Raw genomic sequence first — 57,108 nt, 5'->3', positions numbered from 1 at the left:
TCGTCGCCTACAGCGTGGATCGCGGCTGGTCCGGCATCGAGGCGCTGTCGGGCATTCCCGGATCGTGCGGTGCCGCCCCGGTGCAGAACATTGGCGCCTACGGTCAGGAGCTTGCGGACAGCCTCGTCGCCATCGATTTTCTCTCTTATGAAACCGGCGAGGTCGAACGACTCGAGCATGCCGATCTGGGCCTCGGCTACCGCACCTCCGCGCTCAAACAGGGGCTGCGCGGCGTCGTGCTCGCGATCGAGCTGAAGCTGCATGACACCGCGGCCGAGGCATCCGTTTTGGGAAGCGCCCTCGGTCAACCGTTGAAGTACGCCCAACTCGCCGGGGCCCTCGGTGTTCAGCTCGGCGACCGGGTGCCGCTGCAGATTGTGCGCGCCACTGTTCTCGGGCTGCGGGCCGACAAGGGAATGGTGCTCGACCCGAGCGACCCCGACACCTTCAGCGCCGGTTCGTTCTTCACCAACCCGATCGTGACCGAGGCATTTGCCCGCTCGCTGCCGGCGGATGCGCCGCGCTGGCCGCTTGCCGCGGAGCCGGCTGATCGTGTTATTCCGCTTGAGGAATATACGGGGGTCGGACCTGTCCCCGGTGAGGAACCCGTGCGTATGGTCAAGCTCAGCGCCGCGTGGTTGATCGAACACGCCGGGGTCAGCCGCGGCTTTCGCCTGCCGGGATCGAGAGCGGCTGTGTCGAGCAAACACACCCTGGCCTTGACGAATACCGGCGGGGCTACCGCTGAGGAAGTCGCCGAACTGGCCCGGTACGTGCTCGGCCGGGTGCAGGCGGAGTTCGGGGTGAACCTGCAGCCCGAGCCGGTGCTGGTGGGGCTGACGCTCTAGCGCCCGGGCGTCAGGCCAGGCTCACGCGTCGCGCCGAATCCAACGAAACGTCACCCGGCTCAGCACGAGCCCCAGCACCAGCCAGATGCCGAGGGCGCCGGCCACCCAGGGCAAATCCCAGGTACCGCTTTGCTCGGCAGCCGCGAAGCTTTCCGGAAGAAAGACCGAACGCATGCCCTGCGCCATCCATTTGAGCGGAAAGATGCTCGCCAGGTTCTGCATCCACTCCGGCAGCGTTGTGAACTGCAGGTAGACGCCCGAGATGAATTGCAGCACGAGCACCACGGGAGCCACTACGGCCGTGGCACTGCGCCCCGACCGAGGTACCGCCGAGAGCGCTATGCCGAGAAACGCGCTCGTGATCACACCGAACACGAACACCCAGGCAAAAGTTGCCCACTTTTCCGGCTCAGTCGGTAGCGCGATATCGAGTACAAGCCGCGCCACGAGCAGCAGGAGGCCGGCCTGAAGAATCGCGGTGACGAAGACCTGCCCGATCTTGCCCAGAAAATAGCTCAGCGGGGAGAGCGGGGTGCCGCCGAGGCGTTTGAGGGTGCCGTCGCTTTTCTCGCCGGCGATATCGACGGCGAGGTTCTGCACACCGGAGAGAAGCATGCCGGCGGCCAGCATGCCGGGCAGATAGTAGGTACCCACGCTGACGCCGCCGGTGCCGTCGGGATTCGCACCGATATTGCCGGAGGAGCTGAACGCGGCGGTGAAAATGCCCAGCATGATGAAGGGAAAAAAGAACGTGAACAACAGGGTATCGGGGGAGCGAAAGTACAGGCGTGTTTCATAGCCGATGCGGGACAGGCCGAGCGCGAGCGTGCCCGGAGCCTTGTTCTGCGGGCGGGCGACCGCAACCGTGGCGCTCATGCTCGTACGTCCTTATAGGTGCGTCGGCTCGGCTCCGGCCGGCCGTCATTGGTTGATGCTGCAGCCCCGTTCCCAGCCGGAATTGCCTCGTGCCCACGCACGAGCGACAGGTACACATCTTCGAGACTGGGCCGGATCACCTCGAGATCCTCGGGCTCGGCGCCGTTCAAGCTGCGGACGAGTTCGGCCACGACCTGCGCCGGGCGGCTCGTACGCTCTTCGCGTACCAGTCCGTTGCCGTCACGCCAGCGCACGACCGGAACGCGGGCATCCGCTCCGCCGATTTTGTCGAGCGGGCCGATGTCGATGAGCTGGCCACCGGCGATGATTCCAGCTCGGTCGCCGAGTTGCGCGGCCTCGTCGAGGTAGTGGGTCGTCAGCAGAATGGTGGTGCCCTCCGCTTTGAGCCCGCGAATCAGGTGCCAAAACTGATGCCGGGCCTCGGGGTCGAAGCCGGTGGTTGGTTCGTCGAGAAACAACAACTCGGGGCGTCCGATAATGCCGAGGGCGACATCCACTCGGCGACGCTGCCCGCCGGAAAGCTTGCTGACGCGGGTTTTAGCTTTCTCACGCAGGCCCGCCGCGTCGATGACCTCGTCGACGTCGCGCGGATGAGGATAGAACCCGGCGAAGTGGCGCAGCTGCTCGGTCACGGTGGCATTGCCGCTCTCGTTGCTGGTCTGCAACACAATGCCGAGGCGGGCCTTCCACTCCAGGCCGCCGCGGTGCGGATCAGTGCCCAGCACGCTCACCTCGCCACCGGAACGGTCACGATAGCCCTCGAGAATCTCGATCGTCGTGCTCTTGCCGGCGCCATTCGGGCCGAGCAGGGCGAAGGTCTCACCGGCCGCGATCGAGAAACTCACGCCGCGCACCGCCTCGACGCTGCCATACGATTTCTGCAGGTCGCGCACCTGCACAGCCGGGGGAGTGGGTGTCATAGGTCCAGAGTCCCACTCCCGCGCTCTCCGCACCACCTCCGGTGATCGTCTCCCTCATCCAGCAGCGGAGGATGCCGCACTAGGCGAACAGGCGCTGCAGGCGTTGCACACCCTCGAGCAAGACGTCATCACCGAGGGCGTATGACATGCGCAGGAATCCACTCGGCCCGAAAGCTTCACCCGGAACTGCGGCCACCTCGGCCTGATCGAGAATGAGGTCGGCCAGTTCGAGAGACGTCGTTGGGGTCACACCGCCCCACTGACGGCCGAGCAGGCCGGTCACGTCGGGGTAGACGTAGAACGCGCCCTGCGGGGTGGGCGTCACGACGCCGGGGATCTGGTTCAGCTCGGCGATGATCAACTTGCGGCGGCGGTCAAAGGCGACCCGCATGGCCTCGGCGGCGTCCTGCGGGCCGTTCAGCGCTGCGATTCCCGCGCGCTGCGAGATGTTCGACACGTTCGAAGAGAGGTGGGACTGCAGGTTTGCTGCCGCCTTCATGGCGTCGGCGGGGCCGACCATCCAGCCGAGTCGCCAGCCGGTCATCGCATACGTTTTTGCGACACCGTTGACCAGGATGGTGCGGTCGGCGAGCGCCGGAACGGCCTCGACAATCGAAACGGCACGAACCCCGTCGTACGTGAGGTTCTGATAGATCTCATCGGAGATGACCCAGAGGCCGTTGTCTTCGGCCCACTGGCCGATGGCACGGGTCTGCTCCAGCGAATAGACGGCACCGGTGGGGTTGGACGGTGAAACGAACAGCAGCACCTTGGTTCGCGGGGTGCGTGCGGCTTCGAGCTGCTCAACGGTCACGAGGTAGCCCTGATCACTGCCGGCGAAGACGTCGACCTGCACGCCGCCGGCGAGGCGGATCGCTTCGGGGTAAGTGGTCCAATACGGGGTCGGCACGATGACCTCGTCACCGGGATCGAGCAGGGTCGCGAAGGCTTGGTAAACGGCTTGCTTGCCACCGTTGGTGACGACGACCTGGTTTGGCGAGACCACCAGGCTGCTGTCACGCAGTGTCTTGGCCGCGATGGCCTCGCGCAGCTCAGGCAGACCAGCCGCTGGGGTGTATCGATAGTTCCTCGGGTCGCGAACGGCGGTCAGCGCCGCCTCCACGATGTGCTCAGGCGTCTGAAAATCGGGTTCCCCCGCCGCGAAGCTGATCACCGGCCTTCCGGCTGCCTGCAGCGCCTTGGCCTTGCCGTCAACCTTGAGGGTCGCTGACTCGGCAATAGAACCGATCCGAGTTGAAATTCGCTTGAGTTCGTGATCCACGTGTTGAGTTTAGCTACCCGACCCGCGCGCAAGCTAGCAAAGCCCCCGGCCGAGCCAGCGCTCGTGCCAGACTCGGTGACGAAGATCGGCCGCGCGCCGGCTGAGCCATGAGATGCCCGTAAAAATTGACTCTCCCGCAGGAATAGAGTGATCAAATGATCACCCGTCTGGTTCAGATCTCTCGACCGGTGCTGTGGGTCAACACCATCGGAACGACCGTCATCGGCATGTGGTTGATCGGGGATTTGTGGCGCTGGGACATCATCCCGCTGCTGCTCTGGGCGACCCTGCCGTTCAACCTGCTGATCTACGGCGTGAACGATATCTTCGACCAGGAAACGGATGCCCGGAACGCCCGCAAGGGCGGCCTCGAGGGGGCTCGTATCCTCGGCTCGGAAACTCGCAGTATTGTGCTCGCGGTCGTGCTGACCAACGCGCCGTTCCTGGCATATTTTCTCATCACGCTGCCGGCGGCCGCGCTCGCCTGGATTACCGCATACACGGTGATCTTCATTTTCTACTCGGCACCCCCGCTACGTTTCAAGGCCCGGCGCTACCTTGACTCGCTCAGCAACGCCGCCTACGCTTTCCCGCTGATCTTCGTACCCCTGGCCCTCGGCGCGTCGCCGGTCTGGTCGGCGGCTATCGGGCTGATGGCGTGGAGCGTGGCCAAGCACACCTACGACGCGGTGCAGGATATCGACGAGGACCGCGCCGCCGGAATTCAGACCACTGCCGTCCATCTCGGTGCGCGCGGCGCTACGCTGTGGAGCGGCGTGTGGTGGGCTCTGTCCACCGTGGGATTCGCGCTGATCAGTTGGCCGGTCGCCGCGGTGAATGCCCTCATCGCCGGCTGGCTGGTAATTTCACTGGGGCGCAGCCCCACACCGGCAACGGCCCGCCGACTGTATCGATACTCGATCGTGTTCCCCTACGTTGCCGGTTCCGTAGCGGGGGCCCAAATCGTGGCAGCCATGTTGCTGGGAGGCTATCCATGACCCGATCACGCCTGAATACGTCCCCACGGCGCATAATCGTGCTCGGCGCGGGCATCGGTGGGCTCACGGCCGCCGCACTGTTAGCCCGCGCCGGCCATTCGGTGACCGTACTGGAAGGATCCGACTGGATCGGTGGCAAGAGCAGGCGCCTCGAGATTGACGGGCAGCGGGTGGACACCGGACCGGCACTGGTCACGTTCCCCCGGGTCTGGGAGGAACTGCTCGCTCGTTACGACGCGCTCGGTGCCCGCCGGTCTGCTCCCTCGGAGGCCGCCGCGGTGGCCGGGGTCACGCTGCACAGGCTGCCCGAAGTGGGCCGGTACTTCTACCGGGGAGAAGCAGCCACCCTGCCGGTGCCGGCCGGGCATCCCTGGTACGCGGCCTGGACCCGTTTCGAACGCGAACACGGTGGCCTCGGGCCCCAGCTCACGAGCATGCTCACCGCCGACCCGTTGGATCCGGCGTCACTGCCGGCCGTGCGCAGCGTGTTCCGCCTGTATGGCACCCGCCTGACCACGCGCAGCTTTCTTGACGGCCTGAGCTGGATGCCCGATGGCCTGCGGGAGGTCATCGCCATCCACACCCTCAACGCGGGCGTCTCTCCCCGGCAGACTCTCGCCCTGTACGCGAGCATGCCGGCCATTATGGCCAGGGACGGCGTGTGGGTTCCCGAGGGCGGAGTGAACGAGCTGCCACTCGCGTTGCACCGCCTGGCGGTGCATGCGGGCGCGCATGTGCACACCGGCGAGCCCGTTACCTCCGTGACGAAAGGTTTCGTGACCACGGCATCGGCGACGTACCCGGCCGACGTGATCGTGAGCGGGCTCGACAGCGTGGTGCTCGACGGCCTGCTCGGCGCGCCACCGGCACGGGCGCGGCCGCGCTCGTGCTCGGGGGTGGCCATCTATGCGGCGCTCGAGACGCCGCTGCCGGAGGGCACGGCCACGCACTCCGTTGTGCTTCCCGACGACCCGGCCGCCCTGCACCGCAGCCTCGATGCCGGACTCGTACCGGAGCAGACGATGGCATTCCTGAACTACTATCGGCCGCACGAGGTCTACCCCAACGACCGGGCCACCGTGGCTGTACTTCTCACCGCGCCCGCCGATGGTCGCCACTACGACCTCGACAGCCCGTGGGTGGCGCGTGAGGTGGCTCGGGTGAGCGCCGCCGTGGGCCTGGACCGGCCGATCAGCGAGCTGTTTCGCGACCATGTCGTGTTCGATCCGCAGTATTTCGGCGGCTGGGGTTCCGCCGATGGAGCACTCTACGGCGCAACCCACCCGCTCTGGCAGAGTGGGCCATTCCATCGCCCCGGCTACACGAGCCGCGCACGTCCGTGGCTGTGGCGGGTGGGCGCGTCGGTGCACCCCGGCGGCGGTATCCCGGCCGTGCTCGGCGGCGCTATGACCGCGATGCACAAGCTGATCGGCCGCCTCGATGCTTCCTGATCCCAGCTGCTGGCTCCGCGTTCACCTGAGAAGATAAAACCCGACGGGTCGGGTGGAACCGGATCAATCGATGAGGACTCACGTTTTCACAAGGTGCGCGCTCAAGGGTTCGTGTGCCAAGCTGACCGGGAAGCGGCAGCTCGCCCCTTGGGCTTGTTCGCCTCAGCTTTACAGTGGCCGGTCCGTGACCTAGACTGGTTCCGGTAGTTGAATTCGCCATGCTTTTCTGCGCCTTTTTCCACGTGTTCCTACGTGGTTGAAGTTCAGGCGGCTTTGCGGGTTTGCTTCCATAGGGTGGTGGCTCAATTGGTAGAGCAGCGGTCTCCAAAACCGCAGGTTGCAGGTTCGAGTCCTGTCCGCCCTGCACATCGGTAGAATTCTTCCGATCATGAGAGGTGAAACAGGTGGCCCGAAAAGTTGTCGACGAACCTAGTGAGGAAGTCGTCGCGAACGCCCGAATTGCCCGCGACTCCAATCGCGGTCCTTTCGCTCGGTTGTCTCTGTTTATCAAGCAGGTTTTCGCCGAGTTGCGCAAGGTCGTCACTCCGACTCGTAAAGAGTTGCTGAACTACACCGGCGTCGTACTCGTCTTCGTGATTATCATGATGGCTATCGTCTCGGCTTTCGACTGGATCTTCGGGCTTGCCGTTCTCTACGTGTTCGGAACGCCGGGTTAAGAGAGCCCCACCGGCATCCGCTTTGGCGGAACGCCTGCATTATCGGCATGGAAACGTGTCCAGACAACTTGCACACGTAGAACAAATTAGGGATTGAGATTTAGTGACTGAGACGAAGCACGACGATGTCGACTGGGCCACTGCCGCCGAGCAGTCCTCTGAAGAAGACGAGGCACAGGAGGGCAACACCCTTGCCGCCGACGAAGACTCCGTAGAAGCTGCCGAGCAGGCCGCCTTGCACGTCGTCGACGAAAGCGACGATGTCGAGATCAATCTCGATGCCGCACTCGACGCCCTCGCCGGATCCCCCGACCCCGAAGCTGATGCCATCGTCGATGACGCCCTCGACATCGACTCGGCCGAAGAGGCCGAGGCCTCCGTCGAAGCCGTCGAAGACGAAGACGAGCTCGTCACGGCCGATGCTGGTGTCGAGACCGAAGCAGATGCCGACGCCTCGATCGACCCGTATGAGGCCTTCCGCAAGGAACTTCGTTTTCTGCCGGGCAAGTGGTACGTCATTCACTCCTACGCCGGATTTGAACGTCGGGTCAAGTCGAACATTGAAAACCGCAAGCAGTCCATGGCGATGGAAGACTTCATCTACCAGTGCGAAGTTCCCATGGAAGACGTCGTCGAGATCAAGAACGGCCAGCGCAAGATGGTCACCCGCGTGCGCATCCCGGGCTACGTGCTCGTGCGTATGGACCTCGACGAGGACAGCTGGTCGGTTGTTCGCCACACCCCCGGTGTGACCGGCTTCGTCGGCAACGCCCACAACCCCACGCCGCTGCGCTTCGAAGAGGCCTTTGGCATGCTCAAGGGACTCGTGGAGATTGTCGAAGCCCCGACCAAGGCTGGCGGCGCCCCCGGAAAGTCGGCGCAGCGCGTCATCGCGGCCGAGGTCGACTACGAAATCGGCGAGACCATCACGATCAAGGAAGGTTCGTTCGCGGGCCTGCCCGGTTCGATCAGCGAGATCAAGCCGGAGAGCGGCAAGCTCATCGTGCTCGTCTCCCTGTTCGAGCGCGAGACCCCGGTCGAGCTCAGCTTCGACCAAGTCACCAAGCTCTAACCAATCAGAACGGATGCCCCGCCAGGGTCATCCACGCTGGTTTCCCAAAACCACCGGGGCCCATCCGGGCCACCGGGAGAGCGGCCCCCGGGCTGCTCGCACATCAATACGAAGGACAACACAATGGCACCGAAGAAGAAGGTTACAGGTCTGATCAAACTTCAGATCAAGGCCGGCGCAGCCAACCCCGCACCGCCCATTGGGCCGGCACTGGGTCAGCACGGCGTTAACATCATGGAGTTCTGCAAGGCCTATAACGCGGCGACCGAAGCTCAGCGCGGCAACGTCATCCCCGTTGAGATCACCGTCTATGACGACCGCTCATTCACGTTCATCCTGAAGACCCCGCCCGCAGCGGAGCTCATCAAGAAGGCCGCCGGCGTCGCCAAGGGCAGCGGAACCCCGCACACCGTCAAGGTTGCCAACCTCACCCAGGCCCAGGTCCGCGAGATTGCTGAAGCGAAGATGGTTGACCTCAACGCCAACGACATCGACGCCGCCGCGAAGATCATCGCCGGAACCGCCCGGTCCATGGGCATCACGGTCAGCGCGTAAGCACACCCCACATCAGCGCCTCGCGGCGCCTGTGCACCCTTAGCAATTAGTGGAAGAGCCTGCCAGGCTCGCACCACACTCTGAAGTACATACAGGAGATTTCACATGGCAACCAAGTCAAAGGCGTACCGCGCCTCCGCCGCCAAAATCGGCGAAGACAACGTCTTCACCCCGGCCGAGGCCGTAGCCCTCGCCAAGGAGACCGGCTCCGCAAAGTTCAACTCCACGGTTGAGGTCGCCCTCCGCCTCGGCGTCGATCCTCGCAAGGCCGACCAGATGGTTCGTGGAACCGTCATCCTCCCGCACGGCACCGGCCGCACCGCCCGCGTCATCGTCTTCGCAACCGGCCCTGCCGCCGAAGCCGCGATCGCAGCCGGCGCCGACGAGGTTGGTGGCGACGAGCTCATCGAGAAGGTAGCCGCTGGCTACACCTCGTTCGACTCGGCCGTCTCGACCCCCGAGCTCATGGGTAAGGTCGGTCGTCTCGGAAAGGTGCTCGGCCCGCGTGGTCTCATGCCCAACCCGAAGACCGGAACCGTGACGCCCGACGTCGCCAAGGCCGTTTCCGACATCAAGGGCGGAAAGATCGAATTCCGCGTCGACAAGCACTCCAACGTGCACTTCGTCGTCGGCAAGGCCTCTTTCTCGGTTGAGCAGTTGAATGAGAATATCTCCGCCGCGCTCGAAGAAGTTGTCCGTCTCAAGCCGAGCTCGTCCAAGGGCCGTTACATCACGAAGGGCGTCGTCTCGACCACCTTCGGTCCTGGCATCCAGCTCGACGTCAACAGCATCTAAGGCTCAAAGAATCTGAGCATTCGCTCGAGCAAGAAGCAGGGCCCGTCTTCGGACGGGCCCTGCTTCTTTTAACGGATGCCGCTAGCCGATGTAGCTCATGACGTGCTTGATACGGGTGTAGTCCTCGAGGCCGTACAGGGAGAGGTCCTTGCCATAGCCGGAGTGTTTGAAGCCGCCGTGCGGCATCTCCGCTACGAGGGGGAGGTGCGTGTTGATCCAGACACAGCCGAAGTCGAGGTTTTTGGCCATGCGCATCGCGACACCGTGGTTCGAAGTCCACACCGATGAGGCGAGGCCGTATTCCACGTCGTTGGCCCAGGATAGCGCCTGGGCTTCATCACTGAACTTCTGCGCGGTGATGACCGGGCCGAAGATCTCGTTCTGCACGGCCTCGTCGCTTTGCAGCAGGTCGGCGACGATCGTGGCTGCGTGAAAGTAGCCCGTGGTGCCCTGGCGGTGGCCGCCGAGTGCGAGGGTAGCGTGGTCGGGCAGACGGGAGATGACACCCTCGACCCGAGCGAGCTGCTCGGCACTCGAAAGGGCACCGAACAGGATGCCCTCATCGAGCGGGGCGCCCGTGCGGGCGTTGTCCTTGGCATAGGCGGCGAGGGCGGCGACGAACTCGTCGTGGATGCCCTCCTGCACGAGCACGCGGGTAGCCGCGGTGCAATCCTGGCCGCCGTTATAGAACGCGGCGGCGGCGATGCCCTCAACGGCCTGCTGAATATCCGCGTCGTTGAACACGATGACGGGCGCTTTGCCACCGAGCTCGAGGTGTACTCGCTTGAGATCGAGGGCGGCGGTGCCGGCGACCTCCATGCCGGCGCGCACCGAACCGGTGATCGAGACGAGCTGCGGGGTGCGGTTGGCGACAAGGGCGCGACCCGTGTCGCGGTTTCCGGTAACGACGTTGAAGGTACCGGCAGGCAGAAATTCGGAGGCAATCTCGGCCAGCATCAGGGTGGAAACCGGGGTCGAATCGCTCGGTTTGAGCACAACGGTATTGCCGGCGGCGAGGGCCGGAGCGATTTTCCAGATGGCCATCATCATCGGGTAATTCCACGGAGTGACCTGGCCGACGACGCCGATCGGCTCGCGCCGCACAAAGGACGTGTGGTCTTTCAGGTACTCGCCGGCGGCTTTGCCTTCGAGCAAGCGGGCAGCCCCGGCAAAGAAGCGCACCTGGTCGATCATGACCTCGACCTCGTCGCCCACGATGCCGGCGCGCGGCTTGCCGGTGTTCTCGCACTCGGCGTCGGCGAGTTCCTCGGCCCGCGACTCGAGCGCGTTCGCGAACCCCAGCAGGGCGAGCTGGCGTTCGCTCGGGGTGGTCTGGCCCCAGGTTTCGAATGCGGTGGCGGCGGCTTTGTAGGCACCGGCTACGTCGCCCTCGGTCGAGATGGGGGTGCGCGCAAACACCTCCTCGGTGGCCGGGTTGATGATGTCTAATTGTTCACTGGCCGAGGACGACGTGTAGTCCCCGTTGACGAAGTTGCGGAGTTCACGGATAGACATGTGGTCCTTTCGAAAAGCCGAGGAGACGGTATGGGCGGCGCTGCCCTATCGTGACGATATCGCACATCATTCGAAATCGAATCTTGAATCCACCGAGCCACGCGGGGCGGGCGATCGATCGAACCGACGCCCGGGCAGGCCTGCACGAGGGTGCTGTGCGGGGCATCCGTTTTCAGCACGAAGCCGCCTGCATGCGCCGAACCTACAAGGCCGGGCTCCCCAGCGACTCATTCTCGGACGCGTGGAGCATCGCGCGGGTGTACGGATGCTTGGGGGAGCCACACAGGTCGGCGACCGACGCGTATTCAACAATCGCACCGGTACGCACCACAGCAACACGATGGCAGATCTGGGCCGCCACCTGCACCGAGCGTGTCACGATGATCATCGTCAACTTGTGTTTGCGCTGCAACTGACCCAAGAGCTCAAGAATGTCGAAGCTGTCAGATGCGTTCAGGGTGTCGGTCGGGTCGTCGGCCACCAGCAGCTTCGGGCTGCCGGCGAGGGCATGGGCAATGTGCACGCGCCGTGCCAGGATCGCCGACACATCGCGCGCGTAAGCGGTAAAGGTATGTTCCGGATTTTCGACACCGGCCTGGCCCAGCAGATCCAGCGACCGTTCGTAGGCGGCCGGTTTCGACAGACCGCCGCGGGAACGCAGCAGTGCGGCCAGCTGGGTTCCCACTGTCATATTCGAGTCGAGGCTGTCCCGTGGGCTGCGCGGCAGGTACGCGATTTTGGTGTCGTGCAGCCGAGAGGAAGATCGTGGCGGCAGTCCGACCAGTTCGACGCCGTTGTACAGAATCGATCCGGATCGGATACTCGCCGGGGCAGGAAGTACGCCGGCGATGCTCTGTGCGACTTCGAGGGCTCCAGAAGACGCATCGCCAACCAGCCCGATGACCTCGCCGCAGGTGATGGAGAGCGAGATGCCGTGCACCAAACGCCGTGCGTTCACGTGCGCCGCCGACGAGACCTGAAGCCCGCGCACATCGAGCAGCGCCGCAGAGCGAAACCAGTGTGATGGCATGGGCGCGGTCGTTTCGGCCGGCGGGGGAGGTTCAACCTGATCGTGCGGCTCGTTCATCCACGGTTTCACCAACGGGATTCCCGCGTGCACGGCACGATTGAGATGACGCAATACACTGCGAGCGTCACACATTGTCGGCTCGCATTTCAGTAGGTCGAGACGAGCGGCGACGCGTAGGACATACCCAACCGACAATCTCTGGTGCGTGGTGCCGCAACAAGGCCACTGTTTACAGAGCGCTTATTTACGTCATAGTAATGGTATCGAAAAGTATTACCGACGACGTACCGGTTTGTTGAGTTGAGCGCGGATGGGCATCCGTAGGTTCCGTGGGCAGGTTAGTGCGGTGAGTGCGCCTCAAGAAATTCGTACACCTCGGTCTGGTCGACGCCGGGAAAGGTGCCGGTGGGCAGCGCGGCAAGCAGGCTCGTCGGGGTGCGCGCGGCCGGCCAGGATTGGCCGGCCCAGCGAACGGCCAGATTGTCGGGCGCGCGGCGGCAGCAGGATTCGTCGGGGCAGAGGGAAACGGCGCGGTTCGCCGTCTCCCTGCCTCGAAACCATTTCACGTGAGCGAACGGCACGCCAACGCTCACCGAGTACTCGCCCTCTTTGGCTTTCTCGATGCGGGAGGTACACCAGAAGCTTCCGGCCGGCATGTCCGTGTATTGATACCAGGCGCTGAACCGGTCTTCGACGTCGAAGACGGTACGAGCCGTCCAGCTGCGGCAGACGGTGGTGCCCTCGACCGCGCCCAGTGCGTCGCTCGGGAATCGCACGTTGTCGTTCTCATAGGCCTTGATGATCGTGCCGGACTCGTGCACCTTCATGAAATGCACGGGAATGTCCAGCCGCGCCGTGGCAAGGTTGGTGAAGCGATGAGCGGCCGTCTCGTAGGAGACCGCGAAGGCGTCCCGCAGGTCTTCCATGGAGATGCGCCTCAGGGTCTTGGCCTCGGTCAGCATGCGCACCGCGTCCCGCTCTGGCAGCAGGATAGCGGCGGTGAGATAGTTGGTCTCCACCCGTTGGCGCAGAAATTCAGCATAGTTTTTTGGCTCTTCGTGCGCGCAGAGGTGGCTTGCGAAAGCCTGCACGATCGGCGAGCGGGAATCTCGTGATGCCGAATGCTGGGTGGGTAGGTAGATGCGCCCGTTGCGCTTGTCGGTGACCGACCGGGTGGAGTGTGGTAAATCGTTCACATAGTGCAGCGAAAAACCCAGGTGGGTGGCCATGTCGGCGACGAGCTGCTGCGACACCGGACCGCCGGAGTGCCCGACTGCGGTGAGCAGCTCGAGGGCCTGCGCCTCCAGCTCGGGAAAGTAGTTATCCTGCTGACGCATGATCTGGCGCAGCGCGGAATTGGCCCGTCGGGCCTCCTCCGGAGTCGCGGCGCGTTCGCGGTTGAGCCGGTCGATTTCATTGTGCAGGCTCAGGATGGTCTGCAGAGTTTCGTCGCTCTGGCCTTTGCTCACTCGAATGCGGGGGAGTCCCAGCGCCTGGAATACCGGCCCGCGCTGGGCGCGCTCGACCGAGATTTCCAGGGCAGCACGCTCGGAGGGGGCATCCGTTCGCATCAGATCCTCGACGGTGGTGCCGAGGGCGAGGGCGATCGTGCGCAGCATGGAGAGACGCGGTTCGCGCTTGCCGTTCTCCATCATCGACACCTGCGACGGTGCGCGGTCGATCGCGGCAGCGAGGGCGTCGAGCGTCATACGCCGCGCGGTACGCAGCTCCCGGATACGACGCCCCAGCGTGAGCGCGTCAAGTTCCGGTTCATCACTGCTGAGAGAGGAGAGCGCGGCGAGGGCTTCTGCGGGGACCATAACGTCAGTGTCGCAGATCGCAAAAGTTTCCACAATCAGAAGAACAAGGTTTCTTCTGCCCAATTATTATGGTTTGACCCGGCCCCGGTCGGGCAGAGTAAAAGCACAGACAAGTACCGCTGTCGAATCGTGATGGCATACCCCTACACTCGCTCATTCGGCCGAAGCAGAACAGCTCCACCCTCCCGCCACCTGAGATCGGGCGAACCGCACCAATGGCTCGACCGCTGTCACTACCACCTACTTTCGCAAGGAGCCAGATCATGAACACCCCGAATCCCACCCTCGATCAGGCGGTCAGCTCTGCTACCGTGAAGACAAGCACCGGCAGCTTCGCCACGATTCGTCCGCACCTCGAGGTCACTGGCCCGCTCGGAGACCGCTACGACGAGATCCTTACCCCGGACGCCCTCGAATTTCTCGCCGAGCTACACGAGCGTTTCGCCGGAACCCGACACGACCTGCTCGCCGCTCGGTTGCAAACTCGAGTGGATGCCGCGAATGGTCGCGACCCCCGGTTTCTCAGCGAAACCGAGAGTATCCGTTTGGACCCGACCTGGAGCGTTGCCGGAGCCGGACCTGGCCTGGAGGATCGCCGGGTGGAGATCACCGGCCCGACCGACCGCAAGATGGCTATCAATGCCCTCAACTCGAGCGCCAAGGTCTGGCTCGCCGACCAGGAAGACGCCACAAGCCCGACCTGGACCAACGTGATCGAGGGCCAGCTGACCCTGTTCGACCAGGTGCGCGGTCAGCTCAGCTTCACGAGCCCCGAAGGTAAGAAGTACGAGATCACGAACGAGTCGACGCCGACCATCGTGGTGCGTCCGCGAGGCTGGCACCTCGTTGAAAAGCACATCACCTTCGTTGATCGCGCCAACCGCCGCATGAAGTCCTCGGGAAGCCTCATCGACTTCGGGCTGTACTTCTTTCACAACGCTCAGAAGCTCATCGAGAACGGGACCGGCCCATACTTCTATCTGGCCAAGCTGGAGAGCCACAAGGAAGCGCGCCTCTGGAATGACATCTTCACCTACGCCGAGGAGCGTTTGGGCATCGAGCACGGCACCATCCGTGCCACGGTGCTGATCGAAACGATCCAGGCCGGCTTCGAGATGGAAGAAATTCTCTACGAACTGCGCGACCACTGCGCCGGTCTGAACGCCGGACGCTGGGACTACATCTTCAGCATCATCAAAACCTTCCGGTCCCGGGGCAGCCGCTTTGTTTTTCCCGACCGCAAGCAGATCACCATGACGGTGCCCTTTATGCGGGCGTACACCGAATTGCTCGTCGCCACCTGCCACCGTCGCGGAGCCTTCGCTATCGGCGGGATGAGCGCCTTCATCCCCAACCGCCGCGATCCGGCGGTCACCGAGCAAGCTCTCGCCCAGGTCGCCGCGGACAAGAAGCGTGAAGCCACCGACGGTTTCGACGGTTCCTGGGTTGCCCACCCCGACCTGATCCCGACCGCTCAGGCTGAGTTCGACACGGTTCTCGGCGACCGCCCGAACCAACTCGAGCGCACCCGCCCCGACGTGAGCGTGACAGCCGCCCAGTTGCTGGACGTTGCGTCGGTCGGCGGCCAGATCACTGAGGCGGGCGTGCGGGGCAACGTACTCATCTCTCTGCGGTACATCGAGTCCTGGCTGCGTGGGGTCGGCGCCGCGGCGATCGATAACCTCATGGAAGACGCCGCTACGGCGGAAATTTCCCGTTCGCAGCTTTGGCAGTGGATCCACGAGAACTCGGTCACCGCCGAGGGGCGCCGGATCGACTCTGACTGGGTTGAAGAGGTGCTCGACGAGATCGTCGACGGCCTCGAGCGTACGCCCACCGACCGCTTCGACGACGCACTCACGGTGCTGCGTACCTCAGCGCTCGAGCCCGAGTTCCCGACCTTCCTGACGGTCGGAGCGTACGCCCGCTTCTTCTAACTCATTCGACGTTCGCGAAAACGGGCAGTCAAGTACTTCACCCCGGCATCATCACAGGGGTGAAGTACTTTTTTGCCCATTTTTCGTGAAAGAAGACCCATCGTTCCATCCCCCAGTCTGGGGGGGCTTGGCCACCCAACGGGGGTATACATGAGAATGTCTCATCTCTATTGTTCTGAATATAGATGATGAATAAAATTCATCATCTCACCTTGGGACTGACAATTGAGAGGCACAATCGTGAACAAAATGCTCACAGGATCCATCGCTGGCGCTGCCGGCGTTGCTCTTCTCCTCGGCGGCGCGGGAACCTTCGCGCTCTGGAATGACGACGCAGCGATCGCCGGTGCAACCATCAACGCTGGCACGCTGACGGTCGAAGCGTTGGACACCATTTGGCGCGACAATGCGGGCGCCGAAATCACCGACCTGAACGGGTACTTCATTGTTCCGGGCGACACGCTTACCTACACCACCAAATTGATTGTGAACGCGAAGGGCGACAACCTTCAGGCCACCCTTAATATCCCCGAAAACCCGATCGCGACCCCCGTCGGTGATGCCGACGAGGACGGGGCGCTCAGCACGGCTCTCGCGGTGACGACCGCGCTCTCCACCGTTGTTGACGGGGTAACTGTGGAGAGCAACTCCGAGGACGGTTCCTTTGGCATCACCGCGTCGGAAGAGGATCAGGAGTACTTCGTAACTGTCGCGGTCAACTTCCCGAGCGGTGCCCCAGGTTACGACAACAATGCGCAGGCAGGGAGCGTCGATCTGTCCGAGTTCGACGTCACCGTCACGCAGACCCCCTAGGACCTCGGCGCCCCACGAAAGGAGAGTCGCGTGAAATCGCAGGTGCGAGCGCGACTCTCCCCGTGGAGTCCGGTTAGCCGGAATGTAGTTTAAAAATAAAACTCGGCGATTGAATGACTGTCGCCGGCATCGACGCAGAACGCCAAGACCTACTTTTCCACCGGTTTGGGACCCGCCGACAGAGGGCATTCCATCCTCGGGCGGGGACCCCGGTGCGGTCTTGCACTCCCCAAGGTCTCCGCGCGGCAAACGGTAGAGACATCTCCTCGGTTCACCTCGATTTTGGAATGGAAGATTTTCATGAAGCGGATCCTCACCGGTTCGATCGCCGGCGCTACGGGTATTGCACTTCTTCTTGGCGGGGCGGGAACCTTCGCGCTCTGGAATAGCTCCGCGGCCATTGCCGGCGCTCCCATCACTGCCGGCACGCTGACGGTTGAGACTGAGGACGTTGTTTTCTGGACCGACCAGTACGGCACCGAGATCAATATGCAGAGTTATAAGATCGTGCCCGGCGACGTCCTCACGTACACATCATTCCTCGACGTAACAGTACGAGGTGACAACCTCCATGCTCGAATAGCTGTCGACCACGGCTCGATCAGCTCTGCGAACTCTGATGCCAGCAGGGCGCTCAAAATCCTCCTCGACAAGTCGACCAGTGTGTCGGTGGACACCGACGACTTAATAGGCGTCCCCCATGACTTCAGCGACGATCAAACCCGGTTCGACCTGAGCGAAGGCGACCACATGCTCCACGTTACGGTCACGATCGAATTCCTAGAGAGCTTTGAAGACGTTGACGACGACGATGCGAAGAACGCATCGGCCCTCTTGTCCAATCTCGGCGTGACTCTCACGCAGACTCCGTAGCCGCTCATTACCGCTGAGCGCTCACGAAGGGGAGTCGGGTGAAACCAGAAGCTGTGAGCGTGAATCTCCCCGCCGACCTGCATCCACTGCCCAAACAGGTCAAGCGGGCCGCTGGCCTGTGGCGCCAGATCAGTTTCGCATTGAGTCTGGCCGTCTTACTTTTGGTAATCGGTCTCGCCGCCGTGCTGATCGTCGTGCCGAAGGTCACTGGGTCGATCCCGCTTACCGTGCTCACCAGCTCGATGCAGCCGGGATTTCCACCCGGCACGCTGGTTATCGTTCGGCCCGTTGCAGTTGAGGACGTGGCCTTGGGGGACGTGATCACCTACCAAATGGAGACGGGAAAACCCGGCGTCGTTACCCACCGCGTCATTGCGATCAATATGACGGCGGGTGAGCGCACGTTCGTCACGAAGGGTGACAACAACGGTGCGGCCGATGCGTCTGCCGTGCTCGAAGGGCAGATTCAAGGCCGGCTCTGGTACTCCGTTCCGCTGATTGGCTACGTCAATAATGCGGTCAATGGCGCCAATCGAGCCTGGCTTATTCCGGTGGCCGCTTCATTGCTGTTCGCCTACGCGGGCTACATGATCCTGGCCGGCGTCGTGGGCAGCGTGCGCAAGCGGCACGGAGCTGGCCAGTCGGGCGGGACGATGCGCGACTCGGCTGCCGCTGATTCTGGCCTGGATGCCGACGAACGAAGCTAGAAAATCTACCTCTATCCGTTGCGGGCTCGTTTTGAGTGCCGCCGCCGGCAGGCGTCCCGGCCCTCAGATTGGGGGTCAGTGATACCCAATGGGGGGCATACATGAGAGATCCTCGAACCTAAGGTTCTGGATGGGGATAGTGAAAGACTTTCATTATCGCCTCTAAAACTGACAATTTGAGATGAGACTGACGTGAAACTTATGTTAAACCGCAAGAAAGCCATTATTGGGGCCGGGGGCGTTGCCGTTGCATTGACCATGGCACTCGCGGCATTAGGGCCGACCGGTGCGTACTTCAGCGATACCGCGCAGGGTGAAGTGAGCGGCACCGTCGGCTCGATAAAGATCGCCGGCGCTGACGGCACCGGTACCGATTCGCTCAATCTGGCCTACACAAACCTGCTGCCGGGAACGACCCAGACCGTCGCGTCGCGCTACGTGAACACGGGTCTGAACGCTCAAGACGTCTGGGTTGTGTTCAACGACAAGGATGCTCTCCACGCTCTGAACGACCTCGGGACCTATGGCGAGTTTCACGTGGCTGCGAACGGCAAAGCGCTCTTTGACTCCGCCAACCTCAGCGATGACCTGGATGACGTTGAAAAGCCGAGCTGTGGGACTCTCGCGCCAACCGGATGCTGGCCGGTTCCGACGATGATCAAGCTGGAATCGAACCTGGCACCGACAGCTGTCGGCTCTGTCTCCTTCACCTTCGGATATGCGGCAAAGATGTCTGGCCAGTCGAAGCTGGGCGGCGGAGTCTGGAACTCCTACCCGGTGAAGACGGTTCAGACGCCGGACGCGGTAGGTGCTCATAACGGCCTTCCATATCAGCTCGTCGCGACGCAGGTCGGACAGAAGCCGGGCCAGTAGGGCTCGATGAAGTGGCTCGGACGTCACTGCCGGGTAGCGGTGTCCGAGCCATTTTTCAATCCATTTTCGAGCTGAAGGAGCACCGTGAAGCGATTCAAGGGCACCGTGATTCTGCTGCTCGTGCTGGTTGCCGTACTCACTCCGGTAACCCTGATTGCGACGGGCGCGCTGCCGTATCGGGCCTACGTCGTGCGCACCGGGTCGATGGCGCCTACCATTTCGCCGGCGAGTGTGGTGATCGTCGAGGCCGACCAGTATGAGGTCGGGCAGGTCATCACCTTTCGGCGTCACGGTGATCGCACCACGCACCGACTCGTGGCCGTCAATGACGATGCAAGCCTCACCACCAAGGGCGACGCGAATGATGAGGTCGACCCGTTCACTGTGCCCCGATCTGATGTCATCGGCGGTATGACCGCGTTCGTTCCCAATCTCGGCTATCTCGTGGTCTACCTGCAGAACCCGCTCGCCCTCGGCTCCCTCATCATGTGTGTGCTGAGCCTGTGGTACGTCGGCTCGTCCGAAGAGAAACCCGAGGCAAAACGAACCAAAGGTTCCACGGAGAAGACAGCAGCCGCGGCCGTTCAGGTCGCCTAGTTTGCTGACTGGGCCTTGACCCTCTCGTAGGCGGCGAGGGCGGCTCGGCGCGTTTCGCCGAGGTCGACGAGGGGTTCCGGATAGGCATCCGTGCCGTACTCGGGCACGTATTCCCGGATGTACTGCTGGTGCGGGTCGAACTTGGCCGCCTGCAGATTGGGATTGAAGATGCGAAAGTAGGGTGCAGCATCCGCTCCGGAGCCGGCCACCCACTGCCAGCCGAAGGGGTTGCTCGCAGCGTCGGCATCGACCAGGGTGTCCCAGAACCAGCGCTCTCCTTCGCGCCAGTCGACCAACATATTCTTGATCAGGAATGATGCGGTAACCATACGTACCCGATTGTGCATGCTTCCGGTGCGCCACAGTTCGCGCATCCCGGCGTCGACGAGCGCGAAGCCGGTGCGGCCCTGTTTCCAAGCGGCGAGTGCACGCTCGTCGACCGGGGGCCACGGGAAAGCATCGAAGGCGGGACGCAGGTTTGTCGTCGCAAGATCGGGGGCGTGAAAGAGCACGTGGTAAGTGAACTCGCGCCAGCCGAGCTCGGTGAGAAATCGGGTCGCGCTCGTCAGCGCGGGGCCGGAGAGTTCACGCTGAGCCTGCTGCGTGGCGGCCCAAACCTGATGCGGGCTGATCTCGCCCCAGCGCAGGTAGGGTGACAGGCGCGACGTGGCGTTCTGGGCCGGTTCGTCACGTTCGGCGGCGTAGCGAGGGAGCGCCTCGAAGAGAAAGCGCTCGAGCATTTTCTGAGCGGATGCCTCGCCCGGCGTCCAGGCGGCGCGCAGCCCGGCGGCCCAGTCGGGCGCACTGGGCTCGAGGCCCCAGTCGTTCAGGTTGTCGGAGTCGAGGCCGTCTGCCGCGTTGCCGCCCGTCGAGCTGGCAATGCTGGTGGGCGCCGGGTACGGCGCGCGCGGCGGTGGGCCTGCTGTGCAGGAACGCCAGAACGGCGTGAAAACCGAGTAAGGGCCGCCTTGCCCGGTCTGAACCGTCCAGGGTTCAAACAGGAGCGAACCCGCAAAACTGTGGGTGTCCACGCCGCGCCCGCGCAGCTCGGCCTTGATCGCGGTGTCGATCGTGCGTTCTGCCTCGCCGTAGCGGCGATTCCAGAAGACCGCCGCGGCATCCGTGTCGTGCACGATCTGGGCGATGATTGCGGCCGCAGCACCCCGGCGCAGGATGAGGCGCCCGCCGAGCTTTTCGAGGGTCGCAGCGAGAGATCGCAGGCTTTGGTGCAACCACCAGCGTGCTGCACCTCCGAGCGGACGCACGCCGGGAGATTCGTCGTCAAACACGTACACGGCCACGATCGGTCGTTGACGGGCCAGAGCGGCGTGCAGGGCCGGATGGTCGGCGACCCGCAGATCGTCGCGGAACCAGACGATGACGGGGCCGGCGGGCTCGTCGGGTTGGGGGGTGATGGCGGGGGGTGCAGTCATGGGCGTCTCCTCCTGAGAACTCCAGTGTGGACCCTTCCAGCGAGTAGACCAATTCGGAGGTAGAACGCTCTGTATTGGGCCGGTCTCCTATGGCTCGCCGAGGCAGCTAAGGCGCCAAAACCTCGGTATGTCTATAAAAAACTACGAAAATCTGCTCAGAATTCTTTGAATGCTGGATAAAAGCACCGTATTCGCTCAAAAACCTTATTCCCTATTCTGGGGGTTTGAGCAGGACAGACATATCCGTCTGTCCCATCTAGTGTGTGAATCGCGGATGGGGCTACAGCCGAAAAAATCATCGGCGAGTTGTCGCAATTCATGGCTTGATACCCAGAGCCGTGGCTGCCAGCCGCAACAACGGCGTGCTTACCCCACGCCGGCCACGTGGCGGGTTCTCTTCCCGTTGCTCCACGCCTGCCGATTTCTGGCCTGCGATCACCCGAAGTTTTCAGACCAGTCCTCGAAGGGTTTTACTCATGAACAAGCTCACCAAAGGCGCGATTGCCGGCGCTGCCGGTCTGACCCTGCTACTCGGCGGCGGCACGACTTTCGCACTGTGGAACTCCTCGGCGGAGGTTTCCGGCGGCACGATTGTTGCCGGTAACTTGGCCGTTGCCCCCAGCATGGTCGACGGCGTCGAAGCCGTAGGAACCTGGATCGTGAAGGACGGAACCGCCGCCGGCAGGGCGATCCCTGTGTTGTCCAATTTCACAGCCTCGCCCGGTGATGTGCTGGTGTACACCAAGTCCATGCACATCACGGCCAGTGGCGATAACCTCGTCGCCGAGCTGGCGCTTGCCCCGGGTTCGATCGTCGCTTCAGAGACGAGTGTTCCTGCCGATGTGAATCTCGCGGAGTATCTCGTCGGGACCGCGGTCTTGACAGCGGATGGTACTGGAATTAGCGACAACTACTTCGAGGCCTACCGGATGGTGACCACCGGTCCGACGAAATATGTCGTCACGCCCGGAACGGGAGTGGTCGATGAAGACGTCACCGTCGAGGTGACGATCACGTTCCCGAACGGCGCCTTGGGTCTTGAGAACACCATGATGCTCGGTTCGGTCGCCCTGCAAGACATGGCGGTCACGCTTACCCAGCAGTAACCGGTCTGTGCCGGGGTGCCCACCACCCGACGAGGGGCACCCCGAAACGGCCAGCACGCAGTGTCCTTTCGATTCGCGAAAGCCGGTGATCTTTTGAAAACGTATCTACTCGCAAGCGCGGCCATTCTGGGTGCTACCCTGCTGGCGACGGCCGCTGTTGGCGGAACCTATGCCCTTCTCAACTCAAGCGCCTCGGCCGGTCAGACGGTGACCATTCAGGCTGGATCGGCAGCCGTCAGCATCACGTCACCCCTCGTGCTGTCGGACGCCCCGCTGTATCCGGGAGCGAGAAATGTCGGCACGGTCGAAGTGCGAAACGATGGCACTGTGTCGCTCGCGCTTCGGCTTTTTGGACTGACGCCGCCGACGGCCCAGACCGCATTGTCTGAGGACTTGGTCATAGGTGCTCGCACAGTGTCGGCGGCGAGCGAGTGCACGTCGAGCCTGACACCGACCATTACCGGTACTTTCCGTTCCGCGCCGGTTGCCGAGCTCGGTACGACCCTCGCCCCGGGGGCTACGGCAATGCTCTGCGTCTCGGTGGTGCTTTCAGCGGATGCCCCGAGCGCCAGCCAATCCCAGACTGCGACCAGTTTCGGACTTTTAATTGATGGACGACAGGTCTAGCCCGTGAAATTGCATCGTCACTTTCCGCGTTCCCTGCGACGAAGAACAAGGCGCCCGACTGTTCACCGACACGCATCCCGGCCTCGCTGGCCCGCTACGCGGTCAGCCCTCACGATCGCGAGCGCTGTCTTTTTGACCCTCTCAGGCTCTGGAATTGCCCAAGCCATCTGGACCGCCGCGGCGGTCCATCCCACGGCATCCGTTCGGTCGGGCGCGGTGACGATCAGCCAGACGGGGTTTGCCGAGCTCGCGACGACGTACACGTCCACCGCCCTCTCGACCACGAAGCTCATTATGGTATCCAACGAAGGTGTGCCAGCCAGCTACAGTTTGGTGCTCGGCTCAGCCTCGTCTACCCCGGCCTCGTTCGCCGAGGCGATCACCGTGCGCACCTGGGCGATTGACGCGGCCGATACCTGCGCTTCGACGCCGTCGACCGGCACGCGAAGCAGCACCTGGGTGAGTGGACTCACGCTCAGTGGCTCTTTGGCGCCGGGGGCTTCGGCGCGCTATTGCGTGCAGACTTCGATCACCAGCGCGGCCGCTGGGAACGCGCCCGGTACGACGATGACGGCGCGAATGGATCTGCAAGGGCGTGCCGACAACTGGACCTCACCGGTGACGACCTTATTAATCGTGCAGAAGGTGGCCGACACCGCGCCGCGGTCGCTGGCGGCGGTCAAGAAGACGGCCAGCTCTATCTCGTTGAGCTGGGATGCACCCGACGATAAATCCGTGACGCGATACCAGCTGTATCGAGGTAGTACGGCAGTATCGTCGGCGCAGACCGCAACCACCTTCACGGACACGGGCCTGATGGCAAATACTGCCTACGGTTACACGGTGTATTCAGTGGATGGCAACGACAACCGTCTGGCAGCCTCGAACGTGCTCGCTGTCACGACGGATAGAAAGGTGCCGGCGCCGCATACCTGGTATCACGTCGTTACCGCAGCCGGAAGCTGCGTCGATGCCGCAGCTCCGCAAGAAGAAGGCAGAGTTCTTGCAACGACGCTGTGCTCGACGGCCTCATCATCGAGCTTTCGCTTCGTCGCGGATGCAGAAGGCGCCTACACGGTCAACGCGAAAACGAACGCCAGGGTGTGGGATTCCAGGGCTAAGAAGCAGGGCTCGTCCGACGTGACACTGAGCGTCGAAGATGGCGGAGCACAGAGATTGGAGCGACACTTCGCTCTCATCAGCGTTGATGACTCGACCGGTGCGGTTCAGATTCGCGGCATGCAGGTAAGTAAACACTGTATGCAATCGGGCGCTTCGGGTACCGCGCTCACCATGCAGCCCTGCGACACCACGATTCCCATCCAGGACAACCAGCAATTCACCTTGGTCGAGGTGGCACCATGAGCGGATACCTGATCGGAGCGCGCCTGGCAGCCGGCGTGCTGCTGTTCCTCGCGATTACTGGGGTCGCCACTCCTGCGCGTGCTGCGCTGAACGACACGGCCAACCGCGGGGCAGCAACCGACGTGCGGGTCAGCAGCGACGGAGTGCATTTTGCCGGCAGCCTGCCTGCCGGGCTGTTCGACTCCTTCGGCACGCTGATTCCTGGCGGGTCGATGCGGTCGGAGCTGTGGATTCAGAACCCGAGTGACGCACCCGCGAACGTGCGGCTGAGCCTGCGCGAGCCGGGTGGGGCATCCGCTGATCTGACGGAATACCTCACCCTGAGCGTCCACGACGTCGCGTCCCACATCGTGACGACCGTTCCTCTGCGGGGCGGTGAGGACTGTGTGGTACTCACGCCGGCCTTGCCGCTCGCCGCCGGAGCAACCCTGCGAGTTGCGCTCACCATCGAGATGATGAACGTGACCGGGCTGACCGCCCAAAACACGAGCACCGACCTGGGAATCCTGGTCGCCCTGCGCGATGAAGAGGCCGGACCGTTTGGGCCTTCGGCGTGCGCCGACGACGGCGTGCTGATCCCAGCAGTGGCAGGGGCAGGGCTGGCGGCGCCGCTCGGGTCGGTTGCCCTGCCGCGCACCGGTGTCGACCTGCCCATTCCCGCGCTCATCGGCGGAGGGCTGATGCTCGGTGTCGGCGGGCTCCTCGTCACTCGGCGTCGGCGCGAGCCGTGACCGGACATCAGACACTCGCGTCTGTCGACCGACCCCAGGAATTTGCAGCCGCCTCGCCCGCTCCCCCCGAGAGCAGCATCTGGCGGTACCTCGGGTTGGCGCTCAGCGCGGCCCTGCTCCTGCTCGTCGTCGGTCTCGGGGTGCTGCTCGTGGTGATTCCCAAAATGACCGGCGCGACCCCGCTGACCGTGCTGACCAGCTCTATGGAGCCGGGGCTTCCACCGGGCACTCTGGTCATCGTGCGCCCGGTCGCCGCCGAGGCACTGCGCATCGGCGACGTCGTCACTTATCAAATGGTGTCGAATGGTGCCAAGGTCGTGACGCACCGCATCATCTCGATCACGTCGAGCTCAGACGGATCGCGTTCTTTTATCGTGCAGGGTGACAACAACAGCGCGCCCGACGACGATCCGGTGCTGGCCGAGCAGGTTCAGGGCCGGCTCTGGTACGCGGTGCCCTATGTCGGCTACGTCAACAACGTGCTCAACGGGGCAAACCGGGCTTGGATCATTCCCGTGCTGACCGTCGCGCTTTTCGGCTACGCCGGATTCATGGTCGCTGGAGGTGTGCTTGATCGCAGACGAACTCGCTCGCGGGCAGTCGATACCAGCCAGCCGGGCGCGACGAGCGAAGGCGCGGCTGAGCGCTCGTGATGGCCGGTCAATCGCTTGACCGTTAGGACACGCGCAGCACGATCTTGCCGCGGGTGTGACCCTCCTCGAGCAGCCGATGGGCCGCGGCACCGTCGGCGAGGTCGAACACCGAGTCGACGTGCACCCGTACGATCCCCGCGTCGAGCAGTGCCGAGATTTCGTCGAGCACGCGTGCGTCGGGAGACACCTTGAAACCGGTTGCGCGTCGTCCTGCTGCTGCGGCATCCGCTGCCAAGGTCGGCCAGCTGCCGGTCGGCGCGTTCACGAGCAGGCCGTCGGGGCGCAGCACAGCGAGGGAACGGGTGCCGGTATTGTCGTGCACGTTGCCAATGAGGTCGATGACCGAGTCGAGGTCGTGGACCACGTCTTCGAAGCGCGTTGTCGTGTAGTCGATGACCTCGTCGGCGCCGAGCTCGCGCAGAAAGTCGAGGTTGCGGGTCGATGCCGTGGCGGTCACGTGGGCGCCGAGAACCCGGGCGAACTGCACTGCGAAGTGGCCGACGCCGCCGCTGGCGGCGTGCACGAGCATGCGCTGCCCGGGGGCGGCTCCGGCCAGCTTGACCATGCCCCATGCGGTCAGAGCCGCGAGGGGAACCGCAGCCGCCTCGGCGTGACTGAGCCGGGCCGGTTTGCGGGTGACGCTCAGGCTTGACACCGAGACGTACTCGGCGAAGCTGCCGCCGATGCGCGGAACCCGGCCCATGCCGTAGACGGCATCGCCCGGCTGGAGTGGCGCGGCCTCAAAGGCAGCGCGCACGACGACTCCGCTGAAATCGTTACCGAGAATGGCCGGGTAACTCTCGATGGCGGCCGCGACACCCGTGCCGGAGCGCGTCTTGGCGTCGATCGGGTTGAGGCCGGCCGCGATGACCTTGACGAGAACCTCGTCGACGATCTGGCGTGGCAGCATCCGATCGGCCAGGTGCAACACTTCGGGGGCGCCGGTCTCGTCGATAACCAGGGCGCGCATGGTCTGCGGCAGTTCGAATTCAGGAGCCATGCTCCCCATTCTGCTGCATTCTCCGCCCCTGCACTGCGGACGGGGCCCGGGCCCGGAACGCGGGCCCAGTTTATAACCTGGGCCCGGGGACGGGGCCCGGGCCCCGTCCCCGAAAAGAGGGAGACTAGCGGCGGGCCTGCTCGTCGAGATTGTCGATCAGGGCATTGGCGAGTCCGACCAGAATGGCGATCTGGTCCTCGTCCCGCTCGATCCAGCGACATTCGGGCACGGCCGCCACCGGTACGAAATCCAGGTGCTCTTCCCAGACCAGCAGGGTGCGGTCGGCACCGAGCACATACTGCTGCCACCACACCTGCCGCAGATAGCTGCGCGGAATGCTGCGCCACGGTTTGCTCGTGGTTTTGATCTCAGCCAGGTGCAGGTCGCCGCCGGCTACAACGCCGACGCCATCGGGGGTGGCGAGGTGCCGCGGATGCCCGAGCGACCGAAACAGATTGGTGCTCGGCTCGATACCGTAGTTCTCCAGCACCCACGCGGCGATGACGGGTTCTCGGGCGCGACCATGGTCGGTGTAGCTGTTGCCGGAGAAGCTCGTACCGTGCATTTTGTCGTGCGCGGCGTTCACGATGGATTTCGGGGTCGACAATTTGGCGACATCCGTTGCGGTGATGCCCTGGTTACGTGCGCGCAGCCAAGCCACCCGGTCGGTCGAGTCGGCGACGATGCGCAGAGTGTGCGGCGCCGGTGCTGGTGGCCGTTCCGCTGCCGCCAGTACAGCGAATACAGCGGGGTGCGCCAAAGGCTGGTCCAGGTCGAAGAGGGACAGCGTGGAATTCGGCACTCCTCTATTGTGTGCCCGCGGGGCCGGTCGGCGCGCCACCGCCACGGGCGCGGTCTGATTGCCGGCCGCATGTGCGGCCGACGCCAGGCCCGTCTGCCCAGCCGTAGCCTCGCATCCGCTGCCGTGAGAATTGTTATCGCGACGAGACCTGGGTTCGCTAGCCTGAGACGACGGCAACCAATCGGGGGAACAGATGGCGCAGCAACTTCCCGTTCGATTCACACTCGCCGGGGCCGTCACGTCGGCCCTGCTGCTCAGCGGATGCGCCGGCCTCCCCGGCTACCCGGCTGCGACTGGCACTCCAGTGGCGCAACTCGTCGCCGACGTCGACTGCCAGGCGCCCAACCTCAAGAACAACTGGATGGTTTTCCGGGAAGGCGCTTTGCCCCAAACCGATCTGACGGCCACGCACCCCGACGCCCCGGAGCCGGGCATGGTTCCGGCCGACTTTGAACCGGTCGCCGCGTACCTCTGTACTTTGTCCGGCAGCGTCGACGACGACCAGGGCCGCTGGGCAGCCGTGACGGTCGAGACCCGCACCGGAGACTTGGGTCCGCTACTGTCGGCGCTCGCCGAACCCAGCGACCAGGCCGGGTTCAATCAGGCCTGCACGGCCGATATGGAGATCGTGCCGGAACTCTGGCTTGAAAACGCTACGGGTGAGGCGATGCGGGCGGCCTGGCCGAGCACCGCCTGCGGCAAGACCAAGCGGGCGACGTGGAAAGCGCTCGAGAAGCTCGCGCTGACCGACACGGTAAAACTGCCACTCGTGCTGGAGATCACCCGCCCGGCCCTCGACGCCGGCTGCGTCATGAGCGCGGGCACGCCTGAGCAATCGCTGCAGTTCGGCGTCACCGGCTTGCAGACGAACGCCACCACCGGTGAGGTCGGCGAAAACATCCTGCCGGTTCCCGTGGTCCCGGCAGAGATCGTGTCCTACGACGGCGTCGACGGCGCGAGCGTCTGCTTCTACACGGTGGACCCGGCCGCCGAATCCGAGCCCAGGGAGCTGAGGGACGTTGACGGCATGGAATTCAGCGACAACGCGCTAAGCCCCATGCTTAGCCTGCAGTTCGGCACCTTCGAAAACGCGACCACCCTTTCAGCGGATGCCGCAGCGCTGCTTCCGGCCGCAGCATCCGCTCTGCCCGCCCCCGAGTGCACGGCCGACCTCACCCGATTCGCCGTGCTCTGGCCCCAGCGCGCCGGCACCCGGCTGGGCAGTCCGATCCAGGTCGAGCTTGACGGCTGCCAGCGACTCTTCGCCGGCGCGGCGTTCGTGCCCGCGCCGGCCTTGCTGGCTGCCCTGAACGGCTAATCGGGCCACAGGCATCCGACGGTGCACTCATAGCGCGTTCATAGGCACCTGCCGGATACTCATCAGAATGAGCACGCGTGAGAGCACCCATACCGGCCACGGCCCGCGCCTGACCAAGGCCGACGGCAGCGCAATCCGGGTTCTGGTCGTTGACGACGAGCCCACGCTCACCGATCTGCTCTCAATGGCCCTGCGCTACGAAGGTTGGGAGGTGCGCACTGCCAGCGAAGGCCGTCAGGCGCTGACCATCGCCCGCGAATTTCGGCCGGACGCCATCGTGCTCGACATCATGCTGCCCGACATCGATGGCCTGCAGGTGCTGCAGCGGGTGCGCGCCGACGGCTACGAGACTCCCGTGCTCTTTCTCACCGCCAAGGACTCGCTCGACGACCGCATCGCGGGGCTCACCGCCGGCGGCGACGATTACGTCACCAAACCCTTCAGCCTCGAGGAGGTCGTCGCTCGGCTGCGCGGCCTTATTCGCCGCTCCACCCTCGCCGTTGCTGAGTCAATCGACCCCCGCATCAACGTCGGCGACCTCACCCTCGACGAAGACAGCTATGAGGTTTTCCGCGATGGCGAAGCCATCGAACTGACCGCGACCGAATTCGAACTGCTGCGTTTTCTCATGCGTAACCCGCGCCGGGTACTCAGCAGGGCGCAAATTCTCGACCGGGTCTGGAGCTACGACTTCGGCGGCAAGTCGAGCGTTGTCGAGATCTACATTTCTTACCTGCGCAAGAAGATCGATGCCGGCCGGGAGCCGATGATCCACACGGTGCGCGGCGCTGGCTACATGCTGAAGACGGTATGACCAAGCAGCGGATGCCGCGCCGCCTCAGCCGACACCGCTCACCCTGGACTCTGCAGCGGCGTCTCGTGCTCACCGTGGTCGGGCTGCTCGCGCTCGTGAGCCTCACGATCGGCGTGGTGAGCGTGGTTATTTTGCGCGCCTCCCTGCTTGACCGCCTCGACGTGCAGCTGGCCTCCGCCGTTGACCGATCGGGCGTTGCGTTAGGCGGTGTCGGTGACAACGACGGCGATCGTTCCGGTGACCTGCCGGGGAGCCGCTACTTTGGCACGCCGACGGCCGACAGCATTCTCAGCGGACCCGCCCAGCCGCCCGGTCTGCTCGCGCTGGTCTACGACAAATCCACCATCACTACCGGCTATACCGACGATCGCAGCGGCGTGATCGAAGCGCTCACCACCCAGCAGGTGCAGCTTCTCGCCGACCACGTCAACCAGTTGGCGCCAGTAACCGTCGATCTCGGCGGTGAGCTCGGTGACTATCGGGTGCAGGTTGAGACGTCCCGCTCCGGCACGCTCTATCTGGTCGGTTTGCCCCTGACCGGAGTGGCGGCCACCGCAGCCCAGCTGGCTGTGATCGTTGGCCTGGTCTCACTCGCGGGGCTTGTCATGGTCGCCGTCATTGCCGCTTGGGTGGTGCGGCTGGCCCTGCGTCCCCTTCAACGCATGACAGCGACGGCCACTCGGGTGGCGCAGCTGTCCCTCGACCGCGGCGAGGTGTCCCTCGATGATCGGGTTCCGGCGGGGGACACCGACCCGCGCACCGAGGTGGGCCGGGTCGGCTCGGCGCTCAATCGCATGCTCGACCATGTCAACCGCGCCCTGGAAGCGCGGCAGGCCAGCGAGCGCAAAGTGCGCCAGTTCGTCGCCGACGCGAGCCACGAATTGCGCACGCCGTTGGCCTCTATTCGTGGTTACTCCGAACTCACCCGGCGCAGCGGCCAGGAATTGCCGCCCGACGCGATGCACGCACTCGGTCGCATCGAGTCGGAGTCGGTGCGCATGACGGGGATAGTCGAAGACCTGCTGTTGCTCGCCCGCCTCGACGAAGGCCGGGAGCTCGACATGCAGCCAGTCGATCTCACCATGCTGCTCGTCGACGCCGTCAGCGATGCCCACGCCGCCGGCCGCGATCACGTCTGGAACCTCGACCTGCCCGACGAACCCCTCGAGGCGATTGGCGACGAATCGCGCCTGCGCCAGGTGATCGCCAACCTGCTCGCCAACGCCCGGGTGCACACCAATGCTGGCACCACTGTTCTGGTCGCGCTCGACGAGCACGACGAACGCGCAGTGATATCAGTAACGGATGACGGTCCCGGCATTCCCGAGGAGCTTTCAGTCACCCTGTTCGAGCGTTTTGCCCGCGGTGACAGCTCGCGTTTTCGCGCCGCCAACGCCGCGGGCACGCCGAGTACCGGAAGTACCGGCCTCGGTTTGGCCATCGTGGCCGCGGTCGTCGCCGCGCACCACGGCGAGGTCACCGTCGACAGCCGCCCCGGCCAGACCACCTTCCGCGTCTCGCTGCCCATGGCCTGACGAGCTGGCCTGACTACCTGGCCTGACGCGCTGGCCTGACGACCTGGCCTGACGGGGGTCAGTCGGGAGTGTTCAGCCGAGGTGCTGAATATGGCGATACCCACCGAGAGGCTCGCGATGTCAACCATGTGCCATCCTCTTCGATTTGCACAGTGCTAGACGCTTGCCTATGCTGAAGGCTAGCCACAGACCGCCGGTTGCTGCGCCATGTTGAAAGACAGAAGTGCAGACGAAGGTTCATTCACGTGAACGGCCCGCGCAGGTGTTCGAAGTTCAGTTACAGTCTTTCAGATTGTTGCCCAAGCTCCGGCGCCCTGCGCTGGAGCTTTTTTCATGTCTGCGCCCCGGGCTACCCGGCACATGATTATTAATGAGGAGCACCATGGCGAACAAGGAAGCAACGGTCGCCGAGCTTACGGAGAAATTCCAGAGCTCGACCGCCGTTCTGCTCACCGAGTACCGCGGTCTCACTGTTGCGCAGCTCAAGAGCCTGCGTACGTCCATCAGTGAGGACGCCACGTACGCCGTGGTAAAGAACACGCTCACCAAGATTGCGGCCAACAAGGCCGGCATCACCTCGTTCGACGAGGAACTTGTCGGTCCGTCCGCTATCGCCTTCGTGCACGGAGACCCCGTCGCCGTCGCGAAGACCCTGCGTGCCTTTACCAAGGCAAACCCTCTCCTGGTGGTAAAGGGCGGTTACTTTGACGGTAATCCGCTCACCGCAGCGGAGGTTGGCAAGCTTGCCGACCTCGAGTCCCGCGAGGTGCTGCTGGCCAAGCTGGCCGGCGCCTTCAAGGCATCGCTGTTCGGAGCCGCTTATCTCTTCCAGGCACCGCTGTCGAAGGCTGTTCGCACCATCGACGCGCTGCGTGAGAAGCAGGAGTCCGCGAACTAGGCATTTGCCAGGTTCACGGTTCACGAATTTTTAAGAAACTAAAAGGAGTACATCATGGCAAAGCTTTCCACTGAAGACCTGCTTGAGCAGTTCAAGGGCCTGACCCTCATCGAGCTCTCCGAGTTCGTCAAGGCGTTCGAGGAGACCTTCGAGGTCACCGCAGCCGCTCCCGTCGCCGCTGCCGGAGCCGCTGGCCCCGCCGCTGCTGCTGAAGAGGTTGAAGAGCAGACTGCATTCGACGTCATCCTTGACGCCGTCGGCGACAAGAAGATCCAGGTCATCAAGGTTGTGCGCGAGCTCACCAGCCTGGGCCTCGGCGAGGCCAAGGCCGTTGTCGATGGCGCGCCGAAGGCCGTCCTCGAGGGCGTTGCCAAGGACGCTGCCGACAAGGCCAAGGCTTCGCTCGAAGAGGCCGGCGCCACCGTTACCCTCAAGTAATCTGGGCCCCGTGAGGGGCTCTGATTGAGGCGTAGCCGACCGGCTTCGTGCCGATCATTGCGCAGGGGGCGTCATTTCCGTAAGGAGACGGCGCCCCCTTTGTCGTACCCGACGTCATTCATTCATGGTGATTGGTTCCCGGTCGATTGCGGATTCCGTGGCTTGTTCCGGTTGTTATTCGGCCCGCAAGGCGCGAAGCGCGCGCGGCGCACTGGTGCTCGATCGGATGACCAGGCTGGTGGGCAAAACGGCCGATGCGCCGATGCTGCTCCCGCTGGCGAGTCCGTCCAGAAGCGTGCGCACTGCGAGTTGGCCCTGGGTGCGCGGATGCTGCGCGAGGGTGGTGAGACGAAACATCTCGGAGTGCGGATGTCCGTCGATGCCAATGACGCTGAGTTCGGTGGGTACCCGGATACCCAGCTCGCGGGCCGCGAGAATCAGCCCGAAGGCAATCTCGTCACTGGCTGCGAAGATCGCGGTAGGACGACGGCGAGGATCTCCGAGAATGGCCAGGCCCCTGGCGTAACCACCGGGCATGGTGAAATCAGAGGAGTAGAAGCATCCGCTGACCGGCAGACCGGCTTCCGTCATCGCAGCCTCAAAGCCGCGCAGCCGATTACTGTGCACCTCGAAGTCCATCTCGTCGGCCTGGCTGCCACCCACGTGCACGATGTCGCGATGCCCGAGACTGAGCAGATGTTCGGTGGCGAGTCGCGCGGCGGCGACATCGTCGATCTCGATTGTGGCCACGCCGCGGATGGGCCCACCGATGCCGACGAGGGGGCGGCGAAGACGATGCAGCTGGTCGACCTCCTGCTCGCTGAGTGCGACGCAGACCGAAATAATACCGTCGAATCGTTTGCGGGCCAGAAAGAACTCAAAGACCCGGTCGCGCTCAGGGGAAGCAGGCGGAAGGTTGTACAGCGTCATGTCGTAGCCGTGTTCGAGCAAGGCTAATTCCAGGCTCTCCAGAACCTCCCCGAAAAACCAGCGGCTGATGTACGGGATGATCACGCCGACACTCTGGGTGCGGCCGGTCACAAGACTTGCGGCGTTCGGTGAAGCGACGTACCCAATTTGCCGGGCAGCAGCGATGACCTTCGCTCGGGTCTCCGTGGAGACATAGCCACGACCACTCAGCGCACGGCTGGCCGTGGCTTTGGCCACTCCGGCGAGGCGCGCGACATCGGCGATCGCGCTCATCTGTGCCTCCGTCTGTGGTGACTGCTTCTCATACCCTAGCGTGCGTTTGCCCGGCATGGAATCGGTTCCATGATATCCCTTGATTCTCCTGCGATGCAGCCGCTAAACTTTGATATCGCTCGACGATATGGCTCTGATCTTTGCCATTTTGTTACATTTCCGGACTTGCTATCCCGCTACGGGTAACGTAATTTATGGTCTGGAACCGGTTCCCGAGATTCGATCAAAAGACCTGTCCCAACGGTTGGTCCCCACCTCGGTGACGCCAGCTCTATTCACAGTTCACACGTGCACAACCTGATCCGGCACCACTCAAAGAGGAGAAATAAGATGCGGCCTTCCCTGCACCGTCGAATTACAGCACCGATCGCCATGGCGGCGATAGCTGGTCTGGCACTGGCTGGTTGTTCCGGCGGACCGGGCGCCACCACCGCCGACTCGGGCGCCGAGGGCGATGGCGTCGTCACCGTCTACGGCACGATCGCCGACACCGAAGCCGAGCTCCTCGAAGAGTCCTGGGCCGGGTGGGAGAAAGACAACAAGATCGACATTCAATACGAACAGTCGAAGGAATTCGAATCCCAGATCTCTATCCGCGCGCAGGGTGGTAACGCTCCCGACATCGCGATCTTCCCGCAGCCCGGGCTGATGAAGGACCTCGCGTCCCGCAATTTCCTCAAGCCAGCACCCGACGCCGTCGCGGCTAATGTCGACAAGAACTGGTCGGCCGACTGGAAGGCCTACGGCACCGTGGACGACACGCTGTACGGCGCGCCGCTGATGGCCAGTATCAAGGGTTTCGTCTGGTACTCGCCGGCGAAATTCACGGAGTGGGGCGTTGAAGTTCCCACGACCTGGGACGAATTACTCGCCGTTACCAAGACCATCCAGGAAAAGACCGGCGCGGCTCCCTGGTGCGCCGGCTTCGGCTCCGGTGACGCCACCGGCTGGCCCGGCACCGACTGGGTCGAAGACCTCGTGCTGCGCGAGGCCGGCGCCGAGACCTACGACAAGTGGATTGCCAACGAGATCCCCTTTACCGACCCGGCCATCAAGGGTGCATTTGATTCCCTCGGTGAAATTCTGCTCAACCCCGACTACGTCAACGCCACCTATGGCGACGTCAAGTCGATCAACAGCACCCCGTTCGGAGACGTGGCCACCCCCGTCGCCAACGGCACCTGCGCACTGACCCACCAGGCCTCTTTCTTCGACGGATTCATCACGGATGCCGGCGGAACAGTCGGACCGGACGCCGACGTCTGGGCTTTCATCACTCCCTCGGTCAAGGCCGGTGGCCAGGCAGTCACCGGAGGCGGCGAGATCGTCGGCGCTTTCTCCGATGACGCCGACACTCAGAAGGTGCTGGAATACCTCTCGAGCGCTGACTGGGCGAACAGCCGGGTCGGTCTCGGTGGCGTGATCAGCGCGAACAAGGGCCTCGACGCTTCCCAGGCAACGAGCCCCATTCTGCAGGAAGCGATCACTATCCTGCAGGACCCGAAAACCACCTTCCGCTTTGACGGTTCCGACCTGATGCCGGGCGCTGTGGGATCGGGAACCTTCTGGAAGGGCATGGTCAGTTGGATCAACGGCACACCGACCGACGAGGTGCTCACGAGCATCGAAGCGGGCTGGCCGTCCAACTAACTGAAGCAGCCATCACTCAGGCATGAAAACGGTGTGCCGTCCGCTTCGAATACCGGGCGGCACACCGTGCGTGGCAGGTGTGCGTTAGCGATACGACTCCACCGGTTGTCAGCGAATACCAGGATTTACTGTCGTACTCGAAAGGTTTCAGATGTCCGCTTTCTTCTCCTGGCTGGCGCAATTACCAGCGCTGGCACAAGTCCCCGTCGTGATCCTGGCGTTCGGTGTCGTTGTTGGCGCTATCTTGTTCTTCGTTGAGATTGCCCCCCGCTCTGGTCGGATCTACACGATCATCCGTCTTGCCGTGTGCGTTCTGGCACCGCTGCTCATTCTGTTGGTCGGCAACTCGTATACGTGGGCCATCATCGGTGCCGGCGTACTGGGCCTCGGCTTCTTTTACATCGACTATCGGTCACGTAAGGGTGCTGGGTATTTATTCCAGCTCGTTGGTTTCCTGGCCCCGGCCGTGATTCTGCTCGCCATCGGCTTGGTTATCCCGACAATTCAGACCACGGTGCAGGCCTTCATGAGCGCTCGAGGTGACCGGTTCGTCGGCCTGGACAACTTCGTCTGGATCTTCACGCAGCCCGAGAACGTGCGGATCGTGCTCAACACCGTTGTCTGGGTGCTGATCGTTCCGACCATCTCGACCATCGCCGGCCTTGCCTACGCGGTGTTCATCGACAAGAGCCGCGGTGAGAAGTACTTCAAGATTCTGGTCTTCATGCCGATGGCCATCTCCCTGGTGGGAGCGTCCATTATTTGGCGTTTCGTCTACACGTCCCGCCCGGCCGACCAGGAGCAGATCGGTCTGCTGAACCAGCTCGTGGTCATGTTCGGCGGGCAGCCGGTCGACTTTCTCTCGGTGTCGCCGTTCAATACCCTGTTTCTCATCGTGATTCTCATCTGGGTACAGACCGGGTTCGCCATGGTGGTGCTGTCTGCCGCTATCAAGGGCGTACCGACCGAGCAGATGGAGGCGGCCGAACTCGATGGGACCAATGCCTGGGAGCAGTTCGTGAACGTGACCGTTCCCGGCATCCGCAGCGCCCTCATCGTCGTGCTGACGACAATCTCCATCGTGTCGCTCAAGGTCTTCGACATTGTGCGCACCACGACGGCCGGGTCAAACGAGACCAGCGTCGTCGCCAACGAAATGTACACCCAGTTCAAGAACTTCGAGCAGGGCCGTTCGGCCGCCTTCGCCCTGGTGTTGTTTCTACTGGTGCTGCCGATCGTCATCTACAACGCCCGCCAGATCAAGAAGCAGAGGGAAATCCGATGAGCTCCGTCATGCCCGTAAGACTTCCCGTGGACGCGCAGACCACACGGCGACTCCGTCGCGGCGTTCGCCGGATGGAGTCGCCCATCGCCCGCAATACCAAAAAACGGCTCACCAGCCGCGGGGCGACCATTGGGGCGCTCATCATCGCGGTGCTGTGGTCTATCCCCACGCTAGGACTACTGGTGTCGTCCTTCCGGCCGGCCCAGCAGGTGCGCACCACCGGTTGGTGGACTATTTTCACCAACACCGGCTTCACCTTCGACAATTACACGACGGCTCTGGCCGCGGGCAACAGCCAGCTCAATCTGGCCGGGTCATTCATCAACTCGATCGCGATCACCCTGCCGGCCACGCTCATCCCGTTGATGATTGCCAGCCTCGCCGCCTACGCCTTCGCCTGGATTGACTTTCGGGGCAAGAACGCCATGTTCATCGGCGTTTTTGCGTTGCAGATCGTGCCGATTCAGATGGCCCTCGTGCCGCTGCTGCAATTCTTCTCCGGCGGCACGGTTTTCGGTTTTCCGATCGTCGCGGCACTCAATCCCGGCAGTGGTTATTCGCAAGTGTGGATCGCGCACACCATGTTCGCCCTACCTCTGGCCATCTACCTGCTGCACAACTTCATTTCGGAGATACCGAGCGAGGTTATCGAAGCGGCCAGGGTCGACGGCGCCGGCCACGGGCAGATCTTCTTTCGCATCGTGTTACCGCTGACCATGCCGGCCATCGCGTCGATCGCCATCTTCCAGTTTCTCTGGGTCTGGAACGACCTGCTGGTGGCGCTGATCTTCGCGGACGGCGCGGTCGCCCCGATGACCAAACTGCTCGCCGAACTCTCCGGTGCCCGCGGTCAAGACTGGCATCTACTCACGGCCGGTGCCTTCCTGTCCATTCTGGTTCCGCTGATCGTGTTCTTCTCCTTGCAACGCTTCTTCGTGCGCGGACTGCTCGCCGGGTCGACCAAGGGCTAGCCGAGCCGGTGGCGCTCCGGTGAATAGATGCCGGGGGCCCCTCTGGCACGCTGGCTCCCGCAGTCATTTCCAGCGCAAGGCGTTGGCGTTGAGGGAGTTATCGACCACGAGGCTGATCGTGTCGGCGACATAGCGGTCGACCGACCACTCCAGCGGCACGCCGTCGCGGCTGAAACTCATCCGTTGATGCATGAGCATCGGGGATCCGCGGCGCACATCGAGCAGCCGGGCATCTTCCGCTCCTGCGGGGCAGGCGGAAAACTGATGCTCCGCGCGGGAGAAGGTGATTTTGGCCGTTGCTGCGAGCCAGGCAGTCACCGATGGGCAGTCGGACGGAATCCGCTCCACCTCGGCGCCGACCGAATCCCGGTAGCGGGTGCGCTCCACCATGATGGCATCGCCGTCGAGCAGGCGAACCCGCACGACACAGAACACGCGAGCAGCGATCGGCAACCGAAGTGCCTCACGATCGAGCGGTGAAGCGTTCTGCCACACCCCCGAGATGACCTGGCCGGCCGGTACGCGCCCGCGCGACGAGGCCCATTGGGCAAAACTCCGAAACTCTTCAAACGTCACCGCCGACCGGGGCTCACCGATGACGGTGCGCCGACTGCCGCGACGGGAGGCTAGAACTCCCTCGGTTTCGAGCTCGCCCAGCGCCTGCCGGATAGTACCGGGGGCAACGGCAAATTCTTCGGAGAGCACACGTTCGCTGGGCAGTTGACTCCCGCGTGCGTAAAGCCCCCGCGTAATTGCGCCTCGAATGGCTTCTGCGATGTCGTGATACCTTGCCACGCCCAACCTCACTGTGTGCGGCCTGGCTTCGACAGCCCGGCCTGGTTCACCTTCCAAAGTATTGCGTCACCGCAAGGTGGCGTGACCGGACCGGCCTCACGCTTGGGGGGTTCACCGAGCGTTTACCTTTTCGTCACCTAATTTACCCATCCCGGCCAAACTTCTCTAGTGAACTTCAATCGTCAACGATCAAAGTTCACTAGATAAGTCGAATGAACGATGACCTTTTGCCTTGGGAGTCTCCGTCGGCGACCCACTCGTACACGATCATTCTGGCTGAAGAGGATTTCCATGAACACGTCGCGCCGCCGTTACCTGCCCGCAGTTCTGCTTGTCAGCGCACTCGGCCTGTCTGGTTGTACAAGTACCTCCACCGACGCTGCCGCGGACGTCGACTGGGCGGCCGCGACCTCCGTCGAGACCGGCGGTGGGTTGGACAGTCTCGTGAGCGCTGCGCAGGCTGAAGGAACTCTGAACGTCATGGGCCTATATCCGGACTGGGCGAATTACGGCGTCTTGATTGAGGAATTCACGGCCACCTACGGTATCGAGGTGGACAACGACACCTCGGCCGGTTCCAGTCAGGACCAGGTGAACGCCATCAAGAACCGCGTCGGCCAGAGCCGATCCCTGGACTACCTCGACACTGGAGTTTCCTTCGCCAACAGCGCAAGTGCCGAGGGACTCCTGGCTGAATATCGTCCCGCGACGATCGCTGACATTGACCCGTCACTCACCGATGCCGAGGGCATGTGGACGAACCAGTACGGCGGCTACGTCACCATCGGGTGTGACGCGGCCGCAGTCGCGGTGTGTCCGACCTCATTCGCCCAACTCGATGACCCGCAGTACGTCGGCAAGGTCGCCCTCACCGGAAATCCCGCCCAGGGCGAGTCTGGCTTCAACGCAGTCTGGGCCGCAGCCATGGCGATGGGGGGCAGTCTCGACGACATCCAGCCCGGTATCGAGTTCATGGCGGAGTTGTCGGCGCGCGGCATCCTCATTCCCGTCGAGGCCAACGCTGGCACCCTGGAAACCGGTGAAACCCCCATCATCATCAACTGGGATTACCTCAATTTGGCCGTGGCCGATGACACTGCCGCGGCTGGTGTCGATTTTCAGGTTGTCATCCCGACCGATGGCACCATGGCGTCCTACTACGCCGCGTCAATCAACGCGGACGCTCCCCACCCCGCTGCTGCCCGCCTATGGATCGAGTTCATGTACTCCGATGAGGGCCAGAACATCCTGCTCAATGGCTATACCCGACCCGTGCGATTCGATGCCCTAATCCAGTCCGGTGCTGTCGACACGGCTGCGGCCGACAAGCTCCCGATCGTGGTGAATGGATTCGAGCTTCCGTCTGAAGCCCAGCGCAGCTCCGCCAACCTGCTCCTCGCTGAGAAGTGGGACGCAGCGGTCGCCTCGTGACCGCCACGGTGGCCACGCGCAACGCCCCCTCAGCCCCCGGTGCGATCGAGCGGGCGATATATCGCATTCATTCGTTGCGTGCCCGGGCCGAACGCCGGACCGCTTCCTTCTGGGGACTCATCCCGTTCCTTGTCTTCATCGTGCTTTTCTTGGGCGTACCGGTCTGCGGCATCGTGCTGTCGGCGTTCCGGGTGGCCGACGTGAACGAGCCGGGAAACTACGTGCCCAGCCTGGCCAACTTTGCGGCCAGTTTTCGGGGCGCATCCTGGGACGCAATGCAGAACAGCCTGCAGATTAGCGTGATCGCGGCGCTGGTCGGCGGCATCGTGGGACTGGCCCTCGCGCAGGCCATTCTCACCACGCGCTCCAGGAAACTCACCGCTGTGGTCACCGTGCTCACGAGCGTACTGGCCAATTCCGGAGGCGTTCCTCTCGCTTTCTCCTTTATTGCAGCGGTCGGCAACGCGGGCATCATCACCGGACTTTTGTCGCTCACAGACCTGGGTTTCACCCTCTACAGCAGCGGCGGACTCATCCTGATGTATCAGTATTTTCTGATACCGACCATGGTCATGGTTGTTCTCCCCACCCTGGCCGGCCTGCGCGTGGAATGGAAGGAAGCGGCCGCCTCCGTGGGGGCAACCAGCTGGCAGTTCTGGAAGAAGATCGCCTTGCCTATCGCCACTCCAGCGATTCTGAGCGGCTTCGTCCTGCTCTTCGGGGCATCGTTTGCGACCCACGCGTCGGCGGCAGCCCTGATCGGCGGCGGCGGAGTGCCCCTCATCAGCCTGCGCATCGACAGTGGACTGGCCGGTGGCAACCTGGCTGGCCAGGAGAATGTCGCCATGGCGCTGGGTGTCAACATGATCGTCGTAGCTCTAATCGTCTTGCTCATCTACATGCCCCTGCAGAAACGGAGTCTCAAGTGGTTCAAGTGAGTCGGAAAACGCGCGCGGCTCGGGGTGTCCGTGTCGTGGCGCCGGGGCTCAGCTGGGCTTTGCTCATCCTGATGGCGCTCTACATTGCGGTGCCCATGCTGTGCGCTTTCGCCTTCAGTATCTACGTGCCCACTGCCGGGTTCACTTTTGAGCCGTATCTAGAATCGGTGCGCGACCCGGGGTTTCCCGGTGCGCTATCGCTGACGCTGCTCATAACTGTTCTGACCGTTGTGGGGTTGCTGGCCCTGATGGTTCCGACCATGGTCTATCTCCACCTTCGGGCGCCACGGTGGCGTCCCATTATCGAGATCGTCTGCACGATCCCTCTCGTCGTACCGTCAATCGCCCTAGCGGCCGGGTTGGTCACGGTGTTGCGCAGCATGGCCGGTTTCGGTCGCGGTTCTCTGCCAGCTCAGATCAGCCAGCTGCTTCAAAACCCCGACCTGCCCGTCGTTCTGGTCGGCAGCTACATTGTCTTGACCTTGCCGTTCGTCTTTCGATCGCTCGACGCTGGTCTGCGCACAATTGACCTGCGCACCCTGGTCGAGAGTGCACATTCGCTCGGTGCGAGCGGCGCCACGGTGCTCCGACGGGTCATCCTGCCCAATATCAAGGGGCCGGTGATCTTCTCTGCGTTTTTCTGCATAGCCCTGTGCCTGGGTGAATTCACGATGGCGGTGACGCTGGGCTATCGAACCCTGCCGGTCTGGCTCACCCAAATCGCCGGCTCCAACTTTCGCGCTTCCATTTCCATGTCCCTCCTCATCAACGCCCTCACCTGGGCCTTATTGATCGCCATGACAGTACTCGCCGGACGGGCAGCCCCTGCGCGCGCCCTGGCCTTGAAAGGACACGAATCGTGACGCTCACAGCAACAACCGCTCACCCCCGAAGTACAACGGCGGCGCGTATCGAGTACACCGCGGTGAGCAAGAAGTTTGGTGACACCACCGTGCTCACTGGCCTTGACCTCACCGTCGAACCCGGGGAATTCGTCGCGCTGCTCGGCCCTTCTGGCTGCGGAAAATCAACAGCACTGCGTATTCTCGCTGGGTTCGAGACCGCGTCGAGCGGTACCCTCACAGTGGATGGGCGCGATGTATTGCGGGTTCCGGCCCACCGTCGCGGCATCGGCATGGTGTCTCAGTCCTACAGCCTGTTTCCCAACCTCAGTGTGGCCGACAACGTGTCGTTCGGGCTCGTCGTGCGACGCGAAGTTAAGTCTAGGCGGGTAGCGAAACTCACCTCTCTGCTCGATCTGGTCGGGCTGCCCGGTTACGCAGACCGGTTTCCAGCCCAGCTCTCCGGCGGGCAGCAACAGCGCGTCGCGCTGGCACGAGCCCTTGCGATTGAGCCTCGGGTACTGCTCCTCGATGAACCGCTGTCGGCGCTCGATGCCAAGGTGCGTTCTTCGCTTCGGGAGGAGATTCGCAACCTGCAGCTGCGTCTTGGAATCACAATGCTCTTCGTCACTCATGACCAGGATGAAGCGCTGGCGATGGCAGATCGGGTCGCGGTCATGCGGGGCGGTGGCATCGAACAGATCGACCAGCCGGGAGTTCTCTACGACCAACCGAGTACTGATTTCGTTGCTCGTTTTGTCGGCACTACAAACCAACTCGCCGTCGCGCGCGGCGCCGCCATCCCCGATCTTTGGGTGCCTCTGCGTGAGGTCGACCATGATTTGCTCTATGTGCGGCCCGAATCGCTCATGTTCGAGGAGGACGACCGCGGATGTGCCCACATCGTTTCCCACGTTTACCGAGGTGCCACCACTCGCATCACGGCCAAAATCGACGGCAGCATTAGTCGCGGAAGTTCCGAGATCAAGGTCGACGTTCCTTCGGCCAGCGTCACCGAGTTACCGATCGGCCGGAGAGTCCGGGTTCGCCTCACGGGGCGCCCGGCACTTCGAGTGGAGGCATAAATGCAAGCGCAATTTCTCAACACCCGCATCGACGTGAGCGTGAGCCTGCTGCCGGGCGCAGCATCCGCGATTATCTTTGATTGCGACGGACTGCTCGCCGACACCGAGGATCTGTGGCTTCGCGCTGTCGATGCCTGCGCGAACGCGCACGGCACCACCCTGACCGATTTGGCCAGGTTTCGTGGTGGCGCGATAGATGACGTGGCCGCGCAGCTCGTGACGATTTTCGAGGTCGCCGGGCTTCCAGCTCCCGTGGTGGGTGAATTGGTGAAATCACTGTCCGAAGAATTTCACGCGCTGGTCGCCCAGGAGGCGATCGCGATGCCGGGAGCCGTGGCCATAGTGAGTGAACTGGCGGCGCGGTTTCCCGTCGCGGTCGCATCGAACAGTCCGCGTGCGCTGCTCGATCAGATTCTGGAACGTATCGGTGTGCACACCTTGATCACCTGTTCTGTCGCCCGGGATGAGGTGTCGGCGGCCAAGCCAGCTTCCGATCTCTACGTGGCTGCCCTGCGCAAACTACGAGAACTCGATCCCTCGGTAAACGCCGAGACGGCCGTCGCCTTCGAAGACTCAGCGGTGGGGGCGTTGGCTGCCACGAGCGCCGGCCTGCTCGTCATCGGTGTCAATGCTGACCCGGCAGTGGTCCTCGGCTGCCACGTGCGGCACAACACTCTGCTCGACGAAGAACTCGTCGCGTGGGCCCAAGTTGTGGAGCGGGAGACGCCCACGCATCTCGAGCAGTCTGCCGTCGCCGTCGGCTCCTTCGACGCGGCGACTGCGACTCTGACCGTGCAGTGCATGTATTCAACCGAACAAGCGGCGCGTGTGCAGGTTTATGCGCAGAAAGACTGTCGGTGGAACGAACTGCCGGAAAGCCCACCCGTGGCAGCGGCTTCCGCGCTGACCGATAGGGAACCTTTATCAATGGATCTGGCGCACCTCCCGGACGGGACCTATCGCTTTCTGCTGGTGACGGATGGGTTAGTGCCGGAGTGGAATGGGCGCACCGGTGAATTCACGGTGCGGACCAATGTGCTCCTGGCGCAGGCGGCAGCGTCAAAAATTGCCGCGCCCGCTGTGTTCTCTCCAAAAATGCCGGAGCAGGGCGTGGCTGCCATGACCTGGAATCTCTGGTTCGGGGGATGTCACTCCAACGACGGGCACGCCAAGCAAGTCGCCTACCTTCAAGAATTTCCCCACTCGATCGTGGCCCTGCAGGAGTGTTTCGGAGCTCATGGCCGTCAGTTGGCGGCAGCGTTGGGTTGGAATATCGCTCAACAGGGTCATGACACAGCGGTGATCAGCCCGTATCCCGTGTCGCTTCATCACACCGAGACTGATTCGTTCGCCACCTGTGCCACCGTTTTCACACCGAACGGCGCCGTCACGGTGTGGTCTGTGCACCTGTGGCATGCGGACTACGGCCCGTACACCGCCAACGATGCAGGGATTCCTGCGCGCTATACCCTCGCCAGCCGAGGCGAACGCCGGCGCACAGCGCAGCTCGCGGAAATCTTGTCGGAGCAGGGTCGGCTCGAAAGTGAGGGTATCGTGTCTGCACAGGCCCCAATTCTCGTCATGGGCGATTTCAACGTGCCCTCGCATCTGGACTGGAAGCCGGGGCACCGCACGAACAGCGTCGAGTGGCCCGCCTCACGCATGCTCGAGGTCGCAGGGTACGCCGATGCATTTCGAGTCGTTCATCCCGATGTTGATGCCGCGCCCGGACACACGTGGTCCCCTATCATTCCGGCTGATGAGGAGCCTCGAGACCGGATTGACTTTATCTATAGCCGCGGGGCGCGTGCTTTAGAGGCGTTCACCGTCGCTTCTGAGATAGAGAGCGCGGCACTCCCGAGACTCAGCGCCACCGGAAAGCGCCGTGTCGGCCTGGACGCAGATATTCTGGGCCACCACCTGGAGAATGCGTGGCCGACCGACCACGCAGCTGTCGTGGCCCGGTTAGCGTGGAGGTGACGGAGGGTCCCGTGCCGAATGGGGACATCCGCCTCACCGGGTAGTCTCTGCTGCTACACCTAAAATGAGGATATGAGTTCAGCGCACGGGTCGGGAAGCTTCGGGTCGCGGCCAGCAGTCGCTATGAAACGCGGCCGGGTTAGCGGGGCGGATGCTGCGGCGCAGCGGGCCGAGAACGCCGAGGCACCGCGCATCCCGCACCTGTTGCATCGTGTCTTCGCGCTGTTTTCGCCGCACCGCAACACCCTCATCGTTACCGTCGTGCTCGTTCTGGTCAGCGCCGCCCTCTCGGTGGTGCCGCCGCTCCTCACCCAACGCGCCTTTGACGACGGTCTTTTTCCGCCAGGCGACACTCCCAACCTGTCGGTGCTCGGGGTGCTGGTGGCGCTCATGCTCGGTGTTTTTCTGGTCAATGCGCTGCTCGGCGTCTGGCAGACCTGGCTGACGGCCACGGTGGGCAACAAAGTCATGGGCGCCCTGCGCGTAAGGCTGTTCACCCACCTGCAGGCGATGGAGCTGAGCTTCTTCACCAAAACCAAGACCGGCGTGATTCAGTCGCGGCTGCAAAACGACGTCGGCGGCGTCGCGACGGTGCTGACCAACACCATCTCGAGCATCCTCGGCAACACGGTCACCGTGATCGCCGCCTTCGTGGCGATGCTGCTGCTGAACTGGCAACTGACCATCGTGGCCGTGGTACTGATGCCCACTCTGGTGTTCGCCCAGCGCCGCGTCGGGCAGGTGCGGGCACGCATTGCCGGCAAGACGCAGGAATCGCTGTCGGATATGACCGCCATCACACAGGAGACCCTGAGCGTGTCCGGCATTCTGCTCTCAAAGAGCTTCACCCGACAGCAGAACGAGATCGAACGCTACGCCGAAGAGAACCGCAACCAGGTGCGCCTGCAGGTGAGTCAGCAGATGAGCGGCCAGTGGTTCTTCGCCACGGTGAGCGTGTTCCTGTCGGCCATTCCTGCGATCGTCTACCTTGTGGCCGGGGCGCTCATCTTCAACGGCACCACGGAAGTCACGCCCGGCACCATCGTGGCGTTCACCACGGTGCAGGCTCGACTGATCTTTCCGCTGCTCGGCCTCATGCGGGTCGCCCTCGACCTGCAAACCTCGTCAGCGCTGTTCGCGCGCATCTTCGAATACCTCGACCTGAAGCCGGCGATCAGCGACAAGCCCGGCGCTGCCCTGGTGCCGTCGGCCGGGGCGGCTCGAGGCCGGGTGGAGTTCGACCGGGTGCAATTTGCCTACCCGGACGCTCGCGGTGACGCGCGCCCGACCCTCGACGACGTGTCCTTGACAATCGAGCCGGGGCAGTTCGCCGCTTTTGTGGGGCCGTCCGGGGCCGGCAAAACCACCGTCTCGTACCTGATTCCGCGTTTCTACGAAGCCGCGGCCGGCCGTGTGCTGTTCTCCGGCCTCGATGTGCGCGACCTGCAACAGGAGTCGCTCGTCTCCCATATCGGCATCGTGAGCCAGGAGACCTACCTGTTCCACGCCACCATCGCCGAGAACCTGCGCTATGCCAAACCAGAGGCCACGGATTCTGAGCTCATCGCGGCCGCCCGCGCCGCCAACATCCACGACACGATCGACTCCTTTCCGGAGAAGTACGACACCATGGTGGGGGAGCGCGGCTACCGGCTGTCCGGCGGTGAGAAGCAGCGCATCGCCATCGCACGCGTTTTACTGAAAGACCCGCCGGTGCTCATCCTCGACGAGGCCACGAGCGCGCTCGACTCCATCTCGGAGAGCGTGGTGCAGGCCGCGCTCGACACCGCGAGCCATGGTCGCACCACTATTGCAATCGCGCACCGCCTCTCGACGATCGTCGACGCCGATGTGATCTTCGTCGTCGACGCCGGGCGCATCGTGGAGCGCNGCTCCTCGCCCGCGGCGCCGTCTACGCGAGCCTCTACGCCCGCCAAATCACCGCGAGCCCCCTCCCCGCTGACGCCCCCGCCCCCTGACTCCCCCCACCCCCTGACTCCCCCCACGGGACTGTCACGGACGGGGCCCGGGCCCCGTCCCCGGGCCCAGTTTATAAACTGGGCCCGCGTTCACAAGGTGGGCCCGGGACGGCGCGGGCTACGAACGTTCGGCGAGCATGCCGGTCATCAGTTCGATCTCAGATTCCTGGCTCAACACCACCGAGGTAGCGAAGGCCTGCACGGTCGCGTTCGTGCTGCGGTCCAGAACGGCATCGGCCATCTCGATCGCACCCCGGTGGTGGGCGATCATGATGACGAGAAACTGCCTCTCCGCTTCCACACCGGATGCCGCGGTGAGTGCGGCAATCTGCGCCGGGGTCGCGAGTCCGGGCATCGGTTCTCCGGCGACGTGGCTTGCGCCGGCGCTGGCCGAGTGAGACGAATCGTGAGTGGTGCCGGACAGGCCGGGCCGGGTCATCCAGGTCATTGATGGTTCGGGAGCAAATTGCGGCAGCCCCCAGACAGCGAGCCAGCCCGACATCTGCCCGCTTTGCTTGGCCTGCGTCGTGGCAATGTCGTAGGCGAGTAGCCGCACGGGCGCGTCGTCGGTACGATCGCGAACAATCAGGGCGAGTTCAACGCCCTGATTGTGGTGTTCCTGCATGTCCCTGGCAAAGCCAGCCTCGGCACTTGTCGTGTCGGGCGTGGCTTCGGTAAGCGTGCTCAGGCGCCCCGCCGAAAAGGCCGCAGCGCCGACAACGAGCGCCGTGACCACAACAGTGACGGTAATGGCGCGCAACACGGATCGGCGTTGGCGCGGTGGGTGGGCATCCGCTGTGGGCTGTGAGTGATCAGAAGTCACGGGTTAGCGCGGTTTATGAAACTTTGCCGGGTGCGTCGATCCCACCGGAGCAGGGGGCGCCGTCTTCTGGAACGTTGGTGCTCTTCCAGAATTCGGTTAAGTATTCGGCGATGCGCGGGTCGTCAGCATTGTCAACCTGCAGCTGTGAATTCCAGCCGCTCAGCACGATCGGTGCGGGAATCCCTTCGAAGGGCGACAGCACAACGTAGCTGGAGGGTAGTTCCGTCTTCAGCAGATCGAGCTCAGCGTCGGAGATCGATGGATCGTAGGTGACCCAGATGGCACCGTGTTCGAGTGCGTGTACGGCGTTCTCGTTCGGAACTGCCTGGTCGTACACGCCGCAATTGAGCCAAGCCTGAGCGTGCTGGCCGCCGGCGGGCGGCGTCTGCTCGTAGGTGACAGCGGTCTCGACGTGGCCGGCTGTGTTCGTGAACGTCTCGACACCGTCGATGGTCGACGCATCGCCTGCGCCGCCACCGGCATAGTTGGCGGCCTTCGGCGTGAGCACGAACGCGGTCACGATCAGGGCGATGATCGCGACGATCGCCACAGCGCCGCCGATAATGCCAATCAGACGATTACGCTTGCCGCGCTTTTGCTGGCGGTGATATTGCTCCAGCTTTTTCGCACGCTTCGCGGTGCGTTCTTCCTTGATTGACGCTTTGTTGATGGGGGAACCGGGCTGGGGGGTCACGAGGGCCTCTCTATGGGAGCTTCTTCTACCTGAACGTAGCAGTCGTCCCTGTAGCTTCCCCCGGCGCCGCTCTCGCAGGTATATCTCAGGCTGGTGACCGGATCTCGCCGCCCGTTAGAGTGGAGGGGCGTCCGCTCATCGTCGTGTTGCTGCGGTCGCTAGTCGATTTCGTACGAAGGCGCCGGGCAGCGCTGAGCCGGTGAGCGACCCCGAGGCCGCGCCTGCCACTTGGCGCGCAGCCCGACAGAAGGAATTTCCATGAAGATCGCAGACACCGTTCTTGACCTTATCGGTGACACCCCGCTGGTCAAACTGCACAAGGTCACCGACGGATTGACCGCGACGGTGCTTGTGAAACTTGAATACCTCAATCCGGGCGGCTCCGCGAAGGACCGCATCGCGGTGCGCATCATCGATGCCGCTGAGCGAGACGGACTGTTGAAGCCCGGCGGCACGATCGTCGAGCCGACGTCCGGTAATACCGGCGTCGGCCTCGCTTTGGTGGCGCAGCAGCGCGGTTACAAGTGTGTGTTCGTGCTGCCCGACAAGGTCGGCGAAGACAAGCGCAACGTGCTCACGGCCTACGGCGCCGAGATCGTCGTGACGCCAACATCCGTTTCGCCGGAGGACCCCCAGTCGTACTACAGCGTCTCAGACCGGCTGGCCCGGGACATTCCCGGTGCTTTCAAGCCCAACCAGTACTTCAATCCGAACGGCCCGCTCAGCCACTATGAGACCACCGGGCCCGAGATCTGGCGCGACACCGACGGAACCGTCACCCATTTCGTCGCCGGCGTCGGCACCGGCGGAACCATCACCGGAACCGGCCGCTACCTGCGCGAGGTCTCGAACGACGCCGTGCGCATTATCGGAGCGGACCCGGAAGGCTCGGTCTACTCCGGCGGCACCGGTCGGCCCTACCTGGTCGAGGGTGTCGGGGAGGATTTCTGGCCCGGCGCCTACGATCCAACGGTCGTGCACGAGGTCATCGCCGTCTCCGACGCCGACTCCTTCGCCATGACCCGCCGGCTCGCCCTCGAGGAGGGAATCCTCGTCGGCGGCTCCAGTGGGATGGCCGTCGTGGCGGCCCTCCGCGCGGCCGAAAAGCTCGGACCCGACGACACGATCGTCGTGTTGCTGCCCGACGGCGGCCGTGGCTACCTCGGCAAAATCTTCAACGACGGGTGGATGCGCAGCTACGGTTTCAGCAACGCCCCGAGCGGTCACACGGTGGGGAACCTGCTCGAGTCGAAGAGCGGGCGCCTGCCAGCCCTGGTGTACGTGCATCCAAGCGACACCGTGCACGATGCGATCGAGACCATGACGAGCCAGGGAGTGTCCCAGCTGCTGGTGTTGAGCGCTAAACCGCCCGTCGTCATGGGCGAGGTACTCGGCGCGGTCGATGAGCGTGCCCTCATGGGCCTCGTCTTCTCCGGCGACGCGAAGCTCACCGATCGGGTTGGCTCAATCGTTGGTGATGCGTTGCCGCTGATCGGGGTCAACGAGCCGGTGGCAGCCGCCCGCGCCGCCTTCGCCGACCACGACGCGCTGCTGGTGACCGACGGCGGCAAACCGCTCGGCGTCATCACCCGGCATGACCTGCTCAGCTACCTGAGCGTCTGATCTTTTTCACAGAGGGAGCCCACAATGGCCAATAACCAGAACTTCGACACGATCGCCATCCACGCCGGTCAGGCGTTCGACCCGACCACCGGCGCAGTCATTCCGCCGATCTACCAGACCTCGACCTACGTTCAGGACGGCATCGGCAACCTGCGTGGCGGGTATGAGTACAGTCGTGGCGGCAATCCCACCCGCACCGTGCTCGAAACGCTACTCGCAGCCCTGGAGGGCGGCAAGCACGGCTTGTCATTTGCGAGCGGACTCGCCGCGGAAGACACCATCCTGCGCGCCATTCTCCAGCCCGGCGACCACGTCGTGCTCGGCAACGACGTCTACGGCGGAACCCACCGCCTCATCAACAAGGTGCACGCCGCGTGGGGTGTGCAGAACACCACGGTCGAGATGAGCGACCTCACGGCGGTCGAAGCGGCCATCCGTCCGGAAACGAAGATCCTCTGGGTTGAGACGCCGAGCAACCCGCTCATGAAGATCAGCGACATTGCGGCGCTCGCCGAGATCGCCCACCGGCACGGCATAGTCGCGATCGTCGACAACACTTTTGCGTCACCGGCCCTGCAGCATCCGCTTGACTTTGGCGCTGACGTGGTCGTGCACTCGACCACGAAATATCTCGGCGGCCACTCGGACGTACTCGGTGGCGCGCTCATCATCAACGACGACGAGCTTTACGAGAAGGCCCAGTTTCTGCAGTTCGCGGCCGGCCCCGTGTCGGCTCCGCTCGACGCCTGGCTCACCGTGCGCGGCATTAAGACGCTCTCGGTGCGCATGGAGCGCCATTGCAAAAACGCGCAGGCCATTGCCGAGTATCTCGATGGACATCCGGCGATCGAGCAGGTTTTCTACCCGGGGCTGCCCGGCCACCCCGGCCACGAGTTGGCCGCAAAGCAGATGTCCGGCTTTGGCGGCATGATCTCCGTCGCGTTCGCCGGCGGAGCCGCTGCTGCGCGCCTGTTCGCCGAGTCGATGCACCTGTTCCAGCTTGCCGAATCGCTCGGCGGGGTCGAATCTCTCGTGAACTACCCCTCGGAGATGACGCATGCCTCCGTCCGCGGCACCGAACTCGAGGTGCCCGACAACATCGTGCGCCTCTCGGTCGGCATCGAAGACGTCGATGACCTCATCGCCGATCTCGCGAGCGCCCTGCCCCGCGGATAGCGGGGCCGCGTGGCCGGGCGCGACCGCGGGATGGCGAGCTCAGCCATCCCGTGGTTTGCGCCGACTAGGCCCGGGTGACCTCGACCTCGATGACAGCCCAGCACAGCGCGGGGAGCGTGAACCGGAGACGGCTGCCGGTCACGGTCACCCCGGTCAGCGGGGACAGCCCCACCTGTTCGCCGCTCTCGAGGGTGTTGGTGGCAAACCTGTCCTTGCCGATTGGCACACGCAGTACCTCAGCTCGACTCACGCGTCCGACCACGAAACCAGACAGGGACACGTCCACGTCGGCAGGCTCGTCAAGGCCGCGATTGGCGACGAACAGAGCTACCCGGCCGTTGTCTTCGTCCCAGGTTGCGCTCACGTCGACGACATCTACGTCGCCAAACTTGGCGGATTCGTACTTGTCTGAGTCGACGCTGGCCCGAAGGATCTGTCCACGGGCCAGCTCCGCCATTCTGGCGAAGGGCCAGAAGATGGACTGGCGCCAGGCCGGCCCGTTTTCTTCACTGCGAATCGGCGCGATCACGTTCACGAGCTGGGCCTGATTGGCGATTTTCACGCGGTCGCCATGGCGCAGGAGTGAGTTCAGTAGTGTCCCGACGACGATGGCATCTGTCACGTTGTAGGCATCTTCGATGAGACGCGGATGCTCGCGCCAGCCCTTCGAGACATTATGCGGCTGGTCGTCGGTGTCGAGGCCGCGTTGGTACCAGACGTTCCACTCATCGAAGGAAAGATTGACGTGCTTGCTGTGCTTGCCGGCTGCACGAACGGCATCCACCGTTGACACGACGGATTCGATGAAATAGTCCATGTCGACTGCCGTGGCGAGAAAACTCTTCACGTCACCGTCGTCTTCCTGGTAGTAGGCGTGCAGCGACACGTAGTCCACCTCGTCGTAGGCGTGCGTGAGCACGGTGTGCTCCCATTCGCCGAAGGTGGGCATGCTGGAGTGCGAACTTCCAACGGCAACCAGTTCGATGTCTGGATCGACGAAGCGCATGGCTTTGCCGGCTTCCTGAGCCAGCCGACCGTATTCGTGCGCGGTCTTGTGCCCGATCTGCCAGGGGCCGTCGAGCTCATTGCCGAGGCACCAGAGCTTGATGTCGAACGGCTCGGCCGAGCCGTTTTGCTTGCGCAGGTCGGAGAGGTACGTGCCGCCGGGGTGGTTGGAGTATTCCACAAGCTCACGGGCAGCATCCACCCCCCGGGTGCCAAGATTGACCGCCTCCATGATCTCGGTCCCGGCGAGTCTGGACCAGTCCACGAATTCGTGCAGGCCGAAGGCGTTGGACTCGACGGTGTGCCAGGCCCCATCAAGCCGGCGCGGGCGCTTGTCGACGGGACCGACGCCGTCCTCCCAGTTATATCCCGAGACGAAATTGCCACCCGGGTAGCGCACGACGGTGGGGCCCAATTCCTTGACGAGTTTAAGAACGTCCTGGCGGAAGCCCTTCTCGTCGGCCTCAGGATGCCCGGGCTCGAAGATTCCGGTGTAAACACAGCGCCCCATGTGCTCGACGAAGGACCCAAACAGGCGACGGGGCACCTCCCCGAGGGTGAAGTCGCGAACGAGGGTGATTCGAGCGTTGGTCATGATTCTCCTGTCAATGGTGCGAGTGAAGTCTGAACCGGGTGTGCTGACCTACTGGCCGCCGAGCCCGGTGGTGGCGATGCCCTTGATGATCTGGCGCTGGAAGATGAGGAACACGACAATGAGCGGCAGGGCGGCGAGGATCGCCATCGCCATGTTTTCTGCGTATTGCACGCCGTAGGCGCTCTTGACCGTCTGCAGTCCTACGGGAAGGGTCATCAGTAAGGAGTTGTTCGTCACGATGAATGGCCACAGAAAATTGTTCCAGGCCCCGATGAAGACGAAGATCGATACGGCCGCGAGGATGGGGCGGGACAGCGGCACCACTATCGACCAGAAGATGCGCAGCCGGGACGCGCCGTCCATCCGTGCGGCGTCTTCGAGCTCGATCGGAATCTGGTCGAAGAATTTCTTCAGCACGAACACCATGGCTGGTGCGATGACCTGGGGCAGGATGATGCCCCAGTAGGTGTCCACCAGGTTGAGGGCGAGCATCTGGTAGAACAGCGGGATGATGAGAACCTGAGGGGGGATGATGATCGAGGCGATAACCAGCACAAAAATCCAGCGGCGGCCGCTGAAATCGATGCGGGAGAACGCGTAGGCGGCCAGCGCCGAGACGACAACGGTGATCACGGTGATTGCCACGGTGGTGAAGAGGCTGTTGGCCGTCCAGGTGAGCAGGTTTCCTTCACCCAGCACCTTGAGATAGGCCGCGATGGTGAATCCGCTCTCCGGAAACCACGACACCGGTGTCGAGCCGGCATCCGTCTCGGTCTTCAGCGACGTGACGACCGCCCAGACAAAGGGCAGCAGCCAGCCGAGAGCCAGCACGGCGAGGATGGCGAACGCGACGACGGAGGACGCCGATGTTCTTGTGGGCACCGTCCGGCGGTGTGATGAGACCGCGCGCTCAACGATGTCGGACGGGACAAGCAGCTGAGCGGTCATGAGCGGGCTCCCTTTCGGAACACGAACTGCGCGATGGACACGATGACGATGATGGCGAAGAAGATGTACGAAATCGCCGACGAGTAGCCGAAGCGGTAGCCGGTGAATCCGACCTCGAATATGTACTCGACCGTTGACCGGGTGGCGCCACCGGGACCTCCGCCGGTCATCTGATAGATCTGATCGAAGACCTTGAGGGATGCGAGCACCTGCAGGATGACGATCAGCATGGTCGTGGGTGCCAGTTGGGGAATCGTGATGAAGAACAGCTGACGCCACTTGCCCGCGCCGTCGAGTGCGGCTGCCTCGTATTGCTGTTCGGGAATGTTCTGTAAGGCGGCGAGGTAGAGCAGAAAATTGAAGCCCACCGTCCACCACACTGTGGTGATCACGATCGCGATCATGGCCCAGTCGGTGTCCTGTAGCCACGCCACCGGGGTCGCCCCGAAGAGTCCGGTCAGGGCGTTCACGAGTCCGAGTTGGGGGTTGTAGAGCCACACCCAGAACAGCGAGACCACACTCGAGGCGAGCAGGTAGGGCATGAAGAAAGCGAGCCGCCAGATCCACTGGCCGGGGAGGCCGAGGTTGACGAGCACCGCCATGGCGAGAGCGACGAGCACGAGTGGCACCGTGCTCAGCACGGTAAACCACAGGGTGTTGCCCATGGAACGCCACATGTCGGGGTCGCCGAGCGCCTCGGAGTAGTTGGCGAAGCCGACGAGTCCTCCGCCGGCCCCGGTGAGGGACTGCCCGGTAAAGCTGAGATAGAAACCCCAGGCCAGCGGCGTCACGAGGAAGAGGACGAACACGACGGCGAACGGGGCGAGAAAAGCCCAGCCCACCGTGTTTTCCCGCCGGCGAGAGCGGGGCATGCGCGGGGCTGCGTTCGCGATGGTCTGCACGGATACCTCGGCGCGGGGTGGTGCGACAACCTCAGTCATGATCGGCTCTCTCGTTGCCCGGTTGATGAGTCAGGGATAGATGTTTCGGTGGTACCAGGGTTGGTCGCGGTGTTCATCATCGGACCGGGTTCGGCTTGGACAGCAGCACGTTGAGGCGCCGCACGAATCCCTGGAAGCCCGCTCTGGCATCCGTCTTGTTGAGCAGGACGGACTGCACGTTCTCCGCGAAGAAATTCTGAAAATCGGAACCCGAACCGGTGAACCACGCCTGCGGGTCGTAATTCAGATTCTCCGCCGCCATCGCGTAGTGCGCCTGCGGGATCAGCTCGGCGTAGCCGGGGCCGTCGACGACGGGCAGGTAGGCCGGAATATGGCCGGCCTGTGCCCAGCTGATCGAGTTCTTCAGTACGTTCGACACGAACAGGTAAACTTCCTCGCGCCTGGCAGGGTCAGGGTTGTCCTGATGCGGCAGAACAAAAGTATGCGAGTCTGCGTAGACGGCCGGAGTGCCGAAGAGTGTGGGGATCGGCGTCGCGTCCATCGGAACGTTGGCTGCCGTCATGGTGGGTAACTCCCAGACGCCACTGAAGAAGAGCCCACTCTCGCCGTTGACGAATTCGGCCAGGGCCGTGGCATAGTCGCCACTCGCCGTGGCGATTGTGTCGTCGAGCAGGGTCTGCATGAATTCGAGGGACGTGACCGCGGCGTCTTCGTCGACCTCGACGTTTTCGCCCGGTGTGAGGGTCATGTCGGCCCCCTGCTGCTTGTAGAAAGTGTAAAAGAGACGCCACATCTGTGCGCCGTCGCCGAGATAGCCGTAGGACAATCCATGCTTGCCGGTGACGACCTGCATCTTCCGGGCGACGTCCACGAACTGCTCGGGGGAGTCGATGTCGATCAGCTGGCCGTCGGAGCCGAGCACACCGGCTGCGGCAGCGATCTCGGTGTTGTACATCAAGATGAACGGATGCGCGTCGAGCGCGACGGAGAACAACTCGCCGCCGCTGAAGCATGCTTCCCAGATCGGTGCCGGGAAGCTGTCTTCGGTGATGCCGTAATGGGCCAGCACGTCCAGGTCCCAGGGGTCGAGCAGCCCCCCGGGTGCGTAGCCGGGGAGGCGCGAGGCGTGCATGACCGCTACGTCGGGAGCGCGGCCTCCGGCCGAGGCCATCGCGAGCTTCGTATAGTACGGCGTGCCCCAGGTCAGCACGGTCTGCGTCACGTGAAAGCCCGGGTTGTCGGCGTTTGCCTCGTCGACGAGGCCCGCCATTTTGATGCCGTCGCCGCCGGTGAGCAGGTGCCAAAACGCCAACTGTTCCGCGCCGGATCGACCAGCGGTGGCGGCGCATCCACTGAGGCCAGTGGCCAGGAAGGCGCCCCCGAAAAGCGCCGCGCTGCCAGCGAGAACGCTGCGACGGGTGAGCACTCCGGTGCTTCCGATCGGTACCCGTGCTGGTGTCATTGATCACTCCTTTGTGAGGTGGCCCCAGCATTACATCGTTGTAATGAAAGAGCAAGAAGTTTTTTCCCGGATACCGGGGGAGTGAAACCTCAGGCTGGTGTTCGCACGCGGGTGCTTGCTCGGGCCACAACGGTGTGAGCGATCGTCACGCGGGTCGGGGGCGCGTCGGGGCTGCCCATGCGCTGCACCAGAAGTGCGAGCGCGCGCTCGGCGAATTCACGTTTGTCAAAGCTCACCGTCGTCAGCGGCGGTGTGGCGAACTGTCCGTCGGCGATGTCATCGAACCCTGCGACCGACACGTCGCCCGGCACCGGGATTCCCGCGGTCCACAGGGCGCTCATCGTACCGATGGCCATGGAATCGGTGAAGCAGAAGAACGCATCGGGCGCCGGGTTCACCCTTAAGAATTCGGTCACCGCCTCGGAAGCTGCTCGCGGCGACCACTCGTGACAGGAGATCTCCAGAAGGGGATCCGAATCGATGGCCGCGGCGCGGAGTGCCTCCCGGTAGCCGCGCTGGCGCAGGTCGGCCGTGGCGGTCTGGAAGGCTGGGCCGGGGGATCCGACGATCGCGATGCGTCGATGCCCGAGCTCGATCAGGTGCCTCGTCATGTCCCGCGCGGCGGCGACGCTGTCCACCCAGACCTGATCGTTGCGCTGCTGCTCGACTTCTCCGATCATGACGAGTGGCGGCAGAGAGCCATCGTCAACCAATTTGCTTTCCTGAATGGTGATCGGGTTCAGGATGACGCCGTCGACGAGGTGCGCCCTGGCCCGCGATACGAGGCTGAGCGCGCGGCCCGGGCGTTCGGACGTTTCCTCGAACTGCACGCCCCAGCCCTGTTCGTGCGCCACTTCCACGAAAAAATGCGACATCTCTGCCGAGTATGGAGTGCCCAGGTCCGGCATGGCAAGAGCGATGACCCCCGTGCGGCCGTTCCGGAGCCCGCGGGCGCTCAGGTTGGGAACATAAGCGAGCTCGGTGATCGCCGATTCGACTCGGCTCCGGGTTTCCAGCGCGACGAACACCACGCCGTTCATGACGTTTGACACGGTCTTGGGCGATACGCCCGCGAGGGCCGCGACGTCTTTGACCGTTGGGCGCATAGCTGAAGGCTAACCCAAACGCGATGCGACCCCTCGTTTGGTCAGGCGGTTCAGGCTGAATCGTGGCTAGAGCGCACTGATGCTCCACGACGCCTTGGACGTCTCGCCGGGCCGGATAGAGATCAGGTCGATCGTGGAGTTGAAGGCGTCCGGTGGGCAGGTCATGGGTTCTACGGCAAGCCCACGCCGTGATTGCGCCGGGTCGGGAAGGTCTGCGGTGTGAATCTGCACCCAC

Annotated in this window: 53 protein-coding genes, 1 tRNA gene and 2 pseudogenes (2 of these 56 only partly in view); 35 read left to right on the top strand and 21 right to left on the bottom strand. The window is 63.4% G+C overall.

The features are described from left to right. On the top strand, nt 1-848 hold the 3' portion of the coding sequence (locus tag CXY83_RS08050) for a UDP-N-acetylmuramate dehydrogenase (protein WP_104196853.1). Its footprint begins 319 nt before the window's first position; only the last 848 of its 1,167 coding nucleotides appear in the window; the start codon falls outside the window, past its left edge; the stop codon is at nt 846-848. Between the two features lie 21 nt (nt 849-869). Here the strand turns inward: CXY83_RS08050 and CXY83_RS08045 are convergent, their stop codons facing one another. From CXY83_RS08045 to CXY83_RS08035, 3 genes are all read right to left on the bottom strand, one after another. Next, complete coding sequence (locus CXY83_RS08045) at nt 870-1,724, bottom strand: ABC transporter permease (RefSeq protein WP_104196852.1); 855 nt, start codon at nt 1,722-1,724, stop codon at nt 870-872. After that, a complete protein-coding gene (locus CXY83_RS08040; RefSeq protein WP_104196851.1) occupies nt 1,721-2,665 on the bottom strand; it encodes an ABC transporter ATP-binding protein in 945 nt (314 codons plus the stop codon). Before CXY83_RS08040 ends, CXY83_RS08045 begins: the two co-directional genes overlap by 4 nt. Before the next feature lie 79 nt (nt 2,666-2,744). Further along, a complete protein-coding gene (locus CXY83_RS08035) occupies nt 2,745-3,947 on the bottom strand; it encodes a pyridoxal phosphate-dependent aminotransferase (protein WP_104196850.1) in 1,203 nt (400 codons plus the stop codon). Nucleotides 3,948-4,102: 155 nt separating this feature from the next. Between CXY83_RS08035 and CXY83_RS08030 the strand changes: the two genes are divergently transcribed. From CXY83_RS08030 to rplA, 7 genes are all read left to right on the top strand, one after another. Next, nucleotides 4,103-4,945 carry a UbiA family prenyltransferase gene (locus tag CXY83_RS08030; protein ID WP_104196849.1) on the top strand — a complete coding sequence of 281 codons (843 nt, stop codon included), beginning with the start codon at nt 4,103-4,105 and terminating at the stop codon, nt 4,943-4,945. Continuing rightward, nucleotides 4,942-6,396 carry an NAD(P)/FAD-dependent oxidoreductase gene (locus tag CXY83_RS08025; protein ID WP_104196848.1) on the top strand — a complete coding sequence of 485 codons (1,455 nt, stop codon included), beginning with the start codon at nt 4,942-4,944 and terminating at the stop codon, nt 6,394-6,396. The genes CXY83_RS08030 and CXY83_RS08025 overlap by 4 nt, the downstream gene beginning before the upstream one ends. A gap of 291 nt (nt 6,397-6,687) precedes the next feature. Beyond that, a tRNA-Trp gene (locus CXY83_RS08020) sits at nt 6,688-6,760 on the top strand. A 40-nt stretch (nt 6,761-6,800) separates the two neighbouring features. Then, nucleotides 6,801-7,073, top strand: coding sequence for a preprotein translocase subunit SecE (gene secE / locus CXY83_RS08015; protein ID WP_104196939.1), 273 nt, complete (start codon nt 6,801-6,803; stop codon nt 7,071-7,073). A gap of 103 nt (nt 7,074-7,176) precedes the next feature. After that, entirely contained in the window at nt 7,177-8,145 is a 969-nt protein-coding gene (nusG, locus tag CXY83_RS08010) for a transcription termination/antitermination protein NusG (RefSeq protein ID WP_104196847.1), read from the top strand. 123 nt (nt 8,146-8,268) lie between these two features. Continuing rightward, nucleotides 8,269-8,700 (top strand): 50S ribosomal protein L11, encoded by a 432-nt coding sequence (rplK, locus tag CXY83_RS08005; RefSeq protein ID WP_092106326.1) that lies wholly within the window; start codon nt 8,269-8,271, stop codon nt 8,698-8,700. A gap of 105 nt (nt 8,701-8,805) precedes the next feature. Then, complete coding sequence (gene rplA, locus CXY83_RS08000) at nt 8,806-9,495, top strand: 50S ribosomal protein L1 (protein ID WP_104192468.1); 690 nt, start codon at nt 8,806-8,808, stop codon at nt 9,493-9,495. A gap of 81 nt (nt 9,496-9,576) precedes the next feature. On the opposite strand, the gene CXY83_RS07995 is transcribed toward rplA, so the two are convergent. The 3 genes from CXY83_RS07995 to CXY83_RS07985 all read right to left on the bottom strand — a co-directional run bounded on the left by CXY83_RS07995 (nt 9,577) and on the right by CXY83_RS07985 (nt 13,860). Beyond that, nucleotides 9,577-11,010 (bottom strand): aminobutyraldehyde dehydrogenase, encoded by a 1,434-nt coding sequence (locus CXY83_RS07995; protein ID WP_104196846.1) that lies wholly within the window; start codon nt 11,008-11,010, stop codon nt 9,577-9,579. 202 nt (nt 11,011-11,212) lie between these two features. Next, the gene (locus tag CXY83_RS07990; protein WP_206750157.1) at nt 11,213-12,097 is read right to left on the bottom strand and encodes an ATP-binding cassette domain-containing protein; all 885 of its coding nucleotides are present in this window, start codon (nt 12,095-12,097) and stop codon (nt 11,213-11,215) included. Nucleotides 12,098-12,378: 281 nt separating this feature from the next. After that, nucleotides 12,379-13,860, bottom strand: a complete 1,482-nt coding sequence (locus CXY83_RS07985; protein ID WP_104196844.1) for a helix-turn-helix transcriptional regulator — start codon at nt 13,858-13,860, stop codon at nt 12,379-12,381. A 263-nt stretch (nt 13,861-14,123) separates the two neighbouring features. Here CXY83_RS07985 and aceB point away from each other — a divergent pair, with 263 nt between their 5' ends. From aceB to CXY83_RS07955, 6 genes are all read left to right on the top strand, one after another. Further along, nucleotides 14,124-15,797 carry a malate synthase A gene (gene aceB, locus CXY83_RS07980; protein ID WP_104196843.1) on the top strand — a complete coding sequence of 558 codons (1,674 nt, stop codon included), beginning with the start codon at nt 14,124-14,126 and terminating at the stop codon, nt 15,795-15,797. A gap of 249 nt (nt 15,798-16,046) precedes the next feature. Further along, nucleotides 16,047-16,610 (top strand): alternate-type signal peptide domain-containing protein, encoded by a 564-nt coding sequence (locus tag CXY83_RS07975; protein ID WP_104196842.1) that lies wholly within the window; start codon nt 16,047-16,049, stop codon nt 16,608-16,610. Between the two features lie 300 nt (nt 16,611-16,910). Continuing rightward, nucleotides 16,911-17,483, top strand: coding sequence for an alternate-type signal peptide domain-containing protein (locus tag CXY83_RS07970; RefSeq protein ID WP_104196841.1), 573 nt, complete (start codon nt 16,911-16,913; stop codon nt 17,481-17,483). Between the two features lie 38 nt (nt 17,484-17,521). Continuing rightward, complete coding sequence (locus CXY83_RS07965) at nt 17,522-18,190, top strand: signal peptidase I (protein WP_104196840.1); 669 nt, start codon at nt 17,522-17,524, stop codon at nt 18,188-18,190. Nucleotides 18,191-18,382: 192 nt separating this feature from the next. Next, nucleotides 18,383-19,063 (top strand): hypothetical protein, encoded by a 681-nt coding sequence (locus CXY83_RS07960; protein WP_134572070.1) that lies wholly within the window; start codon nt 18,383-18,385, stop codon nt 19,061-19,063. A gap of 84 nt (nt 19,064-19,147) precedes the next feature. Next, nucleotides 19,148-19,660, top strand: coding sequence for a signal peptidase I (locus tag CXY83_RS07955; protein ID WP_104196838.1), 513 nt, complete (start codon nt 19,148-19,150; stop codon nt 19,658-19,660). Here CXY83_RS07955 and CXY83_RS07950 read toward each other — a convergent pair. Further along, nucleotides 19,657-21,093: a deoxyribodipyrimidine photo-lyase gene (locus tag CXY83_RS07950; protein ID WP_104196837.1), complete on the bottom strand. Its 1,437-nt coding sequence runs from the start codon at nt 21,091-21,093 to the stop codon at nt 19,657-19,659. The genes CXY83_RS07955 and CXY83_RS07950 overlap by 4 nt on opposite strands. Nucleotides 21,094-21,569: 476 nt before the next feature. Here CXY83_RS07950 and CXY83_RS07945 point away from each other — a divergent pair, with 476 nt between their 5' ends. Then, entirely contained in the window at nt 21,570-22,199 is a 630-nt protein-coding gene (locus CXY83_RS07945) for an alternate-type signal peptide domain-containing protein (protein ID WP_104196836.1), read from the top strand. 60 nt (nt 22,200-22,259) lie between these two features. Continuing rightward, nucleotides 22,260-22,826, top strand: coding sequence for a hypothetical protein (locus CXY83_RS07940; protein ID WP_104196835.1), 567 nt, complete (start codon nt 22,260-22,262; stop codon nt 22,824-22,826). 62 nt (nt 22,827-22,888) lie between these two features. Here CXY83_RS07940 and CXY83_RS18090 read toward each other — a convergent pair whose 3' ends face one another. Beyond that, nucleotides 22,889-23,119 (bottom strand): hypothetical protein, encoded by a 231-nt coding sequence (locus CXY83_RS18090; RefSeq protein WP_104196834.1) that lies wholly within the window; start codon nt 23,117-23,119, stop codon nt 22,889-22,891. Nucleotides 23,120-23,149: 30 nt separating this feature from the next. Beyond that, nucleotides 23,150-23,299: a hypothetical protein gene (locus CXY83_RS18085; protein ID WP_233200693.1), complete on the bottom strand. Its 150-nt coding sequence runs from the start codon at nt 23,297-23,299 to the stop codon at nt 23,150-23,152. A 43-nt stretch (nt 23,300-23,342) separates the two neighbouring features. Between CXY83_RS18085 and CXY83_RS07930 the strand changes: the two genes are divergently transcribed. Genes CXY83_RS07930 through CXY83_RS07920 form a run of 3 tightly spaced genes read left to right on the top strand, consistent with a single transcriptional unit; the run spans nt 23,343 to nt 25,575 of the window. Next, nucleotides 23,343-24,191, top strand: coding sequence for a fibronectin type III domain-containing protein (locus CXY83_RS07930; protein ID WP_233200692.1), 849 nt, complete (start codon nt 23,343-23,345; stop codon nt 24,189-24,191). Further along, nucleotides 24,188-24,922: an LPXTG cell wall anchor domain-containing protein gene (locus CXY83_RS07925; RefSeq protein ID WP_104196832.1), complete on the top strand. Its 735-nt coding sequence runs from the start codon at nt 24,188-24,190 to the stop codon at nt 24,920-24,922. The genes CXY83_RS07930 and CXY83_RS07925 overlap by 4 nt, the downstream gene beginning before the upstream one ends. Beyond that, nucleotides 24,919-25,575: a signal peptidase I gene (locus CXY83_RS07920; protein WP_104196831.1), complete on the top strand. Its 657-nt coding sequence runs from the start codon at nt 24,919-24,921 to the stop codon at nt 25,573-25,575. The genes CXY83_RS07925 and CXY83_RS07920 overlap by 4 nt, the downstream gene beginning before the upstream one ends. A 22-nt stretch (nt 25,576-25,597) precedes the next feature. Here the strand turns inward: CXY83_RS07920 and CXY83_RS07915 are convergent, their stop codons facing one another. Beyond that, nucleotides 25,598-26,575, bottom strand: coding sequence for an NADP-dependent oxidoreductase (locus CXY83_RS07915; protein ID WP_233200691.1), 978 nt, complete (start codon nt 26,573-26,575; stop codon nt 25,598-25,600). Nucleotides 26,576-26,699: 124 nt separating this feature from the next. Then, nucleotides 26,700-27,377 carry a YqaJ viral recombinase family protein gene (locus tag CXY83_RS07910; RefSeq protein ID WP_369831137.1) on the bottom strand — a complete coding sequence of 226 codons (678 nt, stop codon included), beginning with the start codon at nt 27,375-27,377 and terminating at the stop codon, nt 26,700-26,702. A gap of 193 nt (nt 27,378-27,570) precedes the next feature. Here CXY83_RS07910 and CXY83_RS07905 point away from each other — a divergent pair, with 193 nt between their 5' ends. The 5 genes from CXY83_RS07905 (at nt 27,571) to rplL (ending at nt 32,380) form a co-directional block, all read left to right on the top strand. Next, the gene (locus CXY83_RS07905; RefSeq protein WP_104196829.1) at nt 27,571-28,695 is read left to right on the top strand and encodes a hypothetical protein; all 1,125 of its coding nucleotides are present in this window, start codon (nt 27,571-27,573) and stop codon (nt 28,693-28,695) included. Nucleotides 28,696-28,762: 67 nt separating this feature from the next. After that, entirely contained in the window at nt 28,763-29,509 is a 747-nt protein-coding gene (locus CXY83_RS07900; protein ID WP_104196828.1) for a response regulator transcription factor, read from the top strand. Further along, entirely contained in the window at nt 29,506-31,044 is a 1,539-nt protein-coding gene (locus tag CXY83_RS07895; RefSeq protein ID WP_104196827.1) for a HAMP domain-containing sensor histidine kinase, read from the top strand. The genes CXY83_RS07900 and CXY83_RS07895 overlap by 4 nt, the downstream gene beginning before the upstream one ends. Nucleotides 31,045-31,426: 382 nt before the next feature. After that, complete coding sequence (gene rplJ, locus CXY83_RS07890) at nt 31,427-31,942, top strand: 50S ribosomal protein L10 (RefSeq protein WP_104083138.1); 516 nt, start codon at nt 31,427-31,429, stop codon at nt 31,940-31,942. 54 nt (nt 31,943-31,996) lie between these two features. Then, a complete protein-coding gene (rplL, locus tag CXY83_RS07885) occupies nt 31,997-32,380 on the top strand; it encodes a 50S ribosomal protein L7/L12 (protein WP_104192488.1) in 384 nt (127 codons plus the stop codon). Nucleotides 32,381-32,554: 174 nt separating this feature from the next. Here the strand turns inward: rplL and CXY83_RS07880 are convergent, their stop codons facing one another. Continuing rightward, complete coding sequence (locus tag CXY83_RS07880; RefSeq protein ID WP_104196826.1) at nt 32,555-33,583, bottom strand: LacI family DNA-binding transcriptional regulator; 1,029 nt, start codon at nt 33,581-33,583, stop codon at nt 32,555-32,557. A gap of 330 nt (nt 33,584-33,913) precedes the next feature. On the opposite strand from CXY83_RS07880, the gene CXY83_RS07875 reads away from it, so the two are divergent. The 3 genes from CXY83_RS07875 to CXY83_RS07865 all read left to right on the top strand — a co-directional run bounded on the left by CXY83_RS07875 (nt 33,914) and on the right by CXY83_RS07865 (nt 37,489). Beyond that, nucleotides 33,914-35,233 carry an ABC transporter substrate-binding protein gene (locus CXY83_RS07875; protein WP_104196825.1) on the top strand — a complete coding sequence of 440 codons (1,320 nt, stop codon included), beginning with the start codon at nt 33,914-33,916 and terminating at the stop codon, nt 35,231-35,233. Between the two features lie 151 nt (nt 35,234-35,384). After that, complete coding sequence (locus CXY83_RS07870) at nt 35,385-36,518, top strand: carbohydrate ABC transporter permease (protein ID WP_104196824.1); 1,134 nt, start codon at nt 35,385-35,387, stop codon at nt 36,516-36,518. Further along, nucleotides 36,515-37,489: a carbohydrate ABC transporter permease gene (locus tag CXY83_RS07865; RefSeq protein ID WP_104196823.1), complete on the top strand. Its 975-nt coding sequence runs from the start codon at nt 36,515-36,517 to the stop codon at nt 37,487-37,489. Before CXY83_RS07870 ends, CXY83_RS07865 begins: the two co-directional genes overlap by 4 nt. Before the next feature lie 63 nt (nt 37,490-37,552). On the opposite strand, the gene CXY83_RS07860 is transcribed toward CXY83_RS07865, so the two are convergent. After that, a complete protein-coding gene (locus tag CXY83_RS07860; RefSeq protein ID WP_158251860.1) occupies nt 37,553-38,284 on the bottom strand; it encodes a GntR family transcriptional regulator in 732 nt (243 codons plus the stop codon). Between the two features lie 291 nt (nt 38,285-38,575). On the opposite strand from CXY83_RS07860, the gene CXY83_RS07855 reads away from it, so the two are divergent. The 6 genes and pseudogenes from CXY83_RS07855 (at nt 38,576) to CXY83_RS07830 (ending at nt 46,539) form a co-directional block, all read left to right on the top strand. Continuing rightward, a complete protein-coding gene (locus CXY83_RS07855) occupies nt 38,576-39,715 on the top strand; it encodes an extracellular solute-binding protein (protein ID WP_104196821.1) in 1,140 nt (379 codons plus the stop codon). After that, on the top strand, nt 39,712-40,653 hold the full coding sequence (locus tag CXY83_RS07850; protein WP_146069884.1) for an ABC transporter permease subunit: 942 nt from the start codon (nt 39,712-39,714) through the stop codon (nt 40,651-40,653). Before CXY83_RS07855 ends, CXY83_RS07850 begins: the two co-directional genes overlap by 4 nt. Next, nucleotides 40,650-41,516: an ABC transporter permease gene (locus CXY83_RS07845; protein WP_146069883.1), complete on the top strand. Its 867-nt coding sequence runs from the start codon at nt 40,650-40,652 to the stop codon at nt 41,514-41,516. Before CXY83_RS07850 ends, CXY83_RS07845 begins: the two co-directional genes overlap by 4 nt. Next, on the top strand, nt 41,513-42,580 hold the full coding sequence (locus tag CXY83_RS07840) for an ABC transporter ATP-binding protein (RefSeq protein WP_104196818.1): 1,068 nt from the start codon (nt 41,513-41,515) through the stop codon (nt 42,578-42,580). The genes CXY83_RS07845 and CXY83_RS07840 overlap by 4 nt, the downstream gene beginning before the upstream one ends. Beyond that, a complete protein-coding gene (locus tag CXY83_RS07835; protein WP_104196817.1) occupies nt 42,581-44,560 on the top strand; it encodes an HAD hydrolase-like protein in 1,980 nt (659 codons plus the stop codon). Between the two features lie 72 nt (nt 44,561-44,632). Next, a pseudogene (locus CXY83_RS07830) lies at nt 44,633-46,539 on the top strand (ABC transporter ATP-binding protein). Between the two features lie 118 nt (nt 46,540-46,657). Here the strand turns inward: CXY83_RS07830 and CXY83_RS07825 are convergent. Both CXY83_RS07825 and CXY83_RS07820 read right to left on the bottom strand, forming a co-directional pair. After that, a complete protein-coding gene (locus tag CXY83_RS07825; RefSeq protein ID WP_369831141.1) occupies nt 46,658-47,164 on the bottom strand; it encodes a DUF305 domain-containing protein in 507 nt (168 codons plus the stop codon). A 211-nt stretch (nt 47,165-47,375) separates the two neighbouring features. Continuing rightward, a complete protein-coding gene (locus tag CXY83_RS07820) occupies nt 47,376-48,056 on the bottom strand; it encodes a DUF3105 domain-containing protein (RefSeq protein WP_104196815.1) in 681 nt (226 codons plus the stop codon). Nucleotides 48,057-48,314: 258 nt separating this feature from the next. Here CXY83_RS07820 and CXY83_RS07815 point away from each other — a divergent pair, with 258 nt between their 5' ends. Next, nucleotides 48,315-49,679 carry a cystathionine beta-synthase gene (locus CXY83_RS07815; RefSeq protein ID WP_104196814.1) on the top strand — a complete coding sequence of 455 codons (1,365 nt, stop codon included), beginning with the start codon at nt 48,315-48,317 and terminating at the stop codon, nt 49,677-49,679. Nucleotides 49,680-49,703: 24 nt separating this feature from the next. Next, nucleotides 49,704-50,855 carry a cystathionine gamma-synthase gene (locus CXY83_RS07810; protein WP_104196813.1) on the top strand — a complete coding sequence of 384 codons (1,152 nt, stop codon included), beginning with the start codon at nt 49,704-49,706 and terminating at the stop codon, nt 50,853-50,855. A 64-nt stretch (nt 50,856-50,919) separates the two neighbouring features. Here CXY83_RS07810 and CXY83_RS07805 read toward each other — a convergent pair whose 3' ends face one another. From CXY83_RS07805 to CXY83_RS07780, 6 genes and pseudogenes are all read right to left on the bottom strand, one after another. After that, complete coding sequence (locus CXY83_RS07805; protein ID WP_104196812.1) at nt 50,920-52,455, bottom strand: alpha-N-arabinofuranosidase; 1,536 nt, start codon at nt 52,453-52,455, stop codon at nt 50,920-50,922. Between the two features lie 48 nt (nt 52,456-52,503). Continuing rightward, on the bottom strand, nt 52,504-53,403 hold the full coding sequence (locus tag CXY83_RS07800) for a carbohydrate ABC transporter permease (RefSeq protein WP_104196811.1): 900 nt from the start codon (nt 53,401-53,403) through the stop codon (nt 52,504-52,506). Beyond that, entirely contained in the window at nt 53,400-54,344 is a 945-nt protein-coding gene (locus CXY83_RS07795) for a carbohydrate ABC transporter permease (protein ID WP_104196810.1), read from the bottom strand. The genes CXY83_RS07800 and CXY83_RS07795 overlap by 4 nt, the downstream gene beginning before the upstream one ends. A 76-nt stretch (nt 54,345-54,420) precedes the next feature. Continuing rightward, the gene (locus tag CXY83_RS07790) at nt 54,421-55,767 is read right to left on the bottom strand and encodes an extracellular solute-binding protein (protein WP_104196809.1); all 1,347 of its coding nucleotides are present in this window, start codon (nt 55,765-55,767) and stop codon (nt 54,421-54,423) included. A gap of 89 nt (nt 55,768-55,856) precedes the next feature. Continuing rightward, nucleotides 55,857-56,873, bottom strand: a complete 1,017-nt coding sequence (locus tag CXY83_RS07785; RefSeq protein WP_104196808.1) for a LacI family DNA-binding transcriptional regulator — start codon at nt 56,871-56,873, stop codon at nt 55,857-55,859. 66 nt (nt 56,874-56,939) lie between these two features. Then, nucleotides 56,940-57,108 (bottom strand): annotated as a pseudogene (locus CXY83_RS07780) (galactose mutarotase); its annotated part runs 281 nt beyond the window's last position; the annotation flags it as partial.

This window comes from Cryobacterium sp. M15 (assembly GCF_002929675.1).
In the GTDB taxonomy this organism is placed as follows: Bacteria; Actinomycetota; Actinomycetes; order Actinomycetales; family Microbacteriaceae; genus Cryobacterium; species Cryobacterium lyxosi.
Note: the sequence above shows the minus strand (reverse complement) of the source record. Positions and strands in the feature narration are given on the sequence as shown.

Bases quoted from the DNA above. Each gene is read 5' to 3' on its own strand.
- CXY83_RS08045 (WP_104196852.1), bottom strand. From the start codon at position 1,724: ATGAGCGCCACGGTTGCGGTCGCCCGCCCGCAGAACAAGGCTCCGGGC.
- CXY83_RS08040 (WP_104196851.1), bottom strand. From the start codon at position 2,665: ATGACACCCACTCCCCCGGCTGTGCAGGTGCGCGACCTGCAGAAATCG.
- CXY83_RS08030 (WP_104196849.1), top strand. From the start codon at position 4,103: ATGATCACCCGTCTGGTTCAGATCTCTCGACCGGTGCTGTGGGTCAAC.
- CXY83_RS08025 (WP_104196848.1), top strand. From the start codon at position 4,942: ATGACCCGATCACGCCTGAATACGTCCCCACGGCGCATAATCGTGCTC.
- rplK (WP_092106326.1), top strand. From the start codon at position 8,269: ATGGCACCGAAGAAGAAGGTTACAGGTCTGATCAAACTTCAGATCAAG.
- rplA (WP_104192468.1), top strand. From the start codon at position 8,806: ATGGCAACCAAGTCAAAGGCGTACCGCGCCTCCGCCGCCAAAATCGGC.
- CXY83_RS07995 (WP_104196846.1), bottom strand. From the start codon at position 11,010: ATGTCTATCCGTGAACTCCGCAACTTCGTCAACGGGGACTACACGTCG.
- CXY83_RS07990 (WP_206750157.1), bottom strand. From the start codon at position 12,097: ATGAACGAGCCGCACGATCAGGTTGAACCTCCCCCGCCGGCCGAAACG.
- CXY83_RS07985 (WP_104196844.1), bottom strand. From the start codon at position 13,860: ATGGTCCCCGCAGAAGCCCTCGCCGCGCTCTCCTCTCTCAGCAGTGAT.
- aceB (WP_104196843.1), top strand. From the start codon at position 14,124: ATGAACACCCCGAATCCCACCCTCGATCAGGCGGTCAGCTCTGCTACC.
- CXY83_RS07975 (WP_104196842.1), top strand. From the start codon at position 16,047: ATGCTCACAGGATCCATCGCTGGCGCTGCCGGCGTTGCTCTTCTCCTC.
- CXY83_RS07970 (WP_104196841.1), top strand. From the start codon at position 16,911: ATGAAGCGGATCCTCACCGGTTCGATCGCCGGCGCTACGGGTATTGCA.
- CXY83_RS07950 (WP_104196837.1), bottom strand. From the start codon at position 21,093: ATGACTGCACCCCCCGCCATCACCCCCCAACCCGACGAGCCCGCCGGC.
- CXY83_RS07945 (WP_104196836.1), top strand. From the start codon at position 21,570: ATGAACAAGCTCACCAAAGGCGCGATTGCCGGCGCTGCCGGTCTGACC.
- CXY83_RS18090 (WP_104196834.1), bottom strand. From the start codon at position 23,119: ATGAGCTTCGTGGTCGAGAGGGCGGTGGACGTGTACGTCGTCGCGAGC.
- CXY83_RS07925 (WP_104196832.1), top strand. From the start codon at position 24,188: ATGAGCGGATACCTGATCGGAGCGCGCCTGGCAGCCGGCGTGCTGCTG.
- CXY83_RS07915 (WP_233200691.1), bottom strand. From the start codon at position 26,575: ATGGCTCCTGAATTCGAACTGCCGCAGACCATGCGCGCCCTGGTTATC.
- CXY83_RS07905 (WP_104196829.1), top strand. From the start codon at position 27,571: ATGGCGCAGCAACTTCCCGTTCGATTCACACTCGCCGGGGCCGTCACG.
- CXY83_RS07900 (WP_104196828.1), top strand. From the start codon at position 28,763: ATGAGCACGCGTGAGAGCACCCATACCGGCCACGGCCCGCGCCTGACC.
- CXY83_RS07895 (WP_104196827.1), top strand. From the start codon at position 29,506: ATGACCAAGCAGCGGATGCCGCGCCGCCTCAGCCGACACCGCTCACCC.
- rplJ (WP_104083138.1), top strand. From the start codon at position 31,427: ATGGCGAACAAGGAAGCAACGGTCGCCGAGCTTACGGAGAAATTCCAG.
- rplL (WP_104192488.1), top strand. From the start codon at position 31,997: ATGGCAAAGCTTTCCACTGAAGACCTGCTTGAGCAGTTCAAGGGCCTG.
- CXY83_RS07880 (WP_104196826.1), bottom strand. From the start codon at position 33,583: ATGAGCGCGATCGCCGATGTCGCGCGCCTCGCCGGAGTGGCCAAAGCC.
- CXY83_RS07875 (WP_104196825.1), top strand. From the start codon at position 33,914: ATGCGGCCTTCCCTGCACCGTCGAATTACAGCACCGATCGCCATGGCG.
- CXY83_RS07870 (WP_104196824.1), top strand. From the start codon at position 35,385: ATGTCCGCTTTCTTCTCCTGGCTGGCGCAATTACCAGCGCTGGCACAA.
- CXY83_RS07865 (WP_104196823.1), top strand. From the start codon at position 36,515: ATGAGCTCCGTCATGCCCGTAAGACTTCCCGTGGACGCGCAGACCACA.
- CXY83_RS07855 (WP_104196821.1), top strand. From the start codon at position 38,576: ATGAACACGTCGCGCCGCCGTTACCTGCCCGCAGTTCTGCTTGTCAGC.
- CXY83_RS07835 (WP_104196817.1), top strand. From the start codon at position 42,581: ATGCAAGCGCAATTTCTCAACACCCGCATCGACGTGAGCGTGAGCCTG.
- CXY83_RS07825 (WP_369831141.1), bottom strand. From the start codon at position 47,164: ATGCAGGAACACCACAATCAGGGCGTTGAACTCGCCCTGATTGTTCGC.
- CXY83_RS07815 (WP_104196814.1), top strand. From the start codon at position 48,315: ATGAAGATCGCAGACACCGTTCTTGACCTTATCGGTGACACCCCGCTG.
- CXY83_RS07810 (WP_104196813.1), top strand. From the start codon at position 49,704: ATGGCCAATAACCAGAACTTCGACACGATCGCCATCCACGCCGGTCAG.
- CXY83_RS07805 (WP_104196812.1), bottom strand. From the start codon at position 52,455: ATGACCAACGCTCGAATCACCCTCGTTCGCGACTTCACCCTCGGGGAG.
- CXY83_RS07800 (WP_104196811.1), bottom strand. From the start codon at position 53,403: ATGACCGCTCAGCTGCTTGTCCCGTCCGACATCGTTGAGCGCGCGGTC.
- CXY83_RS07795 (WP_104196810.1), bottom strand. From the start codon at position 54,344: ATGACTGAGGTTGTCGCACCACCCCGCGCCGAGGTATCCGTGCAGACC.
- CXY83_RS07790 (WP_104196809.1), bottom strand. From the start codon at position 55,767: ATGACACCAGCACGGGTACCGATCGGAAGCACCGGAGTGCTCACCCGT.
- CXY83_RS07785 (WP_104196808.1), bottom strand. From the start codon at position 56,873: ATGCGCCCAACGGTCAAAGACGTCGCGGCCCTCGCGGGCGTATCGCCC.